Raw genomic sequence first — 57,458 nt, 5'->3', positions numbered from 1 at the left:
AGTCCACACTGGCCCGTGGCCTGGCGGACCTGCTTGCGAGCGGTCAATTCGTCACCTTGCCGTTGGGTGCGACCGAGGAGCGACTGGTCGGTACCCTGGACCTCGACGCTGCGCTGGGCGAGGGCCGCGCGCAGTTTTCCCCCGGTGTATTGGCCAAGGCCGATGGCGGCGTGTTGTATGTCGATGAAGTCAACTTGCTGGCCGACCACTTAGTGGACCTGTTGCTGGACGTGGCGGCCAGCGGCACCAATCTGATCGAGCGTGACGGCATCTCCCATCGCCATAGCGCGCGTTTTGTGCTGATCGGCACGATGAACCCGGAAGAGGGTGAGTTGCGTCCGCAGTTACTCGACCGTTTCGGTTTTAACGTGGCCTTGAGTGGGCAGACCTTGCCAGCCGAGCGTGGCCAGATCATTCGCCGTCGCCTGGATTTCGACAGCGATCCTGTCGCGTTCTGCGCCCAGTGGGCCGAGCCCCAGGCGGCCTTGCGCGAGCGTTGCACCCAGGCTCGGGCACGGCTCGACAGTATCGCGCTGGATGACCAGGCCCTGGCGCAGATTACCGAGCGTTGCTTTGCTGCGGGCGTCGACGGCTTGCGCGCGGACTTGGTCTGGCTGCGCGGCGCCAGGGCCCATGCGGCGTGGCGCGGCGCTGATGAAATTGCCGAGGAGGATATTGAAGCCGTGGCTGAGTTTGCCCTGCGCCACCGTCGCCAGGAACAGTCGCCGCCTGCCAGTCCGCCGCCTGAAGGCCAGTCGCCCAAGTCCAGCGAGGTTTCGCCGGGTCAAGGCCAATGGGGTGACATGCCCGCGCCGCCGCTGCCCACCGGCGCACGTCGCGAAGTGCCCAGCTGGCCAAAAAAGCCCTAGGCATTCGCCCCCGACCTGACGCGGGGGCGGATGCCCGGCCCAAGGCAGGGCGACTGGACAGAGGCAGGCAGGGCAAGGCGCGCAGCGCGCAACAGGGTTCGATCAACTGGCCGGGCACCTTGCTTGGCGGCCGACCGCACTCCCGTGAGGATTTGCTGTTTCACCTGCGCAGCCGTTCTGCCCAGCAATTGTGGCTGGTGATTGTCGACGCATCGGCCTCTACTCGGCGCCATCACGCGTTGACCGATGCCAAGGGCTTGCTGGCCCAGCTGTTTGATGACGCGTACCGACAACGGGCGCGCATGGCATTGCTGACCGCCAGCGGGCAGGCGCCCAAATGGCAGGTGCAGGGCTTGAAGGCGGCGAAAGGCTTGGCAGGCTGGCTGGATCAGCTCGGCGCGGGCGGTGGCACCCCATTGCTGGCCGCATTGACCGAGGCCGGGCAGTGGCTGACGGCTCGGCGCAGGCGTTATCCGGCTGAGGAGCAGCGTTTATTGGTGATCACCGATGGACGCCTCAAGGACATCGCCGCGTTGCCGTCGTTGGAGTGTTCAGGGTTGCTGGTGGATATCGAGCGCGGGCCAATCAGGCTGGGCCGGGCCGAGGCGCTGGCGGCCGGGTTGCAGTTGGATTATCGGCATATCGATAATTTGTAGTGGCGGTGTCGCCGCTATCGGGGGCAAGCCGCCTCCCACATTTGACCGAGTACACCCTTTTGGAGTGCGGTCAGTGGTGAGAGGGGGCTTGCCCCCGATGAGGCACTCACAGACACCACACACTCCATCAGCCAGCCCCTGGCACATTCGGCCAAAGATCCGCCACCAGGAACAACCGCTCGGCTTCCTCCCAATCCTCGCCGCTCTGCACCATGCGCACGAGCAACTGCGCGGGCGCCATCGGATCGAGCTCCCTCAGCCAATGCTGCATCTGTTCTTCACTCCACACTTCATCCGCCGAGTAGTGCGCCGGCGCCAGCCACGCATGCCGGGGCAATGGTTGCCAGCGACCTGGCGCGCTGGCGCTGACAAAATCCTGCCAATCACGCTGATGCAACCAGCGCCCCCGTAAATGCTGCGGATGGGCGCCGTGGGGCGCTTCGGCCAGTCCAGGCCAGGGATAGAGCAAATACCCGCCGAGCCACAAATGCGCATCGAACTGCTGGATATCCAGCGCCGCCAGTGCTTCGCGGCTTTCCGGACGCGCCGAAATAGGCAATTGATGCTGGGCAAGATGCGCCAACTTGCGGTCCAGTCGGTCATGGCAGCCCGGCCCCAGCCACTGCGCCGGGTTCTCGCCATTACCCGCCTGCGGCCCGAGATAGAGCTTGATTGCCAGTTCCAGGTGATGCACGCCATCGCGGTCGCGCAGCAACATGTCCAACTCACCCAGGGTATGCCCGGCGCGGCGGATCGGCAGGTTGGCGGCGAGCAACTCCACGCCCGGCGCATGCTGCACGGCGAATTGCCAAAGTCGCTCGTAGTACAGGCCCAGGCGGCGGGTGCGGGCCAGGCTTAACCAGTGCTGCAAGTCACGGCTGTCCTGGTCCAGTTGCCGCAGCCAGCGTTCCAGACGCTCGGGCGCCTGCACCCAGTCGCTGCCGGCCAGTGGATGGCGCTGCGGCCAAGGCGTCTGCGCGAGCATCGGCGGGGCGAGCACCACCCACGCCAGGTCGCGCACCTCAGGGTGACGCAATTGGCGGGGTAAGCTGTGCAGGTCGGGGAATACGGTCATGGTCCGAGCATAGCCTTTTAATGCGGGCGCAGGATGAGCAGAAGCCCTGAGAACCATTGTCATCAAGGCTTGGCGATGACAAAGGATTTTGTCTGAGGCGGCCTTTCGCCCATAATCGTTTCTTTTTTGCCACACCCCATATCCCGCAGGAGCCCCATGGAGCACTTTCGCAATATCGGCATTATCGGTCGCCTGGGCAGTACCCAGGTGCTGGACACCGTCCGCCGGCTGAAAAAATTCCTGCTGGATCGCCACCTGCACGTGATCCTCGAAGACACCATCGCCGAGATTCTTCCTGGCCACGGCCTGCAAACCTCGTCGCGCAAAATGCTCGGCGAAGTGTGCGACATGGTCATCGTGGTGGGCGGCGACGGTAGCCTGCTCGGTGCCGCGCGGGCGTTGGCGCGGCATAACGTGCCGGTGCTGGGGATCAACCGGGGCAGCCTGGGTTTTCTCACCGATATCCGCCCCGATGAACTGGAAGTCGAAGTGGCCAAGGTGCTCGACGGCCACTACCTGGTGGAAAACCGCTTCCTGTTGCAAGCCGAAGTGCGCCGCCACGGCGAAGCCATCGGCCAGGGCGATGCTCTCAACGATGTGGTGCTTCACCCCGGTAAATCCACGCGGATGATCGAGTTCGAGTTGTACATCGACGGCCAGTTCGTGTGCAGCCAGAAGGCTGACGGCCTGATCGTCGCCACGCCCACCGGTTCCACGGCCTACGCGCTGTCGGCCGGCGGGCCGATCATGCATCCCAAGCTGGATGCCATTGTGATCGTGCCGATGTATCCCCATATGTTGTCGAGCCGACCGATTGTGGTCGATGGCAACAGTGAGCTGAAAATCGTGGTGTCCAAAGACATGCAAATCTACCCGCAGGTTTCCTGTGACGGGCAGAACCACTTCACCTGCGCCCCCGGTGACACCATCACCGTGAGCAAAAAGGCGCAGAAGCTGCGGTTGATCCACCCGCTGGACCACAACTATTACGAAGTGTGCCGCACCAAGTTGGGCTGGGGCAGCCGCTTGGGGGGTGGAGGCGACTGATGCTCGATCCCGCGCGTAGCTACGACCTGATTGGTGACGTGCACGGTTGCGCTCATACCCTTGAGCACTTGCTCGACCAAATGGGTTACCACAAGCAGGGCGGCACCTGGCGCCATCCGTCGCGCATGGCGGTGTTCCTCGGCGATATCATCGACCGTGGCCCACGCATCCGCGAGGCGCTGCATATCGTCCACGACATGGCCGAGGCCGGCCAGGCGCTGTGCATCATGGGCAACCACGAGTTCAACGCTCTGGGCTGGACTACGCCGGCGCCACCGGGCAGTGGCAAGCAGTTCGTGCGTGAGCACAACCCACGGCATGCGCGGTTGATTCAAGAGACCCTGACCCAGTTCGAACACCACCCGGCCGACTGGCACGACTTCCTCGGCTGGTTCTACGACATGCCGCTGTTTGTCGATGCCGGGCGTTTCCGCGTGGTGCATGCGTGCTGGGACGACGGCTTTATCACGCCGCTGCGTGCGACCTTCCCGGATGGCTGCATCGACCAGCACTTCCTGCAGGCCGCTGCCGTCCCTGGCAGTTTTGCCTGCAACGCCTTTGACCGCCTGCTGCGCGGCACCGACATGCGCCTGCCCGATGGCCTGACGCTCACCGGTGGCGACGGTCTGACGCGTTCGTTCTTCCGCACCAAGTTCTGGGAAGACGACCCGAAGACTTACGGCGACATCGTGTTCCAGCCCGACGCACTGCCCGAACCGGTGGCGCGCACGCCGCTGTCCTCAAGTGAAAAAAATTCACTGCTGCGCTATGGCGTCGACGAGCCGTTGCTGTTCGTCGGCCACTACTGGCGCAGCGGCAAACCGGCGCCGATCCGCGACAACCTGGCTTGCCTGGACTACAGCGCAGTGCTGTACGGCAAGCTGGTGGCGTATCGCCTGGATCAGGAAACCCGCCTCGATCCACGTAAATTCGTATGGGTCGATGTTGAGCGGCCCGAGGTCATCACATGAGTACCGTGGCTGTACTGCGCCTGCCCCTGAGTGTCGATCTGGGCGGCTTCGTCAAACTGCTGCAACGCATGCAAGTGCCCCATCGCGTCAGCGAAGAGGCGGGCGAGCAGGTGTTGTGGGTGCCCGAGACCATCAGCGACGACGTGCGCGTGCTGTACCAGCGGTTTCCCGCCGGTGACCCCGACCAGCAACTGGATATCCCTGAACAGGCGCCGATGACGCGTCCGAGTTTTGCCCAGCAAGTGCGTCACAGCCCGGTTACGGCGTCTGTGCTGCTGGCGAGCATTATCGTCGGCGCACTGACCTTGCTGGGGGACAACCTGCAAGCCGTCGCCTGGCTGACGTTTTTGCCGTTCCGCATCCTGGGCGAGTACATCCAATTCACGCCGCTGGCCGACAGTTTGGCGTCGGGGCAGTGGTGGCGGTTGGTTACGCCGATGTTGATCCACTTCGGCATCCTGCACCTGGCCATGAACGGCATGTGGTACTGGGAACTGGGACGGCGTATCGAAGCACGCCAGGGCAGTGTCAACTTGCTCGGTTTGACCGTGCTGTTCAGCCTGGTCTCCAACTACGCTCAATACGCTTACGGTGGCCCCGGTTTGTTCGGCGGGTTGTCGGGCGTGCTGTATGGCCTGCTCGGGCATTGCTGGATCTTTCATTTACTCTCGCCGAATCCTGCTTATCGCCTGCCCCGTGGCGTGCTGGCGATGATGCTGATTTGGCTGGTGCTCTGCATGTCGGGGCTGGTCTCTATGATCGGCTTCGGCGAAATCGCCAACGCAGCCCACGTGGGCGGCCTGGTTATCGGTTGCCTCACCGGTTTGCTGGGTGGGCTGTACAGCCGCCGCAAATCGTCTATTTGATAAGGAAGAGCCTAATGTCCTCTTTTGCTGAAATGATCGAAAACATCACCCCGGACATCTACGAGAGCCTCAAGCTCGCCGTGGAAATCGGCAAGTGGTCCGATGGCCGCAAGCTCACCGCCGAACAGCGTGAACTGTCCCTGCAAGCGATGATCGCCTGGGAAATCCAGAACTTGCCGGAAGACCAGCGCACCGGCTACATGGGCCCGCAGGAATGCGCGTCCAAATCCGAGCCGGTGGCGAACATCCTGTTCAAGTCGGATGCGATCCATTGATTGAAATTGGTCGCGGTGCAGTCAGCAAAATGTCGGCGCAACTCGGTGAGCCGACCGTTCAATACGCGTTTCGCCTGGGCGAGACCGAGGTGCCGGTCAACCCATTGATCGGTACCCATATCCGCCTGGAGTACCTCGGCGCCATCCATTGCAGCCATTGCGGCCGCAAGACCAAGACCAGCTTCAGCCAGGGTTATTGCTACCCGTGCATGACCAAGCTGGCCCAGTGCGACCTGTGCATCATGAGCCCCGAGCGTTGCCATTACGACGCCGGCACTTGCCGTGATCCAGGCTGGGGCGAGAAATTTTGCATGACCGACCACGTGGTTTACCTGGCCAATTCATCGGGGATCAAGGTCGGCATCACGCGCGCCACCCAACTGCCGACGCGCTGGCTGGACCAGGGCGCGAGCCAGGCGTTGCCGATCCTGCGAGTTGCCACGCGCCAGCAGTCCGGCTTCGTCGAAGACGTGCTGCGCAGCCAGGTGGCCGACAAGACCAACTGGCGTGCATTGCTCAAGGGCGACGCACAACCCGTAGACCTCAAGCAGGTGCGTGACGAACTGTTCGCCTCCTGCGCCGAAGGCTTGGAAAACCTGCAGGAACGCTTTGGCCTGCAAGCCATCCAACCGGTGACCGACATCGAGCCGATTGAGATTCGCTACCCGGTGGAGCAGTATCCGGCCAAGATCGTCAGCTTCAACCTGGACAAGAATCCGATTGCCGAAGGCACGCTGCTGGGGATCAAGGGCCAATACCTGATCTTCGACACCGGCGTTATCAATATTCGTAAGTACACGGCCTACCAACTCGCCGTGCACCAGTAGAAGGATGCCACCCATGCGCACCGAACAACCGAAGATGATTTACCTGAAGGATTATCAGGCGCCGGACTACCTGATCGATGAGACGCACCTGACCTTCGAGTTGTTCGAGGACCACAGCCTGGTCCACGCGCAGCTGGTGATGCGCCGTAACCCCGAGCGTGGCGCGGGCCTGCCGCCGTTGGTGCTCGATGGCCAGCAGTTGGAGCTGGTGAGCGTGAACCTGGCCGACCAGGAACTGACGGACGCTGACTACCAACTGACTGATAGCCACCTGACCGTGCACCCGACGGCGGCGACCTTTACCCTCGATACCACGGTCAAGATCCACCCGGAAACCAATACCGCTCTGGAAGGCTTGTACAAATCCGGCAGCATGTTTTGCACCCAATGCGAGGCCGAGGGCTTCCGCAAAATCACCTATTACCTCGACCGCCCGGATGTGATGAGCACCTTCACCACCACGGTGATCGCCGAGCAGCACAGCTACCCGGTGCTGCTGTCCAACGGCAACCCGATTGCCAGCGGCCCCGGTGAAGACGGCCGCCACTGGGCGACGTGGGAAGACCCGTTCAAGAAACCCGCTTATCTGTTTGCCCTGGTGGCCGGAGATTTGTGGTGCGTCGAAGACAGCTTCACCACCATGACCCAGCGCGAAGTGGCGTTGCGCATCTACGTCGAGCCAGAAAACATCGACAAGTGCCAGCACGCCATGACCAGCCTGAAGAAATCCATGCGCTGGGACGAAGAAACCTACGGCCGTGAGTACGACCTCGACATCTTTATGATCGTCGCGGTGAACGACTTCAACATGGGCGCCATGGAGAACAAGGGTCTCAATATCTTCAACTCCAGCGCCGTGCTGGCCCGCGCCGAAACCGCCACCGATGCCGCGCACCAGCGCGTCGAGGCCATCGTCGCCCACGAATACTTCCACAACTGGTCGGGCAACCGCGTGACCTGCCGCGACTGGTTCCAGCTGTCGCTCAAGGAAGGCTTCACCGTGTTCCGCGACTCCGGCTTCTCGGCTGACATGAACTCGGCCACGGTCAAGCGTATCCAGGACGTGGCGTACCTGCGGACTCACCAGTTCGCCGAAGACGCCGGCCCGATGGCCCATGCGGTGCGCCCGGACAGTTTTATCGAGATCTCCAACTTCTACACCCTGACTGTTTACGAAAAGGGTTCGGAAGTGGTCGGCATGATCCACACCTTGCTGGGCGCCGAAGGCTTCCGTAAAGGCAGCGACCTGTACTTCGAGCGCCACGACGGCCAGGCCGTGACCTGCGACGATTTCATCAAGGCCATGGAAGACGCCAACGGCGCCGACCTGAGCCAGTTCAAGCGCTGGTACAGCCAGGCCGGTACACCGCGTCTGGCGGTGAGCGAGTCGTACGATGCCGCGGCGAAGACCTACAGCCTGACCTTCCGCCAGAGCTGCCCGGCAACCCCGGACAAGGTCGAGAAACTGCCGTTCGTGATTCCAGTTGAGCTGGGCTTGCTGGACGGGAAGGGCGCCGGTATCGCCTTGCGCCTGGCCGGTGAAGCAGCGGCGGGCGGTACGTCCCGCGTGATTTCGGTGACTGAGGCCGAGCAGACGTTCACGTTTGTCGACATCGCTGAACAGCCGTTGCCGTCGCTGCTGCGCGGCTTCTCGGCGCCGGTGAAACTGAGCTTCCCGTACAGCCGCGATCAGTTGATGTTCCTGATGCAACACGACAGCGACGGCTTCAACCGCTGGGATGCCGGCCAGCAACTGTCGGTGCAGGTGTTGCAGGAACTGATTGGCCAGCATCAGGCGGGCCAGGCGCTGAAAATGGATCAACGCCTGATCGACGCGCTGCGTACGGTACTGAGCGACGAAAGTCTGGATCAGGCGATGGTCGCGGAAATGCTCTCGTTGCCTGGCGAAGCCTACCTGACAGAAATCAGCGAAGTGGCGGATGTGGATGCGATCCACGCCGCACGCGAATTTGCACGCAAGCAACTGGCCGACAACCTGTTCGAAGGGCTGTGGCTGCGTTATCAGGCCAATCGCGACCTGTCCAAGCAAACCCCATATGTGGCAGCGGCCGAGCACTTTGCCCGTCGCGCCTTGCAGAACATCGCCCTGTCGTACCTGATGCTCAGCGGCAAGCCTGAGGTGTTGGCGGCCACCCTGGAGCAGTTCGACACCAGTGACAACATGACCGAGCGCCTGACCGCGCTGGCGGTGCTGGTGAACTCACCGTTCGATGCGGAAAAAGCCCAGGCGTTGGCGGTGTTTGCCGAGAACTTCAAGGACAACCCGTTGGTGATGGACCAGTGGTTCAGTGTGCAGGCCGGCAGCACTTTGCCGGGCGGGCTGGCGCGGGTCCAGGCGTTGATGGAGCACCCGGCGTTCACGCTCAAAAACCCGAACAAAGTGCGTGCACTGATCGGCGCCTTTGCCGGGCAGAACCTGATCAACTTCCATGCGGCGGATGGCTCCGGCTACCGCTTCCTGGCGGATCTGGTGATTCAGTTGAATGGCTTCAACCCGCAGATTGCGTCGCGCCAGTTGGCGCCGTTGACCCGCTGGCGTAAATACGACAGCGCGCGACAGGCGCTGATGAAGGCCGAGCTGGAGCGCATTCGTGGTTCGGGCGAGCTGTCGAGCGATGTGTTCGAGGTGGTCAGTAAGAGCCTTGCGTAAGTTCGAAGGTTAAGAAAACGGCCTGTCAGGAGTGCGTGCATGACTTTCGACTCGCCTCTCGCTGCCTATCAACACGCCATCGCCCAACAGGGCTTCGTCTCTGACGATGCCCAGCGGCGGGCGGTGGATGCCCTTCAAGCCTGCCATGAGGCTCTACACCAAGGGCGTGCACCGGTCACCGGTGTCTACCTGTGGGGGCCGGTGGGTCGGGGCAAAACCTGGTTGATGGACCAGTTCTACCAGAGCCTGCGAGTGCCGGCGCGGCGTCAGCACTTTCATCACTTCATGGGGTGGGTGCATCAGCGTTCATTCGAGCTTACTGGCACCGCCGACCCGTTGCAGGCCCTAGCGCGAGAGCTGAGCAGGGCGGTGCGCGTACTCTGCTTTGACGAGTTGTTCGTCAATGACATCGGGGACGCGATTATCCTGGGTCGGTTGTTCCAGGTGATGTTCGAGGAAGGTGTGGTGATGGTCTGCACCTCCAACCAGCCTCCCGACCAACTGTATGCCGATGGCTTCAACCGCGAACGGTTTTTTCCGGGTATCGCAGCGATCAAGCAGCATATGCGGGTGGTGGCGGTGGACGGCGGTGAAGACCATCGTTTGCATCCAGGTGTCGGCATGCAGCGTTATTGGGTGAATCAGCCCGAGGCGCTTGCGACTGTCTTCACGCAATTGGCAGAAGGGCAGGTGGTGAGCCACGAGCCGGTCGTTGTCGGTCACCGTAGCATCGTGACGGTGCGGTCCAGTGACAGCGTGCTTTGGTGTCGTTATGCCGACCTGTGCGAACAACCCTTGGCCGCTATGGACTTCATGCTGCTGTGTGATCGCTTCAAGGCGATTTTACTTGGCGAGGTGCCTGACCTGAGTGCGCAGCAGCGCCCGGGCCGGATTGCCCGAGGCACCGAAGACGGCGCCCAGCGGGTGGTGGCGGGTGATCGCGAATTGCCGCAGTTGTCGGTGCACGACGACAGCGTGCGTCGGTTCATCGCCCTGGTGGATGAGTGCTACGACCGCAAGGTGCCCCTGTTCATCGAGGCCCGAGTGCCGCTGGAGCGCCTCTATACCCAGGGCTACCTGGAGTTTCCCTTCCGCCGCACCCTGAGCCGGCTGCAGGAGATGCAATTGCAGCGTTTCGGCTAAGGCGTGCAGGGCAACCTCCTAAATCTGCCGCCAGCGCTTTTTCGTCGGCATGAACCTCGCGCTTTCTGGCAGATATTTGTAGTTTTTCTCCTTCATCTACCGCCGACTCCACGCTTACAATCGAGCCCCTCAAAGGGAGCCGATTCCCTTGTTGTCGTGATCGAGGAAGGCAATGGAAACCCCAGATATCCTGGTGCTGCAAGCCAGCTACACCAACCCCGTGCACGCTGAAGCCATAGGCCGCGTGCTCAACCACTACGCACAAGACCCCATGGGCGGAAGCCATAGCCTGCCCGCTGACCTTCTAGAGCAACTGCCGGCCGAATTGGCCAAGCGCCCCCATGCCTTCAGTGTGCTGGCGTTCGTAGGTGGCGTGCCGGCGGGGCTGGTGAATTGTTTTGAAGGGTTCTCCACCTTTGCCTGCCGTCCACTGGTCAACATTCATGACGTGGTGGTGATGAATGAGTTCCGCGGCCTGGGCCTGAGTCAGAAAATGCTGCAAAAGGTCGAGGAAGTTGCCCGCCAGCGCGGTTGCTGCAAGATCACCCTGGAGGTGCTTGAGGGTAATGCTATCGCTCAGTCGGCGTATCGAAAGTTTGGCTTTGATGATTCAAAGTTTGATCCGGCTCATGGCCGCATGCTGTTCTGGAACAAGCCGCTTTAATAAATAACAGGCAAAAAAAGGGCGCCATTAAATGGCGCCCAATAAACCTTTGCCAACGGAGCGGAATGGCCCAGGGTGTTGCGGATTAACTAAACATTAATTAACTCTTCGGTTGTTCCTGATTGGTGGTGCTGGTCTTGGAAGACGTGTCGTCGGCGGATGCTGTTTGCTCGTTAGTGCCGTGAACCTTCTGCTGCATGAAAGTGAAGTTGTTGTAGTACTCCTTCGCACGCTCCGAGCCATCTTCTGCAAAAGCGGCGGCGGAGGTTAGGGTCATCAGGCTGGCAAGCATCAAAGTAGAGAGTTTCATCGGGGTATTCTCATTAAGTGTGATCGGTTATCCGTTCTGTCCTTGAGCAGATTCATGGGGCGATTTTGCAGCGATCTTATTAAGTGGGAATTAACTCGAGAAACGTCCGAAGTTAACAATTTCGTTAACTTCGGGTTGTGCGCTTTAAAGTCTCCAGTCCAAGGCCAACGTAATGGCGCGCGGGTCACCCCAGTACACGCCGTTATAGAAGCCGACACGCTCGTAATATTTTTTATCAAACAGGTTGTTGACGTTAAGCGACGCTGAAACATGGTCGTCGAATTGATAGCGGGACATGAGGTTAACCACGGTGTAGGCCTGCTGCGTGATTTTTGCCCGGGTGGTGATCGGGTCGCCATCGGTATCGCGCGCACCGGTCGGTCGATTGCTGAAATCATAGAAATCGCTTTGCCAGTTCACGGCGCCGCCGACGGTGAGGTTGCGCCATGTACCCGGCAGGCGGTAAGCGCTGGATACTTTCAGCAGGTTCAGCGGCTGACCCGTGTTATTGCGGTTGCCCGAACCGTTGACCGAATGGGTGTAGGTGTAGCCTGCCGTGAGGTTCCAGTCGGGCATCACTTCCCCGGACGCTTCCAGTTCGAAGCCGTTCACTTTGTTGCCTTTGCCGCCTGACTTGTAATATTCCTCGCCGGTCCTTGGGTTGCGTGGCACCGAGTAATCGCGCTCGGCAACGTTGTCCTGGGTACTCCAGAAATACGCCGCCGCCAGGTTCAGGCGCTCTTGCAGCACGCTCCCCTTGATGCCCACTTCGTAGTTGCTGCCCACCACCGGCTCAAGGAATTTCTTGTTGGCATCCTTGAGGCTTTGGGGTTTGAAAATATCGGTGTAGCTGGCGTAGACGGTGTACTCCGGTGTTATGTCGTAAAGCAGCCCGGCATAGGGCGTCCACATGTCGTTGTGGGTCTGGCTGGTTTTGCCAGCGGCGGTCAGTTGGTCGTTGTCGTCGTATCGGGGGGCCGCGCTTTTCAGTTCCCAACTGCCATAGCGGCTGCCCAGTACCGCATGCAGGCGGTCGGTGAGACTCAGTCGCGTGGCCAGGTAGCCGGCCTTCTGTTCCTTGCTGCTGTGTTCGCCTTTGAGGCCGGTGACGGTGTCGCCGAACTTAGCGATCCCGCCCATGTATTTCCAGTCTTCAATGCTGTAGTAGCCGGCTGGGATGTTCTCGCGCATAAACGGCGAATTGTCCCGTTGCGCGGCCTCGCCGTAGCCCATCATCAAGGCGTGTTCGCGGCCCAGCAACTGATAGCTGCCGGCCAGGTTGAGGTCGATGGCTTCCATCCGCGAGGTGCCGCGCATGTGGCTCGCCCAGGCGGTCATGCCGCTGCGGTCGTCGTTGGGGAAACCCGAGCCGCCGTAGTAGACCTTGCCATCTGTGTCGCTCTGGCGATGGGTGTAGGCGGCTTTGATATGCCAATCGCCACCCAGTCGATGTTCGAGGGTCGCGAAAGTGGTCTTGTCCGTCAGCGGCCAGGAACTCCAGTGCGCGGCCATGTTGGTGGAGCGCGACAGCCCGGCCTTGCCGCCCTGGCTGTTCCAGTACGGCACGGTGCCCCAGGACGTGCCCTGGACTTGTTTGTTCTGGTAATCAAAACCTACGGCCAGCACGGTGTCGTCTGACAGATCGCCTTCGAGAATGCCGTAGCCGACCTCCCGCTGTAGCTCATAGTTGTCACGGAAGGATTGGCTGTCGCGATAGGCCAGCACGGTACGCCCGCGCAACTTGCCGTCGAACGCCAGCGGGCCGCCCACGTCCACGTAGCTGTAATAGTTGTCATGGCTGCCCGCGCTTACGCCGGTTTTCGCCTGCCACTGGGCGGTGGGGCGCTTGCGCACCATGTTGATAGTGGCTGAAGGGTCGCCCGCTCCGGTGGTCAGGCCCGTGGCGCCGCGCACCACTTCGATGTGGTCGTAGATGATGGTGTCAGCGTCGGACTTCATGTAGCCGAAGGTGTTGAGCATCCCATCAATCTGGAAATTGGTGATGCCATAGCCGCGAGAGGAGTAGGACACGCGGTCTGAGTCGTTGTGCTGCACGTTGATACCGGTGGTCTGGCGCAGCACGTCGGTCAAGGTATTGAGATTGAAATCGTCCATCTGCTGGCGCGTGATCACCGAAATCGACTGCGGGGTTTCTTTCACGGATAGGTTGAGGCGGGTGGCGGTGCTCATCGAACCGGTGGTGTAGGCACCGGTGTGCTCAGTGGTCGCGCCCAGGCCTTCGGCGGTGATGCGGGTGGCGCCGAGTTCGAGTTGGGTCTGTTCGGGGTCGGTTTCAGCCAGCAGGTCCGGGCTCAGCGCTGCGCTGCACAGGCCGAGCGTGAGGGTCATGGAACGGGTAATTGGCGCGAACATCGCGTGAGACTCCTTGTCGTCTTTGCGGCCACCCCGGAAAGGGAAGGCCTTGGCTCAAAGACGAAAGGAGGAGCGGAACTTTAGGGTTAAACGAGAATGATTGTTATCTTTCTGTTACGAACCCGGCGCTTCCTGGAGCACCACATCGGTCGGGCCAACCTTCTTCGGCTTGATCAGGCTGAAGTCGATCAGGGCCTTCTGCTGGCGCAAGTACGGGTTGCCGATCAGTTGCGGACGTGCTTTGAAACTGTCGCTCACCAGGCTTTTGCTGCGGTCGATTTCATCGGAGCTCAACCCGGCCAGGTCGGCCCAGGTGTGGATCAACTGCGAGCTGGTGTAAGGGCGTTGCAGATCGCCGGCGAAACTCCAGTCATGGCTCTCACGCCATTTCGGCGAGGCATAGGCCATGAAGGGAATGGTGTACATCGGCGCAGTCGGTTTGCCTTCGTTACGCCCCAGTGTGGCGTGGCCGGCGGAGTCGAATACGTCTTCACCGTGGTCGGACAGGTATAGCAGGAAGCCGTTTGGATCGGTCTTGGCGTAATCCTTGATCAGGCTCGACACTACGAAGTCGTTATACAGCACGGCATTGTCGTAGCTGTTGTAGGTGGGCAATTGATCATCGCTGATGCCTGCCGGTACGCCTTGGCGATCGGTGAATTTGTCGAACGTCGGCGGGTAACGGTACTGGTAGCTCATGTGAGTGCCGAGCAGGTGCACCACAATGAACTTGCGCTCCGCTGGATCGGCCAGGGCCTTGGAGAATGGCGCGAGGACGTCACCGTCGTATTGGCGTGCGTTCTGGTTGCGGTTGTTGTTCAGGTACACCTGTTCGTCGGCCTGTTCGGAAAAGGTCGTGAGCATGGTGTTGCGCTTGGTCATGGTCTGCTGGTTGGTGATCCAGTAAGTCTTGTAGCCGGCCTGTTTCATCACGCTGACAATCGACGGGGTTTTCAGGTACAGGTCCGGGTTCTCTTCATCGGCGAACGTCAGCACCTGTTGCAGCGCTTCGATGGTGTAGGGGCGCGGGGTGATGACGTTGTCGAACACCGCCAGTTGGTCGCGCAGTTTGTCCAGTTCCGGCGTGGTGTTGCGCGGGTAACCGTAGAGGCTCATGCGCTGGCGGTTGGTGGATTCGCCGATGACCAACACCAGGGTCGAGGGCTGGCCGGCCATGGTGTCCTTGAGATTGGTCAAGGGCGCAATCTGGCTGGCGCTGTCGAGCATGCCTTGCATGTTGTCGAGTTGTTCGGTGTAGCGGCGATAGGCGACGATCATCTGCCAAGGCACGGCAGGCTCGATGCGCGATTCAAAGCGGTCGATGGCGTCGTCCAGGGTGTCGCTGCGGGCAATTTGCTTGACCAGCGGGTATCCGACAATGGCCACCAGGATCGCCGTTGCCGCCACCAGGGCTTGGCCGCGCGGCAGGTACACCGGTCGCACACGGGTCCACAGGAAAACTGCGACGGCGGTGTGGGCAATAAAGGCCAGCACGATCCACCAAGCGAAGTATTGGGTGGCGTATTCACCGGCTTCAGAGATGTTCGACTCGAACATGATGAAGATGACGCTTTGGGAAAACTCCTGCTGGTAGATGAAGAAGTAACCCAGGCTTGCCATGGAGCAGGCCCACAGCACCACGCCAATCAGGGCGGCGAGCAAGCGCGTACGGCGTGGGAAAACGAGCAGGGGGGCGAGCCACAGTGCGCTCATGAAGAACGCTTGGCGAAAACCACTGAAGCCGGACGTGCCGCTGAGCTGGATCAGCAGTTGTGTGATGCCGGAGAAGTACCAGAAAAACAGGAATAGCCAGCCAAGACCGGCCCAATCAAAGCCTTTCGCAGACTTAGTGCTGCGTTCGAACATCGCCATCCAGCGCTCCAACCCGGTAGTTTTTCAATCACGCGCAGGGCTGCGCGCAATAGAGGCCACCCTTGCATTGGGGTGGCCCTTGTGGGCGGGAGTATCGGGAAGTGCGTGTGAAAACTTTGTGAGATTTGTGTAGCCGTTATCTTACAAAGTCATGACAGGGCTCAGCAGAGCGCAGGTTGCGCGCCGTAAGGCTGATCCAGCTGGGCTTGAATGATATGAGCACGCAAGCGCATGACCTCCTGCTGCAACTGCTCGCGTTCGTCTTTCAACTGGCGCAGTTCATCGCGACGGAGCGTGACGTAGAGGGTCTGGGGAGGACGGGTCATCTGTGCAGTGCTCATTGCTTACCTCGCAAATAGCCGGTGTGTCGCGGTGTGCCAGAACGCTTGAGTCGAGGTTCTCGGCAACAGTCGGAAGCAATTCTGAATTCTTTTTCAGCGCAATGGAACTTTTTTATTTTTGGTGGTCCTGTGACTTTTGCTGCTGTGATGTTGAAACGATGGCAACTTTTTTGTCATGAAACTACATGGATCTGCCCCTGACTAACCCTCATTAGCCTCATTGCGCTATAAACTATGTCACACATTTATTTAGTAGTTAGGAGCATCAGCACATGCAACTGGGGATTATCGGACTAGGCCGCATGGGCGGGAATATTGCACGGCGCCTGATGCTCAATGGGCATACCACCGTTGTTTTCGACCGTAACGAAGCATTTGTCAAAGGCTTGAGCGAGGAGGGCGCCACTGGCGTTGCCGACTTGAAAGCCCTGGTTGCCGGGCTGCAAAAGCCTCGCGCCGTGTGGGTGATGTTGCCAGCAGGCGACCCCACTGAAAACACCATCAATGAACTCAGTGAGCTGCTTGAAGACGGTGACGTGATCATCGACGGCGGCAACACCAACTATAAGGATGACGTTCGTCGCGGCAAGGCGTTGGCGCAAAAGGGCCTGCACTACGTTGATGTCGGCACCTCTGGCGGCGTCTGGGGCCTGGAACGCGGCTATTGCATGATGATCGGTGGCGATACCGAGACCGTGCAACGCCTTGACCCTATCTTCGCCGCGCTGGCACCGGGCCTGGGCAATATCCCGCGCACCAAGGACCGTTCCGCCTCCGCAGATCCGCGCGCCGAGCAGGGTTATATCCACGCCGGTCCTGCCGGTTCCGGGCATTTCGTCAAGATGATCCACAACGGCATCGAGTACGGAATGATGCAGGCCTTCGCCGAAGGTTTTGACATCCTCAAGACCAAGAACTCGGACAACCTGCCGGAAGACCAGCGTTTCGACCTCAACGTTGCCGATATCGCCGAAGTCTGGCGCCGTGGCAGTGTGGTTTCGTCCTGGTTGCTGGACCTGACCGCCGACGCCCTGGCCACCGACCCGAAACTTGAAGGCTACTCGGGTTCCGTCGCCGACAGCGGCGAAGGCCGCTGGACCATCGAAGCCGCCATGGAACAAGCCGTGCCGGTACCGGTGCTGTCCACCTCGTTGTTCGCGCGGTTCCGCTCGCGCCAGCAGAGCACCTACGGTGACAAGATGCTGTCTGCCATGCGCTTCGGCTTTGGTGGTCATGTGGAGACTTCCAAAAAATGACCGCTAACGGCAAGAAACCCAAGGCCGAACCCGCACCCCCAACAACGCTGTTTCTGTTTGGCGCCCATGGCGATCTGGTCAAGCGCCTGCTCATGCCGGCGCTGTACAACCTCAGTCGTGATGGCCTGTTGGGCGATGGGCTGCGCATTGTAGGCGTTGATCACAACGCCATCAGCGATGCCGACTTCGCCAAGAAACTCGAGGATTTCATTCGCACCGAGGCTGCGAGCAAGGTCAAGGGTAATGGCGAGAACGCTTTGGACCCGGACTTGTGGGCGCAGTTGGCCAAAGGCATCAGCTACGTCGAGGGTGATTTCCTCGACGACAGCACCTACGCCGACATCGGCAAGAAAATCGCCGACAGCGGCACCGGCAACGCTGTGTTCTACCTGGCCACTGCGCCCCGCTTCTTCAGTGAAGTGGTGCAGCGCCTGGGCAGTGCCGGATTGTTGACGGAGACTGATGACAGCTTCCGGCGTGTGGTGATCGAAAAGCCGTTCGGCTCCGACCTCGCCACCGCCGAAGCGCTGAACGCCAGCTTGCTCAAGGTGATGAGCGAGAAGCAGATCTACCGCATTGACCATTATCTGGGTAAGGAAACCGTACAGAACATCCTGATCAGCCGTTTCTCCAACGTGCTGTTCGAGGCGTTCTGGAACAACCATTACATTGATCATGTGCAAATCACCGCCGCCGAAACCGTTGGTGTGGAAACCCGGGGTAATTTCTTCGAAAAAACCGGCACCCTGCGGGACATGGTGCCGAACCACCTGTTCCAGTTGTTGGCGATGGTGGCCATGGAGCCGCCCGCCGCATTTGGTGCCGACGCTGTGCGCGGTGAAAAGGCCAAGGTAATTGGCGCGGTACGGCCGTGGTCCCTGGAAGATGCGCGGGCCAACTCGGTGCGTGGGCAGTACACCGCTGGCGAAATCGGCGGCAAGTCGTTGCCGGGCTACCGGGAAGAAGCCAACGTCGCGCCCGACAGCAGCACCGAGACCTTCGTTGCCCTCAAGGTGATGATCGACAACTGGCGCTGGGTCGGTGTGCCGTTCTACCTGCGTACCGGTAAGCGCATGAGCGTGCGCGACACCGAAATCGTGATCTGCTTTAAACCGGCGCCTTATGCGCAGTTCCGCGATACCGAGGTTGATGAGCTCAAGCCCACCTACCTGAAAATCCAGATCCAGCCCAACGAAGGCATGTGGTTTGACCTGCTGGCTAAAAAGCCAGGGCCGACCCTCGATATGGCCAACATTCAGTTGGGCTTTGCCTACAAGGACTTCTTCGAGATGCAGCCGTCGACCGGGTACGAAACCCTGATCTACGACTGCATGACCGGCGATCAGACCTTGTTCCAGCGGGCCGACAATATCGAGAACGGCTGGCGTGCTGTGCAGCCATTTCTCGATGCGTGGAAGGAAGACGATGGAATCCAGGCTTACAAGGCCGGTGAAGACGGTCCTGCTGCTGCAGATGCGTTGCTTGCCCGCGATGGTCGCACTTGGCACACCCTGGGATGAGTGATGCCGCGATTCATCCCATCCGTTTCATCCTCAGCGACGTGGACGGCACGTTGCTGCACCCAGATCACCGTCTGAGCCAGCGTACGGTCGATGCGGTCAGTGCGTTGCGCGAGGCGGGGGTGTTTTTCAGCCTCGCCAGCGGGCGACCGCCCAAAGCCATGCTGCACCTGATCGAGACGTTCGGGATCGATGTGCCGGTAGCCGGTTTTAACGGCGGCACCTTGATCAACCCGGATGGCAGCATCCTGGTTGCCCACCATCTGCCGGCGGAGGCGGCGCTGGTCGCACTGGCGATGTTCTCGGCCGAGCCGGACGTGGAACCATGGGTATTTGCCGACGGTGATTGGCTGCGCCGTGGCCCGCCAGGCCCGATGGAACCGCGCGAAGCCCATGGCCTGGGGTATGGGCCAGTGGTGGTGGAGAGTTTCGAGCCGTACCTGGATCGGATCGACAAGATCGTCGCCGCCAGCAACAACGCGCAGTTGTTGGTGGAACTGGAGACGCGTTTACAGCCCAAGGTGCAAGGCCTGGCGCAGGTATCGCGTTCGCAACCGATTTATCTGGATGTGACGGCCATGCTGGCCAATAAAGGCGAGGCCTTGAAGACCCTGGCGGCGCACCTTGGGGTCCCGCTGGAGCAGACGGCGGCCATCGGCGATGGGGGAAATGACCCGGCGATGTTTCAGGTAGCCGGATTATCGATTGCCATGGGGCAGGCGGAAGAAACCGTCAAGCGCCAGGCCAATGTGGTCACCGGTAGTAATAGTGATGACGGTGCTGCAGAGGCAATCGAGCGGTTTATTCTCGCCGCGCAATAAACGTCTTAAGTTCAGTTGCCCAACTTCCGATCAGTGTCTTGCAGTGATCGGAAGTTGGTGCAGCAACTTACTTAGGCATGGCCCAGGACTGCAACTGGTAGCCATCTTTGTCGAGTTCGGCACGGGCCTGCAACAGCAGGTCTTCCAATTGCGCCGGGTCGCTGTAGGTGTTCGATGACAGTTGTTTGCTGCCAATACGGGTATTGGTGCGGTCGATGACGCTCAGGCTCAAGGCGCCGTTGCCATCGTGCCAGGCCACGCACTGAAAGGGCTGAAAAGCACGGTCTGCGATCAAAAGAGCTTCGTTGATGCGGAGCGGGGCGTTCATGTGGGTCTCTCTCTAAATGCCCATTCAAGTGAGTACCGGCGGTTGGGCTGACCGTGCGGCGGGTTACTTGTACTGATGCACGATGACGGGGTACGGGTCACATGTTAGAGCAACAAATTTTAACTTTTCCTGATGACTGTCATGTAAGCGGCTGTTTTGAAAGCTGAATGAAAGTTTTAGCCGTGCCCAACTTTTTTTGATGGGCGCGACAGTGGGTGGCTTTTTGCCCGCACTTATAGCGAAACGGTACAAGGCCCGCGTCAAGATTTTGCTAGTGTTAGCGCTGAGCGCCACAAACCGTTGTTTCTAAATAACTTTACCTCCAGCAATCAACAATTTTGGCGCCAAGGAATAGTCATGGTTGTTACACCTGCGCAACGCCGCTTGCTCGTGGTCGATCCCTGTGATGACTGCCATGGGCTATTGCCCGGTTTGCGCACGGCAGGTTGGGAGGTGGACAGCTGTGCTTTGGAGGCGGTGGGCGACCGGTCGTGTGACTTGGGTTTGCTGCGGTTGCAGCCCTATCACCTGGAGCGCCCCGAAGCGGTCAAGGAATTGATCGGCCGCAGCGGCACCGAGTGGATCGCTGTGCTCAGCCAGGATGTGCTGCGTTTGCAGAATGTCGGTGATTTTGTCTGCGAGTGGTTCTTCGACTTCCATACCCTGCCGTTTGACGTCGCGCGCGTGCAGGTCACCCTCGGCCGGGCCTTTGGCATGGCGCGCTTGCGCGGCAAGGGCAATACACCTGTAAATGAGCCGGAGCACGAACTGCTCGGCGACAGTCGGCCGATTCGCGAACTTCGCAAGCTATTGGCCAAGCTCGCACCCACCGAGTCCCCGGTTTTGATCCGTGGTGACAGTGGCACCGGTAAAGAACTGGTGGCCAAGACCTTGCATCGCCAATCCCAACGCCACGCCAAGCCCTTTGTCGCGATCAACTGCGGTGCGATTCCTGAACACCTCATCCAATCCGAACTGTTCGGCCATGAGAAGGGCGCCTTCACCGGCGCCCATCAGCGCAAGGTCGGGCGCATCGAAGCGGCCCATGGCGGCACGCTGTTCCTTGATGAAATCGGCGATTTACCCATGGAACTGCAAGCCAATCTGCTGCGGTTTCTCCAGGAGAAACAGGTTGAGCGCGTCGGCGGTAGCCAGCCTATCCCCGTGGATGTGCGGGTACTGGCGGCAACTCACGTCGACCTCGAAGCCGCTGTGGCCAAGGGGGCTTTTCGTGAGGACTTGTACTACCGACTCAATGTGCTGCAAGTGGTCACTGCGCCGCTGCGCGAGCGCCACGGCGACGTAGCGATGCTGGCCAACCACTTCTCACGTTTCTACAGCCAGGAAACTGGCCGCCGTCCGCGCAGTTTCAGCGAAGACGCGCTGGTGGCGATGGGGCAACACCCGTGGCCGGGCAATGTGCGCGAGTTGGCCAACCGCGTGCGTCGTGGCCTGGTACTCGCCGAAGGGCGGCAGATCGAGGCTATTGATCTGGGATTGATCAGCGAACAGGCAATTTCGCCACCCCTGTCTACACTGGAAGACTACAAACACCGCGCCGAACGCCAGGCGCTGTGCGATGTGCTCAACCGGCACAGCGATAACTTGAGTGTCGCTGCCCGCGTCCTGGGAATTTCCCGGCCAACGTTCTATCGGTTGCTGCACAAACACCAGATCCGCTAGGGCGGGTAAACCGAAAAGCCCCGCAACGACCCTTATCGTTGCGGGGCTTTTCCTTTTATTACGTTATCGGGAGCAAGCTCCTTTGCCTCAGGAATACACCGTCGGATCAGTTAAAAGTAATACGGAAACTTCAGGCTAAACGTAAAGTCCGGCGCATCATCCGTCATCCCAATCGCCAGGTTCGGCACGATCGTCAAATTATCCGATGCCGCGATCGTCATCCCCACGTTGAAGTACCCGGCGTTCGCATCACTGGACACCACCGACTGCCAGTCGCCGCCATTAGGCTTGAGCCGACTCTTGCGCTGCACCAGGTCCGACACCGAGAACGACATACTCATCTTCTCGTTGAGGGCAAAGGCCACACCAACGCCAAACTGGAAGCTGTCACCCAGGCTGACCTTGCCGCCGACCTTCTGGTTGACGTCACTGCTGATGTCGTCGAACGAACCCTCGAAGTTGTGGGTGTACGACAGCGAACCAAACAACACCGCCGGGTCGAAGGTCTTGACCAGGGAAATCCCCGGCGTGACCGACCAGACCCCGTTACCCGTAGGCAGGCTTTCCGGCACGAACAGGTTGTCGTTGCCGGGTGTGTTGACCAGCTTGATACCAAACGGTTCTTTACCCGTAGGCGCCTTGACCCGCACCGACACCACGGCGTCCGGCAGATTGGGAGTTTCGTCGAGGAATTTGTACGCCACACCAAAGTTGACGTCGCCGATGGTCGGGTCGCGCGTGACCGAGGCTTCCGACGTCGCCGTGCCGTTGTTGCCGGCGCCGGCGGACTGGTAGGTGGAGTCGCGGTACACCACGGGCACGTTCACGTCGAACTGCCAGCGATTATCGAAGTTATAGCGCCCGGTCAGGTCCAGGGTCCAGTTATCGGACTTGATCCGGTCCAGGTTGATATTGCCGAGGAAAATCGAGTCCAGCGCCAGGAAGCCGTTGAGGGTCAACTGGCGAGCATCGTAACGGGCATAGGTAATACCGGTTTCAAAGCTGAACTTGCCATTCCCGAAAAAGCCGCTGGCTTCGTTATAGAGGTTACTCACACTTTGCGCAGGGGCCGAGTCGTCCTTGAGGGACTGGCCGTAGGAACTGCCGCCACCACCACCGGCGCCGCCGGATGCTGCTGCGGCGCCCGTGCCTGCGACCGTCGCACCACTGGCTTTCTGAAAGTCTGCCGGCGATTTGGCCAGGCGCTTGGGCGCCGGTGCCGACGGTTGATCTTCGACCTGTCGTACCCGTTGTTCCAGTACCGCCAAAGCTTTTTGCTGAACGTCATACCGCTGCTTGAGTTCTAGAAGTTCCTGTTTGAGCGTTTCTATATCGGCGTCTGGCGCGGCATACAGAACGGATGCAGGCAAGAGCGTACTTAAACAGACCACCGCATGAAGCGATAACGATCGATGCATGAAATAAGCCGTCCTTTTCTAATGCGTAAGTGTCGAGGGTCAGCGTAGTTCAATAACCGAGGGTGCGTAGGCCTTTGAGTTGGTCCAAGTTGCAGTTCAGCGCACCGTTGTTCAAACCGTTGTTATTCATCACGACGTTGAGCTGGGTCATGTTGTTGACGAAGTTGGTGTTGCCGGTCAAAACCGTACCTTGCAGCACAGTACCGCCGCCGATCTGCTGCAAACTGTTGCCCTGGTTATGGTTGGCCTGGATCGCCATCTGCAAGCCCCCATTGTTGGCCGACACACTCACCCGGCCTGCTGCGCTGTCCCCGGTAACGGTACCGCCGGCGACCAGTACTTGCCCCGATTGCACCGCGTTGGAAGGCGCGAAGCCATTCTCGACGGTAATGCCTACGTTGTTATAGGCGGTGTTGCCATCGCCAGCGGTTCGCACGCTCTGGGTCACGCCTTGGCCACTGCCCAGCCCGGCGCCGCCTGTGACTGTGCCGGTGCCGGTGCCGGTGTTCGGGTTGGTCCCGTTGCCGGTCGAGCCGGTGGTCTGTACGTAGAATTGTGGGGTGATGGTCGACGAGTCGACCTGCATGCTGGCCTTGCCGGTGATGGTGTCACCCACGGCGTTGGTCCACGTGCTGCTCATGACAATGCCGAAGCTAATGATGCGCCCCGGCATGACGTAGCGGCCGCGCAGGTCGGCCATTTCCGAATCCTTGAGTTCGATCGGTTTGAACCCCGATGAAGCATAAGCGGGCATTGAGGCTGCCAGACACATGACCGTCAGCCAACGGGAAGTGTTCATCTTCTGCTCCTGGAGCGTCCTGCCCCTTATTGCGCTTCTTAGAAGAAGTCGCTCTGGATAAAACCGAAGTCCATCAGCTCGGCATCGCCTACGGGCCTGAACTCATTCAACTGGTTCTTGGCGGTCAGCGGAGTAGGCGGGTCGAGCAAGGCATTGGCCTTGTCGTAACCTTCACCCAGCACAGCGAAGACGATGCCATTCCAGCCCTTGAGGAAGTCGTCACGTGAATAGCGCTTGTGGCCCAATACCGGGTCGCCGATATAGACCCAGTCCTTGTCCGCGCGCTGCATCACCACGAAGTGCTTGTAGCCACGAATTTCCAGCAGCACCACCACAGGGATCTTCACGGTGACCAGGGTCTCTGGTCCGATCTTGTAGCCCCGGGCACGCATGCCGATGCTTTCGAGGTAGCGCTTCATGTCCAGCATGGAAAAGCCCTGGGTACGTACCAGGTCCTGGTCTGCATTGACCAACATGCCTTTGATGACGTGATCTTCGTCCACGTCCAGCCAGTAACCCTGGCGCAGAATGGTGGCGAGTGCCGCAGCACCGCAGCTGAAATCGGTTTTCTGTTCCACCAGGTTGGCGAACCGGCGCTCACGAATACTCTCGACCTTCTTGTAGATCACTGCACCGCCAGGCAGGGCGGAGATCGCCATGTTGCCTGCCCACGTTGGGCCGGTGAGTAACATCAGGAGGGTGAGGGTCGCGAGGCGCATGATCGTGTGACCTGCTGGACACTGGAATAAAAAAGGGCCTTGTTGCCAAGGCCCCGTTGGATCAGAAGCGCACGCCGCTGGAGCAGACGGTGCAACCTTGACCGATCGACAGGCTGTTGCTGCCTTGGTTGCCGCCACCGGATTGCAGGTTCACACCCACGTTGCCAGAGTTGCGGTTAACCGAGTTGTCGAGGCTGGAGTTGTTGGACACGTATTGAGCCTTGCCATGGCCATACCCGTAGCTGGTAGCGGCAGTGTTCAGGTAGCTGTTGGCGAGGGAGTTTTGCTCGGTGTTGGCGGCCGCTGCGATGTTTTTGCCATCAGCAGTGGTGATTGCCAGGTTGTTTTTACCCTGGTTGCCTTGACCGGCCTGGCCGTTGTAACCCAGGTTGCCGGAGTTACCGTTAAGGGAATTATCCGCAGAGGCGTTGTTCTGGGTGCCTTTGTTGACGAAGTTGTTCAGCGCGCTGTTTTGATTCACATCGACGACAGCGAATACTGTTGCGAAGTCACCCTTGGCGCTGGAGATGGCGCCGGAGTTGTCCCCCTGGTTACCGCTGCCCGACTGAACGTTAACACCGGTGTTGCCGCTGTTGCCGTTTACCGAGTTGTCGGCAGAGGCATTGTTTTCGGTTTTGGTGTCGTCAAACTTGTTGCCGCCGCTGTTTTGTACGTCTGTAACGACAGAGGCAACAACGCCGGTTGGTTGAGGCGCAGGGTGCCAACCACCACCTGCCTGAGCAGCAGCAGCCATGAGTGCGGCGAGAGCGAAAACCATTGGTTTCAGAGCCATTTGAGGTTTCATGGTGTTTCTCCTTGCTTCTAATTAGTTGGTTAAGTGTTGGTACGGTCTAACGAGTACTACCAAGCGTTTACTTGATAGTGATGCCTAGGGTGTTAGCCACTCGGTTCCCCACCCCGGCACTCTGGTTCACCTGAATCACTCCTCGGCTGCCTGTGAAGGCCTGGTCGCTGGTAGCGACCTGGCGGCTGCCAGTGGTGGGGGTGAGCCCTGAGTCGGTCAACTGCGTCGAGTTCTGTTGCAACAGGACGCTGTCATCAATGCTTTGCGGGCCAGGGTTGATGCTGATCCGCACGGCATTGACTGATTGGTTATTGGCCCCGGCCGACTGGTTGATACCCAGCACACCGTTGCCGTTGGTAAAAGAGGTGCCATGAATCGCCGCTTTGGCGTTCAGGGACGGGTCGACGCTGCCGTTCTGGCGCTGGATGTTGACGTTGGTGGCCTGGCCACCGAGCGCAATGGCACGGCTGTTGGACATTTGTTGCTGGTTGCCGGCCGCCTGGTTGATCGACACGACACCTTCGTATTGTTGGCCGCTGTTGTTGATCACCGCGGTGTTGTCGGCGAAGACAGGAGCGGCGGCCAGCAGGGCGAGAACGAGCAGGGAGCGGTTCATTACTTGCCCCCCATCATGCTGCCGATGTTGTTCAGCGGCGCCATGCCGCGCTGGATCGAGTCGCTGATCTGTCCACCCATGCTGCTGCCCGCACCGTGGCCGGCGGCAGAGCCGGCCCCCAGGGTGGACATGCTGTTTTGCGTGGCATGCAGGCCGGTCAAGGTGTTGTTCGTCGGAATCGCGCCGACGATGCTGGAGCCGCTGCTGATGCCGCCGATATCCATATCACTGAGCTCGCCGGTTGCACCGATGATGTCGCGGCTGGGATTGGCGTTGGCGGTGGTGGGGTAGGGGTCTTTACCGAAGGCGGCGCGACCGTACATGTGAGCCTGTACGTTGCGCCCTGTCACGATCACGCCATCGCCTGCAAAGCTTGGAACACTGATGCCGACGCTGAGTACACAGCTGATCAGCAGTACGTTCATCGGACCTTGAGTGAGTGTGATCACGGCGGCATTCCCTATTCTTCGCGCTGACCCTAAACAGCGCTGTAAGGGATAGAGCAGAAGCCGTGCCGATTTTTATTTAGTGTTTTTTTTCAATAGGTTGGAGTAAATCGAGGGCAAAGTGATGTCAGTGCTGTTTCATGGCTGATACACCTGCGGTCACGGCACGCGCACGCGGCCGTACCACAAACGATTCACCCTGTTGTATCACCGCTGTAACACCGCCCATGACAAATCGATGAATCCGCACAGCACGGGCGCTTCAGAGGCGCCGTGTGTTTCAAAAATGGACACTGCGGGCGCAAAGAGGCCCGGGGATGTGGATCAGGCTCAGCCTTTGGGGGATTGACGCGGAATGGAGTTGAGCACGGGGTTGCCATCCTGGTTCTGGGTCAGGTAGACCGGCAGCACCTTGGGCAGGGAGGGGATGAGGTTGTTGACTTCATTGATGTTGTAGATCCCGCCAATGCGAATCGCCCCGGTGCTGGCATCTGCGAGCATCACCGGTTTGTTCAGGTAGCGGTTGATCAGCGGCAACGCGTCGACCAGGGCCAGGTTGTCGAGGATCAGCTTGCCCTGGCGCCAGGCCAGCGCGCTGTCGTTGGGGCTGATCGTGGCGACACGCGGTGTGGCGTCGCCCAGTTGATAGCTGGCCTGCATCCCGGGGGTAAGCGGCACGCTGCCGTGGATCCGGTCGCTGGAAATCTGGACTGTGCCTTCAAGCAGCATGACCCGCACCTGATCGCCATATTTCCACACATTGAATTGCGTGCCCGTCACCTGCACCTGGCCTTCGCCGGCACGCACGACGAACGGATGCTCACGGTCGTGGCTGACTTTGAAAAACGCTTCGCCCTTTTTCAGCGTGACCCGACGTTGGTCCTTGTAGTTGCTGTAGACCAGTTCAGTGCCGAGGTTCAGCTCCACTTGAGTGCCATCCCCCAACGTCACCTGGCGCAAACCATCGGCGGCTTCAAAGCGCTCGTAGGCATTGGGCAGCCAGCCCGCTTCCCAACCGGTAAAGGCCGCCACCGGTAAGGCTGCCAGGCATATGGCTGCCGCGGCGGCGTAGGTACGTAGCCGACTGCGCGGTTTGAACGGCACCACCAAGGCGGTGGGTTCGTGGCGGGGCAGATGGTCGGCAACGTCCCAGATTTCCAGCATCGCGGCGTATTCGAAGGCGTGCAGCGGGTCGCAATCGTGCCATTGGGCAAAAGCCTGACGTTCACCGGGGGTGCAATCACTTGCATGCATACGCATGCACCAATGCGCAGCGGCGTCGGTGATGGCGTCATATTCGGCTTCTGAAAGGGACTTTTCGCTCATTAACTCATCCTGATTTCCCACATTCTAACCCCCAGGGTGCATCGCGAGAACATCCATCATGGCGATTGCACATCAATTGGAACTTATTCTCGTTTGGAGGCGCCTAAAAAATTCAGGACATTCCTACAATGGAGAACGAAAATGCTGAAGAAAACCTTAGTCGCCCTGTGTGCAACCACTGCGCTGCTCAGCGCCGGCGCCGCGCTGGCCGATAAACCGGGTGCGGGCTGGATCACCATCGAGAAGGCCATTGAAGTGGCCAAGACCAAGGCAGGCTATGTCGAGGTCTACGCCGCTGAAGCCGACGACAACGGTTATTGGGAAGTCAAAGGGCGCAAGTCCGACGGCACCGTTTATGAAGCACGTATCGACGGCGCTTCGGGCAATATCCTGCGCGACCAGAAAGACTGATCTACCCCGCCGGGAGCCTCCTCAGGCTCCCGCATCCAGACTGCGCCCCAGCTCGCTGATCATGCAGGTCACCGAGTCGGCGTTGGCCAGAACCGTGTCGATACGCTTGTCGCTGTTGCTCATGAACACCGATCGCGCCTCCTCCAGTGTGCGGGCGCCGGTGGTGCTCAGGACTTTATCGCGCAACGGCGCGGTCAAGCGGCGGCTGCCGAAATCCTCCCATTGCTGGGAAAACGCATCCCAGGTTCTGAACAGCATGCTGGCAGGTGTGGAGATCGACAGTGCGTTATCCCGCAGGTTATCCAGGTCGGTTTTCATCAGCGTGGCGCCGTTGATGGCAACGTTGATGAGGTCCGGGAAGGGCCGCATGCTGTCCAAGTAAGCCAGGTCTTCGGTCAGGGATTTGATGTGGGTGATCTCGTGTATCAGCACCGTGGCGCGCGCATGGGCGCAGATGTTGAACGGCGTGGTCAGACGGTTCTGATAGATGTCCATGGGCGGGTCGAAGAAGCGGTCCAGCAGGTAGATCTTGTGGTCGGCATCGTCGGGCACGACGAAGGCAAAGGAATCGTGGGGGCTGTACCGATGGGTGCCGCTGACAAACCGCATCGAGTCGGGCCCGATCAGGGTGTGATTGATCAGCTCATCAAGCACCTCGTCAATGCGCCGCTCGACCCTTCGCACTTGTTCGGGCGCCAGCGAGACAACGCCGAAAAATTCACTGAAAAAACGCCCCAGGCGGCTGCTCGGTTCACGAAGCGTGGCGAAGTGCAGCAAGTTGCGCTTGCAGGTCACCGCATAGTAAGTCGCCACATTCAGCGCTTCATCAATGCACTGGGCCTTCCAACTGGATAGCGCGGCGATCTCGCGCATGCCCACGGCTTCAATGTTGATGGCGTTCCGTTCGGCCACGCGTGTGCTCATTTTGCCGGCGTAGCGGCTCAAGGTTTTGCCGTAGCGTGGGTGATGGCGGTCGAGGTCCAGCGTCCAATGGCCGTGGGCGTTGCGCTGTACATAGGGGCCCAGCCGATCGCCCTTGCTCAGGCGCCAGCGTTCGCCGGCGCGTTTTACCGGATAGACTTTTCCCGCCAGCGGCAGGAAATTGCGCGAGGTGGTGTCATCCCGATACACCTGGTTGGCTGAGCTGAATGACAAGTCGCCGAGGGCGTCATCGTGGTGTTCAAAACCGCGCAACTGTGTGCGTTCGGGCGCGGTTATTGCCAACTCGTCCAGGTTGGCGGCTGCGGGGGCAGGCGCTTGCAGCCACCGCTCCACTGAGGGCTGCTCTGCAGGTGGCGGCGTCTGCTGCCGGGGCCTGTCCAGCGCTTTGCGCAACGAGGCCAATTCAGCCACGCCGAGGGCGAAGGTTTTCAGTGCGTGCCTCCAGCGGTGCGCCTGCAGGTTTTCGGCGGAGTCTTTGAACAGTTGATAGCTGCGCCACACCACCAGCGGATAGGCCAGTTTGCCGGCCAGGAACTGGAGGCCGTTGGGGATTTCCTGAGTGAGCAGGCAAGTGATCGCATCCCAATGGGTCTTGCCCGACGGGGCAAACTGCGCGCCTAGCATCTGCAGCAGCATCTGCACGTTGTCCTCAAACAGTTGCTTGAGCAGGTTGCCGCCCATGGGCGTTGCGCCGAGGGTGATTTCTGCCAGTCCGACGTGCCAGCCCTTGTCCAGCAGGTTGCGATAGGTGGCGCGCTGCGCCCCCTCCAGTTGCCCCACGATCCAGTCCTGCAGTGCGCCGGGGTTGGTGAACTCACTGAGCAGCGCCGCTTCGCTGGCGAATTCCTTCAGCAAATGCTGGGGGCTGAAGGGCGCGTACAGCACCAGCGGCCCGGACGCGCCGGCCTGCGGACCTATCAGGTAGCAACCCAGCGCCCTGGCGCTTGCTGCGCCTTCGGTGGCGATCAACTCCAAGTGGCGGACGGTGGCCGAGCTGCCACTCACGCTGGCACGCGCCACTGCATCGGGCATGTCAAACACTTGCTGGATGAGGCTCCAGGCGTTGGCAGACAGTCGCTCATTGAGCATCTGCTCATGGGCGTATTGCAGGAGTTGCCAGGGTAACTGCCGGCAAAACAGGGTTCGCCGCGCGCGCGCGTCTTCGCTTGGTTGCTTGAGGTGGGTGATAAGCCGTTGCTGGTAGATGCCTTTCAAGTCCAGTTGGCGCACCAGTTGCACGACGGCATCGCCGTCCAGCGCCGCCGGTAACGGCGTGGCGGTGCGCGAGCTTGGCCGGATGCGCTCGGCATGCAGGTCCGGCAAGTGCCGCAGGGCGAAATCGGTGAGGGTCTGCGTGTGGCCGTCCAGGTCAATACGGCAGGGAATCAGGATGTTATCGGGGTTGAGCGCTTGTTTGGCAAAGCGAGCATCGAGCAGGCTCGTCAACGTGTTAACGACCTGCTCGCGCAGGGGCGTAATGCTGTGCAGATAGTCACGCTCCTGCGGCGCGCTGAGGCGGTACTGCTCAAGCAGTTCGGCGTGCAGTATCTGTTCATCCGGCGACGCCATGCCCAGCCAGACCGGCAGTGACTGCTGGTGGATCATCGCGTGCGCCATGGCAATCGCCCTGGGCAGGTTGGACGGTGGCGCGCGGCGGATCAATGCGTCCATGCAGTCCTGGAAGCGCTGCACGCCGGGTTTCATTGCCAGTAGATGGTCAATCTCGTCGCGCAGCCAGGCGCTGTAGGAGCGTTGGCGGTTATCCAGCAGATGATCGTCAATGCGTTGCAGCGGGCCCAAGCGGTAGGTCTGGTGGGGCATGCGCCTGGATACCGGCAGGTTTTCGAGCAAGGGCCAGCAGACCAGCGGATCTTGCAAGCGTTGCCCCAGCACCTCACCCAGCGCCTGGATGGATGCAAACGCCTCAAACCCAGAGCGCGGGGTCCACAGCAGGGCCGCGCCGGAGTGATCGGGGTCCAGGCCTCCGCGTTCGGTCAGTACAAAACAGTTGGCCAGGGGCTGGGGCAGGGCGGCTGCGTCACCGCAAAGACTCAGGGCGTATGCGTCCGGCAGGAAGCCGTTGAGCCCGTGACGGCTGGCGCGGCTGCGCAGGCTGTCGGCGTTGAGCACGCAGTCGAGCAGCGCCAGTTGCTGCGGCGACAAACTTTTGTATAACCGGCTCATCTCGGCCTCGCCGCTCAACCCCTGCAACAGGCCGTGGCTTAGATGGGCCTGGTTGTTGTCCAGCAGCAGGTGCGGCAGTTCGCGCAGCTCGTGCTGGGCGAAGGTGCTCATCACCTGCTCGATGATGGCATTGAAGCTATCGACGCTCAGGTTGTGCAGTTGCCGGGCGACGCCTTCACTGCGAAGGCCGTAGAACCAGGTCAGGGCCGAGGGCGTAAGTACTTCGGCCTGACCGGTCACCCGCGCGATAAAGTGCGCGACCATGCTCGAAGACGCCACGGGCAAGCGCTCCTCACGTTCCTGGGCCGGGGTGGCATAGGTATTGATGTAGACATCGTCGGCGTCGAGCGCCAGCTGTCTTTTCGCCAGCTCCAGGTCCAACGCATGGGCCGCCAGCACGCCCAAGGTCGGATGTTTGCTGCGCCCCATAGCCATGGCGGTCTCAACGGCTTGCAGGCGCTGCAGATGACGTTTGGCGGTTTCCGCCAGCACGGTGCTGGGGTGCCCATTGCCGCTGGACACGGGGTGAACCGACCAGCGCCCGCCGGCGTCCTGCACCAGCAGACGGCTATCGAGCAGGGTGCGCACGTCCAGCGCATGGTCGAGCAGCGCGGCGAGGTCGATGTCGCTGGCGCTGCGGCGGTACACGCCGAGGGCATGCTCAAGGTTGTCGAACTGCTTGGCGACGATGTCTTCGAGCATGTCCTGGAAGACATCGCCCTGCATCGGTTGCCCGCTGACTTGAACGTGATCCATGCCGATATACACGCTGTGTTCATCCAGCGAGAGAAAGTTGAGCAGCTCATCCTGATGGCCGGCGGCCTTGAGCATCGCCAGCAGCGTGTCGTTGAGGTCGTTCAGATCCTTGAGCACTTGCAGACCGCGGGACTGGGTGTAGAGGTAGGTGTGTGCCTTGCTGATCATCAACGTGCTGGCGAGGTCGACGTAATGTTGATAGGGCGCGTGAATACGCACCTTTTCTATGCGCAAATCATCCGCGGGCGCTGTGCTCGCGGCCGAGTCCAGCAGGAACGCGGCGCGCAGTTGCTGGCTCTCTGGGGTGGAGACAATCGCGTTTTGGCGTTTGAGCAACAGATCGGCGCGAAATTTTTCGCGCATCACCCGCGCACAAAACGTCAGGCGCGACTGGCCCGCGCTGACGTCTTCGTTCCAGTAGGTCTGTAGCAGGCTTTTCAGTAACGAGGAAAGAATGCCGCTGGTTTGTTCGATCACACTGTCCCAGCGCTGCTGGTCGAGGGCGCGTTGGTCCGCGGTCAAGGCGCTGCTGTCGTAGCCGATATTGACGAACGAATGAGTTTGATCCTGGGGCCAGGCTTGTTTGGCATAAAACTGCAGCAGTGCATCGCGCAACGGTAGTGAAGCCAGCCAACGACGGTCTTTTTGCTGCGAGGCGCGGCTGAAAAAATCCACCCGCGTGTCGGCCTGTTTCAACTTTGGAAAGAAGGAACGGGCCATGATGCCGAGCAGGCTATCAAGCATCCCGTGCAGGCTCGGCAGCTTGCGCAGCTCATTGAGGAGGACAGCTACGTTCTGCTGCTGGCTGGCCAGAATGGCGTCCTCCTGATCCTGCATCACCGCGCCCTGGATGATGGCGGTGGTGATTGTTACCGGCGCGTCTACCGGCAGCGCGTCACGTTCAGCGATTGATATAAAGCACAGCAGGTCGTCTCGCTGCGTTGGTGACTGCATGCGCTCGTGCACCGCAGCAAGCAGCACGGCGCGGCTGTCGAACAGCTCCAGCCCGCCGTAGGGGGTATAGAGCACGGCTTTATTGTCGTCCGGTGTCGGACTCATCAGGAACGCGCCAGTCAGGGTCAGCGCGGGTTTGCCAGGACGGTTGATCAGCAGTCGCTCCACCTGCATGGGGTGCGTGTGCAGGGCCGCATCCTGGCGGGCTGCATCCGTGGCGTAGTAAAGCGTATGCAACCACTCCAGATCCTTGACGGTAAATCCCAACGCCCGCTCCCGTGGCGTTGGCTGTTTACGCCCGGCAGGCAGCAGGAATTCGTCGAAAAAGTACGGCGGGGAAAGCGTCGCCATGGTGCTCGCTCCATCAAACTGGCAGTTACGAGGCTCCACGGTAGGCGCTTGCGCCAGGGGCGGGGCGGTAGATAACTGCTTCGGCGGCAAGCGGACGTTGACAGCAAGCACAGGAGGCGTTGTTTAATCGACGGGTCTGGATTGTTGTTGTCTCTTCCAATTATAAAATCGGAGCTACAGATGTCTGCCCAGTCCCCGATCATCGACAGTGCTACAGCATTCATGGGTTTCAACGAGCTGAAGGCGTTGCTGCAGGCGATCTTCGTCAAGCACGGCACCTCGCCCGACGTCGCGGCGATCCTTGCGCACAACTGCGCCAGCGCCGAGCGCGATGGCGCTCACAGCCACGGCATCTTCCGCATCCCTGGTTACCTCAGCACCCTGGCCAGCGGCTGGGTCAATGGCCAGGCGGTGCCGGTGGTCACCGACGTGGCGTCCGGCTTCGTGCGGGTCGACGCCGGCAACGGGTTCGCTCAGCCGGCCCTGGCGGCAGCGCGTGGCTTGCTGGTGGACAAGGCCCGCAGCGCCGGTATTGCGTTGCTGGCGATTCACAACTCCCATCACTTTGCGGCGCTGTGGCCCGACGTCGAACCCTTCGCCGAAGAAGGCCTGGTGGCGCTGAGCGTAGTCAACAGCATGACCTGCGTGGTGCCCCATGGCGCCGACCGCCCGTTGTTCGGCACCAACCCCATCGCCTTCGCCGCACCGCGTGCCGATGGCGCGCCCATTGTCTTCGACCTGGCCACCAGCGCCATTGCCCATGGCGACGTGCAAATAGCCGCGCGCAAGGGCGAGCGATTGCCGCCGGGCATGGGCGTCGACAGCCTAGGCCAACCCACCACTGACCCTAAAGCCGTGCTCGAAGGCGGCGCGTTGCTGCCGTTTGGCGGGCACAAGGGGTCGGCGTTGTCGATGATGGTCGAGCTGTTGGCGGCGGCGTTGACCGGAGGCAACTTCTCCTTTGAGTTTGATTGGGCAGATCACCCAGGCGCCCGCACGCCGTGGACTGGGCAGTTGCTGATCGTGATCGACCCAAGCAAAACCGCTGGGCAAAGCTTTGCCGAGCGCAGCCAGGAACTGGTGCGGCAGATGCATGCGGCAGGGTTGCGCAGGTTGCCGGGGGATCGACGTCATCGCACGCGGGCGAAGTCGTTGGAGCTGGGGATTGAGCTGGAGGCTGAGGATCTGGCGCGATTACAGGCGCTGGTGACTGACTGAGAAGGGTTTGGCGCAGCTTGCATGTAGGCGCTGGCTTGCCAGCGATAACTGTTTGTCGGGTGCTTAAGATCAAGATCACAAGCAGATCAAGAGCCAGAGCAACGGCGCAATAGCATCAGCGGTGTGGTTGCTATTGCGCCGCTTGCTTGATCAGTTACGACGACCCAGCAACAAACCCACTACCAGGCCAAAACCTGCGGAAATGGCCACGGTTTGCCACGGGTGGCCACCGATGTAGGTTTCGGTGGCATCCACCACCGGCTTGCTACGCTCGCGCACGTTGGACACTGAGTCCAGGGCTTGCTTGAGTTTGATCGCGACCTGCTCGCGCAGGGTTTCGCCTTCTTCGCCCACCAGGGCGGCGCTGCTTTTGAGCAGTTTGTCCGATTCTTCGATCAGCGCGGTGAGTTCGCTGAAGGCTTGATCCTTGATCTGGTCTTCGACAGCTTGGGCAGCAGTTTTGCGGGCCATTGTGTGACTCCTTGCGAGTGAATGTGACAGTGAACAATGGAGTATCACGCGATGGCAAAAGTTGCAGTTTTTTTGCTTGAGCGCAGTTCCAGCCAAAATCCGAATCAGGAAATTTCGACCTACAGTGTAAGATGTCGCCTATTTGTGCAGCAGGTAATTCAACATGAGCTTCAATCTCGCCAACAAGACCCTCGCCGAACGTGCCGAGCTGGAAGATGAAAAGTCCCGCCTCTATGACCTGTGGCAAACCAATCTGGGCAAGGCCAAGGGCGAAGCGGCGCGGTTGTTCGGTGAGCGTGCCAAGCGCAAGGGCAAGTGGGCCGAGTGGGTCCGCGCAGAGCTTGATGGCATGTCACCGCCAGAGTTTTCCAATATGGTGCGCAGCGAAGTCAACAAGCTGATGGCAGCGGCGAAGTAAAGCTGGCGGCAATCGCCTCACGTACTTTGAGCAACATAGGGTCCAACTGGGCCTGTGTCCGCCAGCCGAGTTCCACGGGGTAGCGCGGCAGCGCCAGCGGGCAGGGCAGTACGCGCAGGCCTGTCATCTCGGCGATCGCCTGTGCCGCATGCCCCGGAATGGTCGCAACCGCGTGGCTGCCCTTGAGCAAAAACGGCAGCGCGGCAAAGTGGCTGGTCGACGCACACACCTGCCGGCTCAACCCCAGCGCTGCGAGCCCCTCATCGGTAATTCCGATAAAACCGCCTGACGACACCAGCACATGCTCTCGGCTGACGAACTCTTCCAGGCCGATGCTGTTCTGGTCCGGCGCAAGACTGCCGGGGTCCACCAGGCAAAGGTAGTCTCCTTCCGCTAATACCTGTCGACTCAAACGGTTCTGCGCAAACCCGCCGGCGGTAATTGCCAGATCGAGCGTGCGGTCGAGCAGGGCGCCTGCCACGATCTGGCTGTGGGTCTGGCGAAAGATCACGCGCAGTTTCGGCAAACGTTGAGCGATCTCCTGCATTAAGCGGCGACCGTAGGCGATCTCGAAATCATCGGACAACCCCACTACCACGGAACGCCCTTGGTAATGCGGGTTATCCGGGTTGACCATCGCCAGGCTCTGCCGGCAACGGTCCAGCGCCTCGCTGATCACCGGCTTTAACTGATTGGCCCGCAACGTCGGCGCCAAGCCTCGGCCGGTGCGCACGAACAGCGGGTCGCCGTACACCTCGCGCAAGCGTCGCAAGCCCGCACTGATGGCCGATTGCGTGACGCCCAGGCGCAATGCCGCGCGGCTGGCGCTGGATTCGTCGTGCAGCGCTTCGAAGGTCTTCAGCAGGTTCAGATCGACCTGGGCGATATTCATTTGGCTCATATCATTCAGTGCTGAGGTGGGCTTTATTCATGATCACGGCTGGCCGGAGAATGGGCAACCCCCCTAATTCGGAGTGATCGTAATGCCTGTTTCTACTGTGGCAGCTTTGCAACTCGGTTCGTTGCCGGACGGCAAGGCGGCAACCCTTGAACAAATCCTGGGCTACGAGGACGAGATCAAACGCAGCGGCGCGCAATTGGTGGTCATGCCCGAGGCGCTGCTGGGCGGCTATCCCAAAGGCGAAGGCTTCGGCACACAACTGGGCTACCGCCTGCCCGAGGGGCGCGAGGCGTTTGCCCGTTACTTTGCCAACGCTATTGATGTGCCAGGCGCTGAAACCGAGGCGCTGGCCGGCTTGTCGGCGCGCACCGGCGCCAGCTTGGTTCTGGGTGTGATCGAGCGCAGTGGCAGCACGCTGTATTGCACCGTGCTGTATTTCGAACCCTCGGGTGGTCTGGTGGCCAAGCATCGCAAGCTGATGCCCACCGGCACCGAACGGCTGATCTGGGGCAAGGGCGATGGCTCCACCTTGCCAGTGATCGACTCCGCAGTAGGGCGTCTCGGTGGCGCGGTGTGCTGGGAAAACATGATGCCGCTGCTACGCACGGCGATGTACGCCAAGGGCGTCGAGGTCTGGTGCGCGCCAACAGTGGATGAGCGCGAAATGTGGCAGGTGAGCATGCGTCATGTGGCCCATGAAGGGCGCTGTTTTGTGGTGAGCGCGTGCCAGGTGCAAGCTTCGCCCGAGGCATTGGGGCTGGAGATTGCCAACTGGCCAGCAGGCCGTCCGTTGATTGCTGGCGGCAGTGTGATTGTCGGCCCCATGGGCGACATCCTCGCGGGGCCGTTGCTGGGTGGGGCTGGGCTGTTGACGGCGCAGATCAACACCGATGACCTGGTGAAGGCGCGGTACGACTATGACGTGGTGGGGCACTACGCTCGCCCGGATGTGTTTGAGCTGACGGTGGATGAGCGGGCCAAGCCGGGCGTGCGCTTTGTTACAGACTGAACCGGGTCTAAATGTGGGAACGGGCGTGCTCGTGAAGACGCTGTGTCAATGGGTGCAGGTGTGACTGACCCACTGACATCGGGGGCAGCTCCCTCCCACAGTTGATTTTCAGCGTTTGGGTCATTGGGATTCCAACCACTCCTCGCGGGTCATCTCCCAGATATCCCGTGGGAAGGTGCCTTCGACAAACTGCCCCTCATCGGTCCTGATCAAGCGCATCCCCGTACGCTCGGAAATTCGCCGCGACCCCAGGTTGGGCGCGGCCTTGGGGACACGCATCACGGGGCGTTGCAGCACGCCGAACCAATAGTCGGTCACCGCCGCGCTGGCTTCGGTCATCAATCCCTGGCCTTGCCATGCGGGCGCCAGCCAGAAGCCACGGTTGTTATCCACTTCATCCATCAGGCTGACGTTGCCGATCAGTTGTTCAGGCGCGGTTTTGAGGCGGATTGACCAATGCCATTCCTCGCCCCGTGCCATGGCCGGCAAGGCCACGTTTTGCAGATAGGCGAGGGCGCCGTCAGCCGGGTAGGGCCAGGGCACGAGGGCGTTGAGGTAACGCACCACGTCCCAGTGGGGAAAGTGCTGTTGGACGGCATCCGCATCGTCCAGCGTCAGCGGGCGCAGAATCAGGCGTTCGGTGTAAAGGGTAGGCAACGCATCCATGTTGCAGAAACTCCAGGTTTACCAAGTGGCAGTATTGGGTAGGTCCAGGGTGCCGCGATCCACAAACCGCATCGTGCCAAACAGCCCACCCGCGAGTTTGCCGCGCAGCACATACGGCAGATTGTTCAAGCTTTGGGTCTGGCTCAGGCCCAGGGTCTGGCGCAACACCGAGAACGCAGAAACGCTGACGGGGACCCTCAGAACGGCCTCGGAAAAGCGTGGGATGCTTCCGGCCTGATCACTGACACCCGACGCCAACGGCCGGCCATTGACCTCCAGGTCCAGGGCCACGCCGTTGTAGTCGATCGCCGTTTCATTGGGGTTTTGCACCCGCAGTTTCACGACGAAGCGCACTTCCAGTTCCTGGCTTTGCAGTGGCTCGATGCCCACCACATTGATGTTGACCGGGTCGCGGTTGGGGAACAGCGCGCAGGCGCTCAAGGTCAGCAGCAACAGTGATAGAACCATGAGCTTGCGCATACAAAGGTGCTCCTATTTCGTGACGTCCGGGTCCTGCATCACTTTGAGGGTGGAGGACTCCGGATCAAATTCATCTTCTTGCAGTTCTATGAACTCTTCCGGCAGGAAAATGTTCAGCAGGATCGCACAGAACGCGCCCACGGTAATCGGCGACTCGAAGATGTTGTGCAGGGCTTTGGGCAGGTCACGCAGTACTTCCGGCACGGCGGCGACGCCCAGGCCCATGCCCAGGGAGATCGCCACGATCAGCACATTGCGCCGGTGCAGCCCGGCTTCGGCGAGGATCTTGATGCCAGCTACGGCCACCGTGCCGAACATGATCAGGGTTGCGCCGCCCAGCACCGGCTTGGGCATCAGTTGCAGCACCGCGCCGATCATCGGGAACAGCCCCAGCAGTACCAGTAAACCCGCGATGAAGTACGCCACGTAGCGACTGGCCACGCCGGTCAGCTGGATCACGCCGTTGTTCTGCGCGAAGGTCACCATCGGCAGGCTGTTGAACGTGGCCGCCATCGCCGAGTTGAGGCCGTCGGCCAGCAAGCCGGACTTGATGCGCTTGATATACAGCGGACCCTTGACCGGCTGCTGGGAAATCATTGAGTTGGCTGTCAGATCACCCGCCGCTTCCAGCGGCGAAATCAGGAAGATCACTGCCACTGGGATAAACGCCACCCAGTCGAACGAGAAGCCGTACTTGAACGGCACCGGCACGCTGATCAGGGGCACGTGGGGCAAGGCGGCCAGGTCGACGCGGCCCAGCCACCAGGCGACCACAAAGCCCAATGTCAGGCCGATTACGATCGAGCCCAGGCGCAGGAACGGGTTGTTGAAGCGGTTGAGCACCACGATGGTCACGAGCACCAGCGCCGCCAGGCCCATATTGCTCGCGGCACCCAGGTCACTGGCGCCGAAGCCGCCGGCCATGTCGGTGACCGCCACCTTGATCAGCGATAAGCCCATTAAGGTAATGATGGTGCCGGTGACCACCGGGGTGATCAGCTTGCGCAGTTTGCCGATGAATTGGCTCAGGACCACTTCGATAAACGCCGCGAAAAAGCAGATGCCAAAGATGGTCGAAAGGATTTCATCGGTGCCGCCGCCCCGGGCCTTGACCATGAAACCCGCGCTGAGGATCACGCTGATAAACGAAAAACTGGTGCCTTGCAGGCACAGCAGCCCCGAACCGATCGGGCCGAACTTGCGTGCCTGCACAAAAGTGCCGAGCCCCGACACAAACAGCGCCATGCTTACCAGGTACGGCACTTCGCTTTCCAGGCCGAGCACACCGCCGACGATCAGGGTTGGGGTGATGATGCCGACGAAACTCGCCAGCACATGCTGCAACGCGGCAAAGATCGCTGCGGTGAAGTGTGGGCGGTCTTCCAGGCCGTAGATCAGGTCGGATTTATAGCGCGGGCGGGGGGCTTGAGCGTCAGACAAGTTGAGGGCTCGGGTCAGAAAATGGAGGCGCAGGATGCCAGAAACCGCTAGTCGTCAGAAGTGTAAAAAAATATTTATGAACCCCCTGCATAAAATGCTGCAGCCGGCCGATACCGTTTATAGGCCCACCCCTCAATAACAACAGTGGGCCAAGGTCTGAGCGGTGCGTTGACACCGGCGGATCGTTTCGCGGCAGGGACGCGCGCAAACACTACTCCTGAGAGTCTCGCCTATGTCCCTCCGTCACCTGAATATTGCCCCTCGTGCTTCTCTGGGTTTCGCGTTCATCGCGCTGTTAGTGGTTGTCCTTGGAGTGTTTGCGGTCAACCGCATGACCCTGATTCGCGAGGCGTCAGTGGCTATGAGTGCCAACCTGCTGCCCAGCGTGACGTACCTGGGCACGATCACGGAAAACGTGCTGCGCCTGCGCATCCTGTCATTTCGCGTGCTGGTCAACCGTGAACCGGCCGCTTTGCAGGAAGCAGAAACCCGCATCGGTGTGTTGGCCGACAAGGTCAAGACCGCCCAGGCCGGTTACGCCACGCTGCCCGCCGGGCCGGAAGAGGCGGCTTTGTACAAGACATTTGGTACGACCCTGGACAACTACCTCAAGGCCCAGGCCGACATGCTGACCCTGTCCAGGCAAGGCAAGGTCGATGAAATGCGTGCGCTGATCAACACCCGTATCAAGGACGGCACCGATCAGATGGGCGAACAGCTGAACAAGTTGATTGCCATCAATGCCGCTGACGCCAAGACCGCCGACGCTGAAGCTGGGCGAGGGTACGACAGTGCCATCACCGGCGTGATTATGGTCTCGGTCGCCGCCGCGTTGCTCACCGTATTACTGGCCTGGTTGCTGACCCGCAGCATCGTCACGCCGTTGCGCAAAGCCGTGACCGTGGCCGAAACCATCGCCGCCGGCAACCTCAGCAGCACCATCGCAGACGACGGCAACGACGAACCGGCTCGCTTGATCGGCGCCCTGGCCGCGATGCAAGCGAACCTGCGCCAGACCATCCAGCACATCGCCGGTTCGGCCACCCAACTGGCGTCTGCCGCCGAGGAGCTCAGCGCGGTCACCGAAGAAGCCTCCAAAGGCTTGCAGCAACAGAACAATGAAATCGATCAGGCGGCCACCGCGGTTAACGAGATGACCGCCGCAGTCGAAGAGGTGGCGCGCAATGCGGTGTCCACCTCTGAGGCGTCCAGCCAGTCGAACCAGGCTGCACGGGAAGGGCGCGACCGGGTGGTGGAAACCGTCGGCGCGATCCAGACCATGACCCAGGATGTGCAGAACACCGCCGCGATGATCGAAGGCCTGGCCACTCAGGGCCGCGATATCGGCAAGGTGCTTGATGTGATCCGCGCGATCGCTGAGCAGACCAACCTGCTGGCGCTCAACGCTGCCATTGAAGCGGCCCGCGCCGGTGAAGCCGGGCGTGGCTTTGCGGTGGTGGCGGACGAAGTGCGGGCCCTGGCTCACCGCACCGCGCAGTCGACACAGGAAATCGAAAAAATGGTCGCCGGCATCCAGAACGGCACCGGTGAAGCGGTGCAATCGATGCAGCAGAGCAATCAACGTACCCAGAGCACCCTGGAAATGGCCCGCGCTGCCGGGGTGGCGCTGGAGCAGATTACCCAGTCGATCAGCCTGATCAACGAGCGCAACCTGGTGATCGCCAGCGCCTCGGAGGAACAGGCTCAGGTGTCCCGCGAGGTGGACCGCAACCTGGTGAATATCCGCGACCTGGCCACCCAGTCGGCGGCGGGGGCCAACCAGACCAGCGCTGCCAGCCATGAATTGTCACGCCTGGCGGTGGATTTGAACGGGATGGTGGCCAAGTTCGTGATCTGACCCACTGTGCAAAGCAATCAAATGTGGAAGGGGGCTTGCCCCCGATGGCGGTGTGTCAGTCAAGATATCTATAACTGATCCATCGCTATCGGGGGCAAGCCCCCTCCCACATGTGTTCTCTGCAGTGTTAGAAACTAGTGTTTCCAGGCATCTGGGTTCACCAGGTTTTTTGGCCGTTCGCCCGCCAATGCCGCCAGCAGATTATCCACCGCACAGGTGGCCATCGCCTCCCGCGTCTCATGGGTCGCCGAGCCGATATGCGGGGTTGCCACCACGTTGTTCAAACGCAGCAACGGCGAGCCGTGATCCAGCGGTTCCTTTTCGAACACATCCAGCCCCGCTGCCCGAATTGTGCGCTGCTGCAACGCCTCGACCAGCGCCGCTTCGTCGACCACCTTGCCCCGCGAGATATTGATGAAGATCGTCTCGGGGCCCATCCGCGCAAACTCTTGCGCGCCGATCAGTTTTTCGGTTTCAGCTGTAAGCGGCAACGTCAGGCAGACAAAATCGGCTTGCTCCAGCAAGTCGTTCAAGCTGCGGTATTGCGCGCCAAAGCGTTGTTCCACCGCCGGCTTGGGCGAATGGCTGTGGTAGATCACCGGCATGCCAAAGCCAAAATGCCCGCGCTGGGCCAGGGCTTCGCCGATGCGGCCCATGCCGATGATGCCCAGGGTCTTGCCGTGCACATCGCTGCCAAAGTGCGAAGGGCCGATGTTTTTGTTCCATTGGCCGGCGCGCACCATATCAGCCAGTTCCACCACGCGCCGGGCGGTGGCGAGGATCAGCGCGAAGCCGGTGTCGGCGGTGGTTTCGGTCAGCACGTCCGGCGTGTTGCTGAGCAGGATGCCGCGTTGGGTCAGGTAGTCGATGTCGTAGTTGTCGACCCCGACCGACACGCTGGCTACCGCCTCCAGGTGAGGCGCCAGATCCAGCAATTTGGCATCCAGGCGCAGGCTCGCGCCCAGCAGGCCATGGGCGGTCGGCAGGGCGTCGCGCAGCTTGGCCAGGCCGGTGTCGTCCAGGGCTTCGATCAGCGTGACCTCGGCCTGTTCATGCAGGCGGGCCATCAGCGGCGCGGAGAGTTTCTTGTACAACACCACAGACTTTTTCATTGGGCTTTTACCTTCAATTCGAGGGTTTGCAGGGGCACGCGCTCACGGTCGCTGGCGCCTGGCTTGAGGAAAATCGTCAGCACCACCGCCAGCATCAACGCACCGCTCATCAGCAGGTACGAAGCGCCGGGTGAACCCGTGCTGCTATTGAGGTAGCCCACCAAGTACGAACCGCCGAACGAGCCGAGCGCGCCCATGCTGTTGATCAGCGCCATGGCGCCGCCGGCGACGTTGGCGGGCAGGATTTCCGGGACGATCGCGAAAAACGGTCCATAAGGCGCATACATGCAGGCCCCGGCAATCACCAGCAGGGTGTAGGACCACCAGAAGTGTTCGGCGCCGAGTACGTAGGAGGCATAGAACGCGATGGAGGCAATCAATAGCGGCGGCCATACAAAGCGTTTACGTTTTTGCAGTTTGTCCGACCCCCAGCTCACCACCAGCATGCCGATCACTGCCGCCAGGTACGGCAGTGCCGACAGCCAGCCTGCTTCGACCATGTCCATCTGCAAACCGGCCTTGAGGATCGACGGCAGCCACAGCACAAAGCCGTACACGCCGATGCTCCAGCAGAAAAACTGCAGCGCCAGGATGATCACCTTGGGCGAGCGGAACGCTTCGGCGTAATTTTTAACCGCCTTAATGCCCACCTGTTCGGCGGCGAGGGCGGTTTCCAGGCTGTGCTTTTCGCTGTCGCTCAGCCACTTGGCATCCTTGGGACGCTCATCGGCCAGCTTCCACCAGATAAACGCCCACAGCACCGCGGGCAGGCCTTCGATGATAAACATCCAACGCCAGCTGAAATGCTGCACCAGGTAACCCGACACCACCGACATCCACAGCATGGTCACCGGGTTGCCGAGGATCAGGAAGGTGTTGGCCCGCGATCGTTCGGCGCGGGTGAACCAGTGGCACAGGTACACCAGCATCGCCGGCATCACTGCGGCTTCGACCACGCCGAGCATGAAACGAATAACGATCAGCATGTAGGCGTTGGACACCACGCCGGTCAGGGTGGCCAGGCCGCCCCAGAGGATCAGGCTGACGAAAATCAGTTTTTTAACACTGCGCTTCTGCGCGTAGATCGCACCCGGCACCTGGAAGAAAAAGTAGCCGAGGAAAAACAGTGCGCCCAGCAACGACGACATGCCGGGAGTGATCATCAAGTCTTCGGCCATCCCGGAGGCGGCGGCGAAGCCGTAATTGGCACGGTCCAGATAGGCCAGGCTGTAGGTGATAAAAACGATGGGCATGATGTACCACCAACGACGGGTGGCGAATTTCACGGTTTCCATAAGGTTGCTCCTGAGCTTGTTGTAGTTGTGGCAACAGGGTGTGGGTCACGCAACGGATCGGGTGGGTAATTCAGCGCGGGTGGGCAGGCCTTCCATATCGCCACGGCTTTGCACGGCGCGGCTGCCGATCCAGTTACCGCGCTGTACTGCCTCGGGGAAACTCAGGTTTTCCAGCAGGGCACTGATCATGCCCACGGCAAACCCATCGCCGGCGCCGACGGTGTCCACGACCTTGTCCACCTGTACGGCGGCGACGAAGCCTTGGTCCAGGTGGGTGCGGTAGTAGGCGCCGTCCGGGCCGAGCTTGATGGCCACGGCTTCGGCGCCCTGGTCCAGGTAGAACGCGGCGATGTCGGCCGGGTCGTCGAAACCGGTAAGCAGGCGGCCTTCGCTCAAGCCCGGCAACACCCAATCGGCCAGGCCGGCGAGGGCGTTGATCTGGCGGATCATCTGGGCTTGGCTGGCCCACAGCGACGGCCGCAGATTCGGGTCGAATGACACGCTGCGCCCGGCCTTGCGCATCTGGGTCATCAACTCGACGGACAGTTCACCGGTGGCCTCGGACAACGCCGGCGGAATCCCGGTGGCGTGCAAATGACGGGCTTGCAGCAGCGCAGGGCTGATGGCGGCGATGGACAAATGGCTGGCAGCCGAGCCTTTGCGGAAATACTCCACCTGGGGATCGGCGCCGGCTTCTTCGCGGGACTTGAACTGAAAGCCGGTGGGGTGCAGCGGGTCGACGGCCACATTCCGGCAATCCAGGCCTTCCTTTTGCAGGGTGTCGACCACGTAGCGGCCGAGTGAGTCGTTGCCTACCCGGCTCAGCCAGGACACGTTGAAGCCCAGGCGAGACAGGCCAATGGCGACATTGCTGTCGGCTCCCGCGATGCGTTTGTGAAACTGGCTGACCTGCGCCAAATCACCGGTCTGCTCGGCGACGAACATCGCCATGGTTTCACCGAACGACAGGATATCGATCTCAGACATGGGCATTCTCCTGGCGGGGTTGGCCGAGCAGGGCAAGGGTGGCGACCTGTTGGGCGGTGACATCAATCAGGTCATCGCCTTGCAGCGGAAATTCCACCGCCCGCGTAATGCCTTGAGTCATGTGCTTGAGCAGTTGTTCCCACAGGTGCAGGTCGGTGGCGCCAGGCGGCAGCGCTACCAACTTGCCGTCCGGGCGGCGGGCCACGGCCTTGCAGTGCAGGTAGTCCACATGCCGGCCCAACAGGCGGGCAGCGGTGAGGGCGGATTGGTCCTGCCATTGCCAGTTGCCGATGTCGAAGGTCATTTTCACCGGCAGGCCCAGGCGCTCGACCTCGGTGAAGAACCGCTGCATGGGCTCGATGCGCCCGCCGTGCAGGCTCTGGTCGTTTTCCACCAACAGATGGACCGGGTGGCGGTTGAGCAGGGCGTGCAGGCTTTCCAGATCGTTAGTGTCGGTGAAGTAACCGAGTGAGACTTTCAACCAGCGCGCGCCAAAAGCCTGGGCGCGGTCCAGGGTCGCGTTCAGTTCGGCGTTGGGTTGGGCGCGACCGGCGACCCACAGTTCCAGGGGCGATGAGAACACGGCTTCCAGCCCTTTTTCGGCAGCGGCCTGGGCGAGTTCGGCGGCGTTTTCGCCGGTCAGCAACTCTTCTCGCCACTCGATGCGTTGGGCACCGGCAGCGGCCAATAGCTGGACAAAACTCAACTGGCCTTGCTGGCGGACCAGGTCCGCGCCGTAGCTGGAAAGGCTGATGGAGACGGGGTATTTATGCATTGTTGTTTACCTCTGAAACCGGTTTCATTTTTGTGCAAAAAAATTATCGACGGTGGGTAGAACCGCGAACGATCAGTTGTGGCAGGAAGTCCAGGGTGCGCGTGGGTGCATCGTCACCGCGCAAGCGCTTGAGCAGGCAGTCGAACGCGCTGGCGCCAATTGCCTCGGTCGGCTGGGCGAGGGCGGTGATGCCGTTGCCCACCAACGGATACCAATCCAGGTCATCCAGGGCGATCAGGCCCACGTCTTCAAACAAGTTGCAGCCCAGCGTTTTGAGCGCATGAGTACAGGCCAGCGCGGCGACGCCGTTGGCACAAAACACCGCCTTGGGGCCGGGCTTGGCGAGAAAATTCTTTAGGCCGGTTTCGAGGTTGCCATCCAACTCCAGCACCGCGCCGGTCAGCGCCGGGCGCCGGGCAATTTCGGCCTTGAAACTGTCCAAGCGTTCTACCCGTGAACTGGTGCCATCGGCGGCTTCGCTCACCAGCAACACCTCGCGATAACCCTGTTGTTCCAGATGCTCCACTGCCATGCGCACTGCTGCCGGGTTATTCAGACCCACCAGGTCGCTGTGCAGCGGCTCGACCTTGCGGTCCACCAGCACCAGAGGCATTTCCCGTTGCAGTTCCAGCAGTTGGTCGAGGTGATGGCCGAGGGTATTCACGATCAGCCCTTCGATGTTGTACGAGCGCAGTGCAGCCAGGTGTTGGCGTTCCTGCTCGTCGTCGCGGTCGGTGTTGCACACCACCAGGCTGTAGCCGTGCTGGCGGCAGGCGGTTTCGACGCCGTGCATCACGGCAATGGAATAGGGGTTGCGGATATCGGCTACCAGCATGCCGATAAGGCGGGTGCGGCCACGTTTCAGGCCACGGGCCATCTGGTTGGGGCGGTAGCCTAGCTGTTCGATGGCTTGCTCGATGCGCAAGGCAATGGCATCGGAGAGCAGGGCACGGTCGTCGCCGATAAAGCGCGACACGCTGGCCTTGGATACACCGGCGTGTTGGGCGACGTCGAGCATGGTGACGCGAGAGCGCTGGGCATCGGAAAAGGAAGTCACGGTAGAGCCTTTTTTATTAGTTTGGAGGTTGCCTTGAAACCGGTTTCAGGAAACACCAACACAACCCTTGCGTCAAGGGGGCGCTCGTCGGGAGGCTCCTGTGGAATCCGACGAAAGGGGTCGCCTACCTGTTACTTATGACAGTATCCAGAGGTTCGAAATGGGCGCTTAATTTGATCCAGCCATGGTTTTCTACCTGTCTGTCTGAGCATCAAGGAGCGCACGATGACGCTTTCGAAGACCACCCAAAAATCCTTCTGCGGCCGTTCAGAAGGGCAGGTATCGTCACTTGAGGCCGCTGTAGTAGTGGATGCCATTGAGGGTGATCCAGTCGGATTGATTCCCACTGAGTTTTTGTACCACCCGATAAAAATTCAGTTGAAGAACATCTGGAGGTTCCCTGCCCAAGAGGGTGAGACGGACTATGTCCACTTCTTCATCAAACCTCATACGCCTGAGCCAGCCTATCCGCTGACACCGATTCCATTAGAAGGGCCACTGAGCCAGGAAGACGATTTCCCTGTGGAGCTGACCATAGGCGGAAATTGGCTGAAGATCAGCGGCTCCTATGACCTTACCTATTATGTTGACGGACCCGGCGGCATAGAACACTGCCCATATACCACGACCTTCACACTGGACTGGATACCGCCCGGTGGGACGGGGCCTTTGCAGCCTGCGACCTTCATAAACAACGAGATCATCGAGCACGGCGTCACTGAAGAGTATTTGAGCAAGTATGAGAATACGGGTCTGCGTATTCCTAGGTATATAGATGCCCAACTCCGTGACGATATATTGATTTTTTTATTATTGAGCGAAGAGTCGAACCCTTTCGAGGCCAACTATACGTACACGCTCACGACTGTTCAGGATACGTTGCTAGTCACTATGCCTTCTATTTTGTTTCGACAATTACCGAATGGCCCGCGGTTTATTCGTTATGGCCTGCGTGACCGGGCAGGTAACCAGCAAACCAATTATTCGGGGCCTACGCCCGTCTACATCAATTTGAAACCGTCTCCAAGTGGGCTTAAACCACCCCAGGTCCTTGCCTACGAATTCGACGGTCTGATTGATCGCGCGGATGCACGTGCGGGCGTCAATGTGAGGTTTGAAGCCTATTCCGGTTGGGATCCGGCAGACGAGGTAGTGGTCAGCTGGGACGGTATTGTTCTGGCAAGAGAGGGGGTCGAGGGTTTCCCGAAAGTGGTGCCGGTGCCCTGGTCTACGTTGATCCAGAAGGGTTACCTGCAGACCCATCTACCGGTCCAATACTTCATTTATCGTGCAGGCGTTCCGACGGCCATTCCATCGCCCGTGCGGCATGTCGATGCCGACTTCCGGGTCTTTGGCGTGGATCATGATCAGGCACCTGATGAGTTGAATCGACACTTGGAGCGGGTCGAGATTCGCGGTGCGGTTTCCGATACGGCCAACCACTTGGATTTCAGTGATTCGGATCAACCTGTCACGGCGACCGTCGCGCTGCCCGACGGTCCGAGTGTCGGTAAGTGGTTGGACTTGTATTGGGGAGATAAAGAAGAGCCAGTGGCCTCCTATCATGTACAGCCCGGGGACGTAGCAGGGGCCTTGGTGACATTTACCCCTATTGCCTGGTCGGTGGTTGCTGAAACACCCAATAACCCGGCGTTCCCAGTGAGTTATCGAACCCGTAATGGTGTGAATGACCAACTGGCGCCCAGTCAACTGGTGAATATAAATATAGCCCCGCCGGTTAGATTTCCTCGGCCCGAATTTCCACATGCAAACAGTAACGCCTGGTTGAACTGTGACACCAAGCCACCCATCTGGGACGGGGTTCGTGTTCACGTGCTCAAACATGCTGATATCAAGATAGGGGACGAAGTGCGGCTGAAATGGCAGGGTACGCTTGGCTTCGGCGGCGACCAGCCTATCCCGGAAACCACTGAGGTGTTTGTGGATTATTGGTCGGCCGCCCATGAGGCTCAGGGTTATTACGAATGTGTCGTGCCTTATGTTCCTTATGTAAAACCCATGAAAGACGATGCAGGCGCTTATGCTGAGTTCACGGTATGGCGTAATAAAAATCGCATAGGCAGCTCATTGATTCGTTATATAAAAATTGATCGGCGTAGATCACATGATTTGCCACTGTTTTGTGGGCCTGGTGGTGATGGTCCGGACTAAAAAGCGAAGTTTCCATTCGTGGCTGTGAAGGGTAATTAAAGATTAATTGATCGTTCTTCATCGTGCTTGATTTGAACTTGGTTATGTACGGGCTGGCGGCTGTTTCGGTTGCTGAGCGGCCGACAACATACCCGGGTCATTCTTGAGCGCCTTACTACTGGCAAGGAGAAACTGAGATGGCAATTAACCGTTCAAAAAAAGCAAGTGTGGCGGGCTGGGAAGACCCCAACCTGGCTGCGCCGATTTTTCCTCAGGCCCTCGATGGTATAAGCGGTTTGATCTGGCGGCCGCATTTGGAGAGCGATGGCGGTTTGAGGGTTGACTGCCCCATCTGGAGTTTCCCGGATGACGGGGATGAGCTGCAGATGTATTACAGCAAGGTTGGGGAAGCCCTCTGGATACCGCTGGATCTTATTCACTTTGATGTTCAACCGACGGGACCTTTCGTTCAAATTACCGTCAGTACCTTATCCCTCGGCCATGGTGAGTTTGATCTCAGGTTTAAAGTAAGGCCCGGTTCGGGCAGTGATTATTTAGACTTCTCTGCCCAACAACGGGTCAAGATTGATCTGTACGGTCCTTACAAAGCGCCCGGTAAGAGTGAAGCACCTGCAAGAGTTGTTTGGCCGGCTTCATTGCCTCTCGGTGTTGATATTACGCAAGAGACCTTGGACCTGAACCCCGGAGGGATTGAGCTCGGTATTCCGGGCTACGGGGATTATGAGGCGGGGGACACCGTGGCCCGGGTCTGGGTTACCGCCACCCAGCCGCCTGACGACGCGCCCTCTTTGGGCAGTAAACCCATGGAGGCTGGTGGAACAGTGTTCAACGTACCTATTTCAGCCATTGCTGCTATGGCTGATGGCATTTTATTTGCCTACTGCCAATTCGTAGACGCTGCCGGCAATTACAGCGAGATTTCCAGAATCCCCACCGGGCGCAGGCTTAAGCGCAGTGCAAACCTGAACCTGGATCCTCTTGTAATCGTTGCACCACCCTCTGGTGGGATGGTGGATATCGAAGCATGGCAGGCCGGCGTGAAGGGGGCCATTCCACAATATGCATGGGAGCCGAGCGATCAATACAGGTTGCATTGGGGCGACCAGACCACCGCTCTGGCGCCTCTAAGCGGGGTTTTTCCGTTCGAATTTACGGTCCCTGGCCAACTGATTGTGGACGAGTACGCCGATCAGGAAGGCCCGGTTTCGGTGACGGCCAGTTATGACATCATCAGGACCGGCTCTACCAATTCTCCGACCGATGACACTCTGGTGAGTGTTGATTTAAGCGTTGTTGGGCCTCCGGGTCCGGTTCCGGGCGAGCCTAGCCCAGACCTGGACATCGTCACCATCACCGGCCCCGCGTCGGCCCCAACGACGAACTATCTGAACTCCGCCGACATCGATCACGTTGGCCCCATCCTGGCCACCTGCGATTTGTGGTCTGTCGACCCTGAGCCGGAAGTAGACGACGTCCTTACGCTGTATTGGGGGAGCAAGTTGAACCCGGCAGGCTCATACACCGTTGGGCCTGGCGATGGGCCTGGCACTGAGGTTGAAATCGAGGTAGATAAAACTGCGATTGCTGCGGGAGGCAATGGCGACGATATTCCGGTGTTCTATGGTGTGAGCCGCTCCGGGGCAAGCAATAGCAACTACTCGGATAGCACGTCCGTGAGAGTGGACGATGCCATTACTCATCAACTCGACCCGGCGGAGTTTCTCCATTTGGGACCCTGGAGCCAGGATTCTAGAGGCAGGCTTCGCTGTGAGTCCTTGCGGCCGACAGATGCCGGCACGCCGTGGAGTGATAGACACGTTGAGGTGAGGATTCCCCCCAGTCCTGAGTTCTTTGCGGATGGAAAACAAGTCACCGTTGAGTTTGTTGCTTCCACGGGACTTCTAGGCGATATCCCTATCGAGGCTACACGCGGTACAGCTTCAGTTACGCTGGACGCGGAGATGGCGGCGAAAGGGTTTATCTTCGAACTCAAACCGTTCGATCCGCATCTCAAAGTGGTCGGTGCCGCCGCGCCGTGGAATACGCTCTGGTTCCAATACTCTCTGGACATCGCCGGAACACCGGCACGATCGATACCTGCGGTTGTTCCGATTCGCATGGTGACGTCCAATAACTATTGCGATGGAACGCCCGTGTAACCCAAGGCGTGCGACAAGCACCGAGACATGATGTGTCTCGGTGCTTTTTACTACGGTTGCACCACTCAGTTCTTCTGCGCTCTTCAGATTTATCCTACTTACGCCTACCTCCCCCAACTATAACCTCGCGGCCTCTACAGGTCTGGCTCCACTCCTTCGGAACGAGTCATGCCACTGATTCATGGCATTTAGTTAGAGCGAGTGTTACAGCATGTCCATCAAGTATTTTTTTAAACTTTCCCCCATAAGTGCGGCTGTCAAGGTGTCTTCACTGGGCCTGTTGCTGGGCGTATCGGTACAAAGCCAGGCAAGTCAGGAAGTCGTCGCCCCAGGTGAATCCAAAGTTATTGAGTCTGGAGAGGCAGTAAAAAACTGGGCGCTGCAGGCCGGCTCCAGCCTGACCGTCAACGGAGCAACTACCGGTGCCATCCTTAGCCTGGGTGCGCAATTGACCGTGAATAGTGGCAGCGCCATTGAACGTATTGTTGCCCAGGAAGGTTCCACTGTGAGCCTGGACGCCGCGACTGTTAAAGCCAATGCTGCGGGCGCGTCAGCGATGGAGCTGACCAACGGCAGCGCGACCATTTCCGGCAGCCACCTGGAAAGTGCCCAATCTATCGGCCTGGTACTCAATCGTTATAGCTCGACGCCGGATGGTTCTCGTGCAGACGTCAGTCACAGCACGATAAAGGGCGCACAAGCGGGTGCATCGGCGACTCAATTCAGTGAACTGTATTTGCAGGATTCCCTGGTACAAGGGACTGCCGTCGGCAGCACCGGCGTGTTGTTAATCGGCGGCTCTGCGTTTGCCCAGAATAGTGTGCTGTTGGGTGAGCAAAATGGTGTTCGTTTTACCCGTGTGGCCGGAACCACTCAAGATGGCTCACTGGTCCTGGATCAGACGACAGTCGAAGGTCAAACCGGCGCGGCAATTCTGGTCGCCGGCTTGCCGGGTCGGGTGCCGACGGCAACCATCGAGGTGAACAACGGCTCTCAATTGATCGGCGGCAACGGCAACCTGCTGGAAGTGACCGGTGGTGCGACGGCCAATATGAACGTCAATAACAGCCACTTGAATGGCAATGTCATCGTTGAAGCTGGCAGCAATGCCAACTTGAATTTGCACAACAACGCATCGTTGACGGGCGCTTTGTTGAACGTCAGCACGTTGAGCATTGCTGATGGGTCGTTCTGGAACCTGACCGGTGACAGCTTGGTGGGGGACCTGGATCTCGCTGGCGGTACGGTGAAATTCGGTGAGACCGATGCGTTTTACCAGTTGAACCTGGACACCCTCAGTGGTAACGGCACGTTCGTGATGGGCGCCGACTTTGCGGTCGGCTCGAACGATTTCCTGAATATCACCGGGGAAGCTACCGGCCAACACAGTTTGTTAGTGGCCAGCAGTGGTTTGGAACCTGTTTCCCCCGGTGACGTGCACATCGTGCATACCGGTGGCGGCGACGCGGAGTTCTCTCTGGCGGGGGGCGCCGTGGATATCGGTGCCTGGTCTTATGGCCTTAAGCAGGATGGCAACGACTGGTTTCTCGACCCCAGCGCACGCACTATCAGCCCGGGCACGCGTTCGGTACTGGCGCTGCTCAATACCGCGCCTACCGTGTGGTACGGCGAGATGACCTCGTTGCGCAGTCGCATGGGCGAATTGCGGCACAATGATGCCCAGGCCGGCGGTTGGATTCGTAGTTATGGCAATAAATACACAGTCTCTGATGCCAACGGTACGGGTTTCAAACAGACTCAGCGCGGGTTCTCCATCGGTGCAGATACACCGCTGAGCGAAGACAGCAATTGGCTGGTCGGTGTCATGGCGGGGCACAGCACCTCGGACCTGGACTTGAGCCGTGGCACCTCCGGAACAGTGAAAAGCTACTACGCCGGTCTCTATGCGACGTGGATGGATGCGGACAGCGGTTACTACTTCGACGGTGTGGTCAAAGCCAACCGCTTCGAGAACGAATCCAAGGTCGGCATGAGCGATGGTGCCCAGGCTAAAGGCAAGTACGGAACCAACGGTATTGGTGCGTCGGCGGAAGTGGGGCGCCACATCAAACTGGATGACGCGTTCTTCATTGAGCCCTTTGCTCAGGCCTCTACGGTGGTGGTCAAGGGCAAGAAGTATGATCTGGACAACGGCCTCCAGGCAAAAGGTGAAAATACTCAGTCTGTGCTGGGTAAATTGGGTGTCACGGTAGGCCGCGATTTCATCATGAATGACGGCAGTGTGGTTCAGCCATATCTTCGCGCTGCAGTGGCCCACGAGTTTGCCAGCGATAACAAAGCGCGGGTGAACGGCCAAGTCTTCAAGAATGATCTGTCGGGCTCGCGTGCCGAGTTTGGCGCGGGTGTGGCGGTGTCGCTCTCGCAGAACCTGCAGTTGCATGGCGACTTTGAACACAGCCAAGGCAAGCATGTAGATCAACCGTGGGGCGTTAACGTGGGGTTGCGCTATAGCTGGTAAAAGCCTGTGCGGTAATCCAAAAAGGAAGCTTCGGCTTCCTTTTTGGGTGTCTGGGCGATGGCTTTAGGTTATCGCTCAGGGCTCAACGCACCCTGAACAACGCAGTGATGGTAGAGACAGGATTTCCATCATCGTGTGTGAGGATGTTTAGCAATCCGCCTTCAACGTGATCATTGGCTGGGTCTATGGTGGTCAAGTCAATGAGGCCTGTATCACCGCGTATAAAGATGGGATCCAACAAGTCATCTGTTGTATAGGTCAGCCTAATCTGATGACGTTCGTCTTCCAGTTTGTAAACGCCTTCCGTTAAAGCCGTCGGAAACGAAAGCTGGATTTTATGACGGACACCCGGAACGACGACTTGAGTGCCGGAAACAGTCCATCGGTCCGCCGTCTTGGAGATGGAAAACACAGTGGCAGTAAAGTCCTTCCCGTCGATTGTTCCTTTGAAATGATTAAGCTCTTGGGATGATTTTGGGGTGAGTATTTCTTGAACGGCTGTCATGGCGACATCTCCTCTACATAGTGATCGCGACTCCGGTTCACGTCCTGGATGGAGGCGCAGTGGTTGCGGATAGGCTCAAGCTTTGCGTCTCAACGAGACATCATCGAAAAATTCTGCGCCATCAATGCCAATAAGAATGATGGTTAGCGCGGTAGCGCTGGCGGGCATCGCCAGTTCCTCTGGATAGGTGGTCCAGCTCGACGCATCTACGCGAATTTCCGCAAACGTGCCGGATGGCTCAACTTCGAATCGGCAGAACCCATGCCCGCCAAAATCACTGCGCGAGCGAAAGGAAAATTCGTAGGTGTTTCCTCCGGTGACAGGGACGGTTTGCCGGGCGCGGCCGCCCAGGGTGCACTGAAAGGTACTACCGTCAAAATGAGTGCCGGAGCCGATCGGGGAGCCTTCGGTACTCCAGTGATCCATGTTGTTGGAGAAATCCCCGTTAAGCACCAACTCAGGTCGGGGCGGGATGCCCGTATCCAGGGTCAGTTGCATCTCGTCGACGCACACTTCTCCGCTGGTGCCGGTGATAGCCACGGTGAGGAGGGTTGTCGCCGGTGGCGTGGTGAAGCTGATTTGCTGCCATCTCCAAACATGGAAGTCGTTGAGCTCAACTTCCAAGTCGGCACCGGGCACGTTGGAACGGATAGAAAGCGTGCCGTTACCTTTAAACAGGACCTGGCTCCAGAACTCGAGCAGATAGGTTGTTTCGGCACTGGCGTCAATGACTTGGGAAGCCTGGCCGGTGAGTACGCGGCAATACTGGCGTGAGTAGTCCACGCTGTCTTGCGTGGTCCAGTCGGCGCCAAATTTGCTGAAGTTGCCGTTGCGCAGCAAATTGTTGATCAACGTACTCTGTCCAGGCATCTCGCCAGCTCCGATGAATCCCTGTGGGTGAAGCTATTGCGCGCTATAAGAGCAGGGTTGGCAACTGTCAGAACTAACAGGTTCGCTCTGCCATTCGTCGGTTCTAGCCCTGTGTCCACACACTCATCCAGGCCGACACCAGCAATAAGATCGCCATCAACCGATTGAACCGTTGCATGGCCCTGGCCGAGCCCAGCAGCCGGGTCGATCCGGCTCCCAGCAACGCCCACACCCCAAGACACGGCAGGGACACCACAAAAAACATCAGGGACAGGGTCAGCACATGCGCCTGACGCCCGTCTCCCTGCCCGGCAAACACACTGACCACCGCCAACGCCATCATCCAGGTCTTGGGGTTGACCAGTTGCAAGCTGGCGGCGCCGAGCAGGCCCAGGCGCTTGTGGGATGCATCGCGCTCAACGGCCTGGGCGGGCGCACTGAAAATCTGCCAGGCGAGGTAGCTAAGCCATGCGACGCCGACCCACTGCAGGGTGGCTTGTACCTTGGGCAGATGAATCAGCGACTCACCGAACCCCGAACCCACTATCAGCACAATGCCCGCTGCACCGGCACAAGCCCCGAGGATGATCGGCAGTGCCGCCCGCAGGCCATAGCGGGCACTGTTGCTCAGCACCAGGATGTTGGTGGGGCCGGGCGTAATGGAGGCGACGAAGGCAAATAACGCGAAGGGCAGTAAGGTAGACAGCATGGGACGGGACTCCAGTGAACAGATCAGTGGTGTCCATCCTTGCAAGCCCGTGACTTAGCTGTCTGGAACGTTTGAGCAGCGCTTGCGGTACGCCGCCGGTGTCAGGCCATAGGCGCGCACGAACCAGCGGCCCAAGTGACTTTGATCGGCGAAGCCCAAGGCAATCGCCACATCGGCCGGTTGCGCGCCCTTGCCCAGCAAGTGGCGCGCGCGGGCCAGGCGCAGTTGCACCAGGTAGGCGTGGGGCGGCAGGCCGAAAGCGCTTTTGAAGGCGCGACTCAGACGAAAGCGGTCGACGCCGCAGGCCAGGGCCAGTTCGTCCATGCCCACGTCCTGATGCAGGTGGTCATGCAGGTATTCCCGCGCCTTGTGGGCCACCCGCGGCAGGCGCGGATCTTCGCGGTAGCGGGTGCGCCAGTAGAGTTGGTCGGTGAGGCATTCCAGCAAGTGGTCCATTGCCCGTTGCCGCACGATGCGCAGTTCACCGCTGTGCAGTGTCTGGAAGGCTTGGCTGGTGGACAGCGCCAGGCGTGGATCGTTGGCCAGGGTGCTGGCGAAGCCCAATTGACTGTTGACCGGCGCTTCTTCAAATACCGCACTCACTTCCCGCGCCAGCCACTGTGGGTCGAGGTACAGCATGTGGTAGGTGAAGCCGTCCGCCGTGGGCGCGTCGCCGTCATGCACTTCGCCAGGCTCCACCAAAAAAACCTGGCCGGGCACGCTGTTGTGGCGGGCACGGCGGCAGTTGAATTGCTGCACGCCTTGTTCGGTGACGCCGATCAGGTAGCTGTCATGCCAATGGGGGTCATAGGCATGGCCTTCAAAATGCGCGCGCAGGGTCTCGATGCCAGTGTCGGCGTCCTGAGACAGGTCGATCCAATTGTGCGCGGCCATACATCACCGTTGAGGAATAAGTGAGGCTATTGGCGCCCATCCGCTAATGAGCGTCTAGAAGGTTTGTGCAAGGCTAGCCGAACAGGCCGGCGGCGATATTGATCGAGAACCCCAGTATCGCGGTGTTGAACAGAAAGCCGATCAACGACTGCGCCAGTACAACCTTGCGCAGGCCACGGGTGGCGACGCCCACATCCGAGGTCTGCACGGCCACGCCGATGGTGAAGGAGAAGTACAGGAAGTCCCAGTAGTTGGGCGTGAGCAACCCTTCGGCGAAACGCAGCGCCGGCTCCTTGCCTGCCCAGGTGTAATAGAGCCGGGCGTAATGCACGCTGAAAATCACCCCGATCAGCAGCCATGAGCCGATGACCGTCAGCCCGGTGAAACCGTAGTGCAACAGGCGTTGCCCGGTGGCCAACTCCTTGCTGCCCACCAATTCGAAAGTAATGGTCGCCAGGCTCGCGATGGCGGCGATGCACACCATGAACAGCACCAGCCCGGCGTTTTCGTCCTCGACTTCGGCGATGCGTTTGACGTCTTCGGCCTTGGCGCGGCTGGTCAGCCACAGCATCAGCACCAGGTAGGTCCAGACCCCAGCGTTCCAGCCGATCAGGATTTTGCTGATGAGTGTTTCGGCGGGCATCAGGATGCCTGCGGCAAGACCCAGTACGGCGGCGGCGGAGAGGCG

51 protein-coding genes (1 of these 51 running past the window's edge) are annotated in these 57,458 nt (G+C 59.9%); 22 read left to right on the top strand and 29 right to left on the bottom strand.

All coding sequences use genetic code 11. From position 1 onward, the window contains the following. Both BW43_RS13715 and BW43_RS13720 read left to right on the top strand, forming a co-directional pair. Positions 1-869, top strand: partial view of an ATP-binding protein gene (locus BW43_RS13715; RefSeq protein ID WP_032887081.1) — the 3' portion only. The gene continues 130 nt to the left of window position 1, outside the view; 869 of the gene's 999 nt are visible here — the last part of the coding sequence; its start codon lies off the left edge, out of view; the stop codon is at positions 867-869. A gap of 53 nt (positions 870-922) precedes the next feature. Next, a complete protein-coding gene (locus tag BW43_RS13720) occupies positions 923-1,525 on the top strand; it encodes a VWA domain-containing protein (RefSeq protein WP_032887080.1) in 603 nt (200 codons plus the stop codon). Between the two features lie 127 nt (positions 1,526-1,652). On the opposite strand, the gene BW43_RS13725 is transcribed toward BW43_RS13720, so the two are convergent. Then, on the bottom strand, positions 1,653-2,600 hold the full coding sequence (locus tag BW43_RS13725) for a DUF1853 family protein (protein WP_032887077.1): 948 nt from the start codon (positions 2,598-2,600) through the stop codon (positions 1,653-1,655). A gap of 156 nt (positions 2,601-2,756) precedes the next feature. Between BW43_RS13725 and BW43_RS13730 the strand changes: the two genes are divergently transcribed. From BW43_RS13730 to BW43_RS13765, 8 genes are all read left to right on the top strand, one after another. After that, complete coding sequence (locus BW43_RS13730; protein WP_032887076.1) at positions 2,757-3,647, top strand: NAD(+) kinase; 891 nt, start codon at positions 2,757-2,759, stop codon at positions 3,645-3,647. Beyond that, positions 3,644-4,618 carry a metallophosphoesterase gene (locus tag BW43_RS13735; protein WP_371260727.1) on the top strand — a complete coding sequence of 325 codons (975 nt, stop codon included), beginning with the start codon at positions 3,644-3,646 and terminating at the stop codon, positions 4,616-4,618. The genes BW43_RS13730 and BW43_RS13735 overlap by 4 nt, the downstream gene beginning before the upstream one ends. Beyond that, positions 4,615-5,484 carry a rhomboid family intramembrane serine protease gene (locus BW43_RS13740; RefSeq protein ID WP_032887072.1) on the top strand — a complete coding sequence of 290 codons (870 nt, stop codon included), beginning with the start codon at positions 4,615-4,617 and terminating at the stop codon, positions 5,482-5,484. The genes BW43_RS13735 and BW43_RS13740 overlap by 4 nt, the downstream gene beginning before the upstream one ends. Positions 5,485-5,498: 14 nt before the next feature. Continuing rightward, complete coding sequence (locus tag BW43_RS13745; RefSeq protein ID WP_032887070.1) at positions 5,499-5,759, top strand: YeaC family protein; 261 nt, start codon at positions 5,499-5,501, stop codon at positions 5,757-5,759. Further along, a complete protein-coding gene (locus BW43_RS13750; RefSeq protein ID WP_032887068.1) occupies positions 5,756-6,586 on the top strand; it encodes a DUF2797 domain-containing protein in 831 nt (276 codons plus the stop codon). The genes BW43_RS13745 and BW43_RS13750 overlap by 4 nt, the downstream gene beginning before the upstream one ends. A 13-nt stretch (positions 6,587-6,599) precedes the next feature. Next, a complete protein-coding gene (pepN, locus tag BW43_RS13755) occupies positions 6,600-9,257 on the top strand; it encodes an aminopeptidase N (protein WP_032887067.1) in 2,658 nt (885 codons plus the stop codon). 39 nt (positions 9,258-9,296) lie between these two features. Then, positions 9,297-10,400, top strand: a complete 1,104-nt coding sequence (gene zapE / locus BW43_RS13760) for a cell division protein ZapE (RefSeq protein WP_032887064.1) — start codon at positions 9,297-9,299, stop codon at positions 10,398-10,400. Between the two features lie 172 nt (positions 10,401-10,572). After that, a complete protein-coding gene (locus tag BW43_RS13765) occupies positions 10,573-11,064 on the top strand; it encodes a GNAT family N-acetyltransferase (RefSeq protein WP_032887063.1) in 492 nt (163 codons plus the stop codon). A 100-nt stretch (positions 11,065-11,164) separates the two neighbouring features. Here BW43_RS13765 and BW43_RS13770 read toward each other — a convergent pair whose 3' ends face one another. The 4 genes from BW43_RS13770 to BW43_RS28955 form a co-directional block, all read right to left on the bottom strand. Beyond that, a complete protein-coding gene (locus BW43_RS13770; RefSeq protein ID WP_032887062.1) occupies positions 11,165-11,374 on the bottom strand; it encodes a hypothetical protein in 210 nt (69 codons plus the stop codon). 144 nt (positions 11,375-11,518) lie between these two features. Then, positions 11,519-13,747 carry a TonB-dependent siderophore receptor gene (locus BW43_RS13775; RefSeq protein ID WP_032887061.1) on the bottom strand — a complete coding sequence of 743 codons (2,229 nt, stop codon included), beginning with the start codon at positions 13,745-13,747 and terminating at the stop codon, positions 11,519-11,521. A gap of 114 nt (positions 13,748-13,861) precedes the next feature. Beyond that, the gene (locus BW43_RS13780) at positions 13,862-15,619 is read right to left on the bottom strand and encodes a phosphoethanolamine transferase CptA (protein WP_032887059.1); all 1,758 of its coding nucleotides are present in this window, start codon (positions 15,617-15,619) and stop codon (positions 13,862-13,864) included. A gap of 161 nt (positions 15,620-15,780) precedes the next feature. Further along, complete coding sequence (locus BW43_RS28955) at positions 15,781-15,960, bottom strand: DUF6026 family protein (protein WP_256226376.1); 180 nt, start codon at positions 15,958-15,960, stop codon at positions 15,781-15,783. A 272-nt stretch (positions 15,961-16,232) separates the two neighbouring features. Between BW43_RS28955 and gnd the strand changes: the two genes are divergently transcribed. From gnd to BW43_RS13795, 3 genes are read left to right on the top strand one after another with little or no spacing between them, the layout of a single operon-like run. Continuing rightward, positions 16,233-17,216, top strand: coding sequence for a phosphogluconate dehydrogenase (NAD(+)-dependent, decarboxylating) (gene gnd, locus BW43_RS13785; protein ID WP_032887058.1), 984 nt, complete (start codon positions 16,233-16,235; stop codon positions 17,214-17,216). Next, complete coding sequence (zwf, locus tag BW43_RS13790; RefSeq protein WP_032887056.1) at positions 17,213-18,736, top strand: glucose-6-phosphate dehydrogenase; 1,524 nt, start codon at positions 17,213-17,215, stop codon at positions 18,734-18,736. The genes gnd and zwf overlap by 4 nt, the downstream gene beginning before the upstream one ends. Then, entirely contained in the window at positions 18,733-19,557 is an 825-nt protein-coding gene (locus BW43_RS13795; protein ID WP_032887055.1) for a Cof-type HAD-IIB family hydrolase, read from the top strand. Before zwf ends, BW43_RS13795 begins: the two co-directional genes overlap by 4 nt. A 67-nt stretch (positions 19,558-19,624) precedes the next feature. Here the strand turns inward: BW43_RS13795 and BW43_RS13800 are convergent, their stop codons facing one another. Further along, complete coding sequence (locus tag BW43_RS13800) at positions 19,625-19,885, bottom strand: hypothetical protein (RefSeq protein WP_032887053.1); 261 nt, start codon at positions 19,883-19,885, stop codon at positions 19,625-19,627. Positions 19,886-20,242: 357 nt separating this feature from the next. Between BW43_RS13800 and BW43_RS13805 the strand changes: the two genes are divergently transcribed. Further along, positions 20,243-21,568 carry a sigma-54 dependent transcriptional regulator gene (locus BW43_RS13805; RefSeq protein ID WP_032887052.1) on the top strand — a complete coding sequence of 442 codons (1,326 nt, stop codon included), beginning with the start codon at positions 20,243-20,245 and terminating at the stop codon, positions 21,566-21,568. Positions 21,569-21,678: 110 nt separating this feature from the next. Here the strand turns inward: BW43_RS13805 and BW43_RS13810 are convergent, their stop codons facing one another. The 7 genes from BW43_RS13810 to BW43_RS13840 all read right to left on the bottom strand — a co-directional run bounded on the left by BW43_RS13810 (position 21,679) and on the right by BW43_RS13840 (position 27,697). After that, the gene (locus BW43_RS13810; protein ID WP_032887051.1) at positions 21,679-22,986 is read right to left on the bottom strand and encodes an autotransporter outer membrane beta-barrel domain-containing protein; all 1,308 of its coding nucleotides are present in this window, start codon (positions 22,984-22,986) and stop codon (positions 21,679-21,681) included. Positions 22,987-23,035: 49 nt separating this feature from the next. After that, on the bottom strand, positions 23,036-23,785 hold the full coding sequence (locus tag BW43_RS13815; protein WP_032887050.1) for a hypothetical protein: 750 nt from the start codon (positions 23,783-23,785) through the stop codon (positions 23,036-23,038). Between the two features lie 38 nt (positions 23,786-23,823). Continuing rightward, entirely contained in the window at positions 23,824-24,504 is a 681-nt protein-coding gene (locus BW43_RS13820) for a C39 family peptidase (protein WP_032887048.1), read from the bottom strand. Between the two features lie 61 nt (positions 24,505-24,565). Then, positions 24,566-25,309, bottom strand: a complete 744-nt coding sequence (locus BW43_RS13825) for a hypothetical protein (protein WP_032887047.1) — start codon at positions 25,307-25,309, stop codon at positions 24,566-24,568. Positions 25,310-25,376: 67 nt separating this feature from the next. Then, positions 25,377-25,925: a hypothetical protein gene (locus BW43_RS13830; protein WP_032887046.1), complete on the bottom strand. Its 549-nt coding sequence runs from the start codon at positions 25,923-25,925 to the stop codon at positions 25,377-25,379. Continuing rightward, complete coding sequence (locus BW43_RS13835; protein WP_032887045.1) at positions 25,925-26,374, bottom strand: hypothetical protein; 450 nt, start codon at positions 26,372-26,374, stop codon at positions 25,925-25,927. Before BW43_RS13835 ends, BW43_RS13830 begins: the two co-directional genes overlap by 1 nt. Before the next feature lie 327 nt (positions 26,375-26,701). Further along, positions 26,702-27,697, bottom strand: coding sequence for a FecR family protein (locus BW43_RS13840; RefSeq protein WP_032887043.1), 996 nt, complete (start codon positions 27,695-27,697; stop codon positions 26,702-26,704). A gap of 141 nt (positions 27,698-27,838) precedes the next feature. On the opposite strand from BW43_RS13840, the gene BW43_RS13845 reads away from it, so the two are divergent. Then, a complete protein-coding gene (locus tag BW43_RS13845; protein WP_016979404.1) occupies positions 27,839-28,108 on the top strand; it encodes a PepSY domain-containing protein in 270 nt (89 codons plus the stop codon). 21 nt (positions 28,109-28,129) lie between these two features. Here BW43_RS13845 and BW43_RS13850 read toward each other — a convergent pair whose 3' ends face one another. After that, a complete protein-coding gene (locus BW43_RS13850; protein WP_032887041.1) occupies positions 28,130-33,295 on the bottom strand; it encodes a dermonecrotic toxin domain-containing protein in 5,166 nt (1,721 codons plus the stop codon). A gap of 180 nt (positions 33,296-33,475) precedes the next feature. On the opposite strand from BW43_RS13850, the gene BW43_RS13855 reads away from it, so the two are divergent. Beyond that, positions 33,476-34,513 (top strand): Ldh family oxidoreductase, encoded by a 1,038-nt coding sequence (locus BW43_RS13855; RefSeq protein ID WP_032887040.1) that lies wholly within the window; start codon positions 33,476-33,478, stop codon positions 34,511-34,513. A 150-nt stretch (positions 34,514-34,663) separates the two neighbouring features. On the opposite strand, the gene BW43_RS13860 is transcribed toward BW43_RS13855, so the two are convergent. After that, positions 34,664-34,984 carry a YqjD family protein gene (locus BW43_RS13860; protein WP_032887039.1) on the bottom strand — a complete coding sequence of 107 codons (321 nt, stop codon included), beginning with the start codon at positions 34,982-34,984 and terminating at the stop codon, positions 34,664-34,666. 163 nt (positions 34,985-35,147) lie between these two features. Here BW43_RS13860 and BW43_RS13865 point away from each other — a divergent pair, with 163 nt between their 5' ends. Continuing rightward, positions 35,148-35,402: a hypothetical protein gene (locus tag BW43_RS13865; RefSeq protein WP_003190904.1), complete on the top strand. Its 255-nt coding sequence runs from the start codon at positions 35,148-35,150 to the stop codon at positions 35,400-35,402. Here BW43_RS13865 and BW43_RS13870 read toward each other — a convergent pair. Then, entirely contained in the window at positions 35,374-36,294 is a 921-nt protein-coding gene (locus BW43_RS13870) for a LysR family transcriptional regulator (protein ID WP_032887038.1), read from the bottom strand. The genes BW43_RS13865 and BW43_RS13870 overlap by 29 nt on opposite strands. Positions 36,295-36,385: 91 nt before the next feature. On the opposite strand from BW43_RS13870, the gene BW43_RS13875 reads away from it, so the two are divergent. Continuing rightward, positions 36,386-37,312 (top strand): carbon-nitrogen hydrolase family protein, encoded by a 927-nt coding sequence (locus tag BW43_RS13875; protein ID WP_032887037.1) that lies wholly within the window; start codon positions 36,386-36,388, stop codon positions 37,310-37,312. A 120-nt stretch (positions 37,313-37,432) separates the two neighbouring features. On the opposite strand, the gene BW43_RS13880 is transcribed toward BW43_RS13875, so the two are convergent. Genes BW43_RS13880 through BW43_RS13890 form a run of 3 tightly spaced genes read right to left on the bottom strand, consistent with a single transcriptional unit; the run spans position 37,433 to position 39,898 of the window. Beyond that, positions 37,433-37,978 (bottom strand): GNAT family N-acetyltransferase, encoded by a 546-nt coding sequence (locus BW43_RS13880; RefSeq protein ID WP_032887035.1) that lies wholly within the window; start codon positions 37,976-37,978, stop codon positions 37,433-37,435. A gap of 18 nt (positions 37,979-37,996) precedes the next feature. Further along, a complete protein-coding gene (locus BW43_RS13885; RefSeq protein WP_032887033.1) occupies positions 37,997-38,458 on the bottom strand; it encodes an LEA type 2 family protein in 462 nt (153 codons plus the stop codon). Between the two features lie 12 nt (positions 38,459-38,470). Beyond that, on the bottom strand, positions 38,471-39,898 hold the full coding sequence (locus BW43_RS13890; RefSeq protein ID WP_032887032.1) for a nucleobase:cation symporter-2 family protein: 1,428 nt from the start codon (positions 39,896-39,898) through the stop codon (positions 38,471-38,473). A 232-nt stretch (positions 39,899-40,130) separates the two neighbouring features. On the opposite strand from BW43_RS13890, the gene BW43_RS13895 reads away from it, so the two are divergent. Continuing rightward, positions 40,131-41,756, top strand: a complete 1,626-nt coding sequence (locus BW43_RS13895) for a methyl-accepting chemotaxis protein (RefSeq protein ID WP_032887031.1) — start codon at positions 40,131-40,133, stop codon at positions 41,754-41,756. Between the two features lie 134 nt (positions 41,757-41,890). Here BW43_RS13895 and BW43_RS13900 read toward each other — a convergent pair whose 3' ends face one another. The 5 genes from BW43_RS13900 to BW43_RS13920 are packed head-to-tail and all read right to left on the bottom strand — an operon-like array spanning position 41,891 to position 46,982. Then, positions 41,891-42,868, bottom strand: a complete 978-nt coding sequence (locus tag BW43_RS13900) for a D-glycerate dehydrogenase (RefSeq protein ID WP_032887030.1) — start codon at positions 42,866-42,868, stop codon at positions 41,891-41,893. Continuing rightward, complete coding sequence (locus BW43_RS13905; RefSeq protein ID WP_032887028.1) at positions 42,865-44,163, bottom strand: MFS transporter; 1,299 nt, start codon at positions 44,161-44,163, stop codon at positions 42,865-42,867. Before BW43_RS13905 ends, BW43_RS13900 begins: the two co-directional genes overlap by 4 nt. Positions 44,164-44,208: 45 nt before the next feature. Then, entirely contained in the window at positions 44,209-45,150 is a 942-nt protein-coding gene (locus BW43_RS13910; RefSeq protein ID WP_032887026.1) for a sugar kinase, read from the bottom strand. Continuing rightward, entirely contained in the window at positions 45,143-45,925 is a 783-nt protein-coding gene (locus BW43_RS13915) for a sugar phosphate isomerase/epimerase (RefSeq protein WP_032887025.1), read from the bottom strand. Before BW43_RS13915 ends, BW43_RS13910 begins: the two co-directional genes overlap by 8 nt. Positions 45,926-45,968: 43 nt before the next feature. Beyond that, positions 45,969-46,982 carry a LacI family DNA-binding transcriptional regulator gene (locus BW43_RS13920; protein WP_032887024.1) on the bottom strand — a complete coding sequence of 338 codons (1,014 nt, stop codon included), beginning with the start codon at positions 46,980-46,982 and terminating at the stop codon, positions 45,969-45,971. Between the two features lie 225 nt (positions 46,983-47,207). Here BW43_RS13920 and BW43_RS13925 point away from each other — a divergent pair, with 225 nt between their 5' ends. From BW43_RS13925 to BW43_RS13935, 3 genes are all read left to right on the top strand, one after another. Further along, positions 47,208-49,154, top strand: coding sequence for a hypothetical protein (locus tag BW43_RS13925; RefSeq protein ID WP_032887023.1), 1,947 nt, complete (start codon positions 47,208-47,210; stop codon positions 49,152-49,154). 176 nt (positions 49,155-49,330) lie between these two features. Then, positions 49,331-51,313 carry a hypothetical protein gene (locus tag BW43_RS13930; protein WP_032887022.1) on the top strand — a complete coding sequence of 661 codons (1,983 nt, stop codon included), beginning with the start codon at positions 49,331-49,333 and terminating at the stop codon, positions 51,311-51,313. Positions 51,314-51,524: 211 nt separating this feature from the next. Beyond that, positions 51,525-53,792 (top strand): autotransporter outer membrane beta-barrel domain-containing protein, encoded by a 2,268-nt coding sequence (locus BW43_RS13935; RefSeq protein ID WP_032887021.1) that lies wholly within the window; start codon positions 51,525-51,527, stop codon positions 53,790-53,792. A gap of 82 nt (positions 53,793-53,874) precedes the next feature. On the opposite strand, the gene BW43_RS13940 is transcribed toward BW43_RS13935, so the two are convergent. The 5 genes from BW43_RS13940 to BW43_RS13960 form a co-directional block, all read right to left on the bottom strand. Further along, on the bottom strand, positions 53,875-54,297 hold the full coding sequence (locus BW43_RS13940) for a hypothetical protein (protein WP_032887019.1): 423 nt from the start codon (positions 54,295-54,297) through the stop codon (positions 53,875-53,877). Positions 54,298-54,372: 75 nt separating this feature from the next. Then, on the bottom strand, positions 54,373-55,149 hold the full coding sequence (locus tag BW43_RS13945; RefSeq protein ID WP_143521245.1) for a hypothetical protein: 777 nt from the start codon (positions 55,147-55,149) through the stop codon (positions 54,373-54,375). Positions 55,150-55,270: 121 nt separating this feature from the next. Next, complete coding sequence (locus BW43_RS13950; protein ID WP_032887016.1) at positions 55,271-55,876, bottom strand: LysE family translocator; 606 nt, start codon at positions 55,874-55,876, stop codon at positions 55,271-55,273. Positions 55,877-55,930: 54 nt separating this feature from the next. Beyond that, entirely contained in the window at positions 55,931-56,770 is an 840-nt protein-coding gene (locus BW43_RS13955; protein ID WP_032887015.1) for an AraC family transcriptional regulator, read from the bottom strand. Positions 56,771-56,843: 73 nt separating this feature from the next. Beyond that, a partial coding sequence (locus tag BW43_RS13960; RefSeq protein WP_032887014.1) for a DUF1345 domain-containing protein occupies positions 56,844-57,458 on the bottom strand: 615 nt, incomplete at its 5' end.

The organism is Pseudomonas sp. RIT357 (assembly GCF_000632245.1).
Lineage (GTDB): Bacteria > Pseudomonadota > Gammaproteobacteria > Pseudomonadales > Pseudomonadaceae > Aquipseudomonas > Aquipseudomonas sivasensis.
The sequence above is the reverse complement of the archived record's forward strand: the minus strand, read 5'-3'. Positions and strand labels throughout refer to the sequence as shown.

What these genes read in the sequence shown, in the direction of transcription:
- BW43_RS13725 (WP_032887077.1), bottom strand. Translation starts at nt 2,600, where the DNA reads ATGACCGTATTCCCCGACCTGCACAGCTTACCCCGCCAATTGCGTCAC.
- BW43_RS13730 (WP_032887076.1), top strand. Translation starts at nt 2,757, where the DNA reads ATGGAGCACTTTCGCAATATCGGCATTATCGGTCGCCTGGGCAGTACC.
- BW43_RS13740 (WP_032887072.1), top strand. Translation starts at nt 4,615, where the DNA reads ATGAGTACCGTGGCTGTACTGCGCCTGCCCCTGAGTGTCGATCTGGGC.
- BW43_RS13745 (WP_032887070.1), top strand. Translation starts at nt 5,499, where the DNA reads ATGTCCTCTTTTGCTGAAATGATCGAAAACATCACCCCGGACATCTAC.
- pepN (WP_032887067.1), top strand. Translation starts at nt 6,600, where the DNA reads ATGCGCACCGAACAACCGAAGATGATTTACCTGAAGGATTATCAGGCG.
- zapE (WP_032887064.1), top strand. Translation starts at nt 9,297, where the DNA reads ATGACTTTCGACTCGCCTCTCGCTGCCTATCAACACGCCATCGCCCAA.
- BW43_RS13765 (WP_032887063.1), top strand. Translation starts at nt 10,573, where the DNA reads ATGGAAACCCCAGATATCCTGGTGCTGCAAGCCAGCTACACCAACCCC.
- BW43_RS13770 (WP_032887062.1), bottom strand. Translation starts at nt 11,374, where the DNA reads ATGAAACTCTCTACTTTGATGCTTGCCAGCCTGATGACCCTAACCTCC.
- BW43_RS13775 (WP_032887061.1), bottom strand. Translation starts at nt 13,747, where the DNA reads ATGTTCGCGCCAATTACCCGTTCCATGACCCTCACGCTCGGCCTGTGC.
- BW43_RS13780 (WP_032887059.1), bottom strand. Translation starts at nt 15,619, where the DNA reads ATGGCGATGTTCGAACGCAGCACTAAGTCTGCGAAAGGCTTTGATTGG.
- BW43_RS28955 (WP_256226376.1), bottom strand. Translation starts at nt 15,960, where the DNA reads ATGAGCACTGCACAGATGACCCGTCCTCCCCAGACCCTCTACGTCACG.
- gnd (WP_032887058.1), top strand. Translation starts at nt 16,233, where the DNA reads ATGCAACTGGGGATTATCGGACTAGGCCGCATGGGCGGGAATATTGCA.
- zwf (WP_032887056.1), top strand. Translation starts at nt 17,213, where the DNA reads ATGACCGCTAACGGCAAGAAACCCAAGGCCGAACCCGCACCCCCAACA.
- BW43_RS13795 (WP_032887055.1), top strand. Translation starts at nt 18,733, where the DNA reads ATGAGTGATGCCGCGATTCATCCCATCCGTTTCATCCTCAGCGACGTG.
- BW43_RS13800 (WP_032887053.1), bottom strand. Translation starts at nt 19,885, where the DNA reads ATGAACGCCCCGCTCCGCATCAACGAAGCTCTTTTGATCGCAGACCGT.
- BW43_RS13805 (WP_032887052.1), top strand. Translation starts at nt 20,243, where the DNA reads ATGGTTGTTACACCTGCGCAACGCCGCTTGCTCGTGGTCGATCCCTGT.
- BW43_RS13810 (WP_032887051.1), bottom strand. Translation starts at nt 22,986, where the DNA reads ATGCATCGATCGTTATCGCTTCATGCGGTGGTCTGTTTAAGTACGCTC.
- BW43_RS13815 (WP_032887050.1), bottom strand. Translation starts at nt 23,785, where the DNA reads ATGAACACTTCCCGTTGGCTGACGGTCATGTGTCTGGCAGCCTCAATG.
- BW43_RS13820 (WP_032887048.1), bottom strand. Translation starts at nt 24,504, where the DNA reads ATGCGCCTCGCGACCCTCACCCTCCTGATGTTACTCACCGGCCCAACG.
- BW43_RS13825 (WP_032887047.1), bottom strand. Translation starts at nt 25,309, where the DNA reads ATGAAACCTCAAATGGCTCTGAAACCAATGGTTTTCGCTCTCGCCGCA.
- BW43_RS13830 (WP_032887046.1), bottom strand. Translation starts at nt 25,925, where the DNA reads ATGAACCGCTCCCTGCTCGTTCTCGCCCTGCTGGCCGCCGCTCCTGTC.
- BW43_RS13840 (WP_032887043.1), bottom strand. Translation starts at nt 27,697, where the DNA reads ATGAGCGAAAAGTCCCTTTCAGAAGCCGAATATGACGCCATCACCGAC.
- BW43_RS13845 (WP_016979404.1), top strand. Translation starts at nt 27,839, where the DNA reads ATGCTGAAGAAAACCTTAGTCGCCCTGTGTGCAACCACTGCGCTGCTC.
- BW43_RS13850 (WP_032887041.1), bottom strand. Translation starts at nt 33,295, where the DNA reads ATGGCGACGCTTTCCCCGCCGTACTTTTTCGACGAATTCCTGCTGCCT.
- BW43_RS13855 (WP_032887040.1), top strand. Translation starts at nt 33,476, where the DNA reads ATGTCTGCCCAGTCCCCGATCATCGACAGTGCTACAGCATTCATGGGT.
- BW43_RS13860 (WP_032887039.1), bottom strand. Translation starts at nt 34,984, where the DNA reads ATGGCCCGCAAAACTGCTGCCCAAGCTGTCGAAGACCAGATCAAGGAT.
- BW43_RS13865 (WP_003190904.1), top strand. Translation starts at nt 35,148, where the DNA reads ATGAGCTTCAATCTCGCCAACAAGACCCTCGCCGAACGTGCCGAGCTG.
- BW43_RS13870 (WP_032887038.1), bottom strand. Translation starts at nt 36,294, where the DNA reads ATGAATATCGCCCAGGTCGATCTGAACCTGCTGAAGACCTTCGAAGCG.
- BW43_RS13875 (WP_032887037.1), top strand. Translation starts at nt 36,386, where the DNA reads ATGCCTGTTTCTACTGTGGCAGCTTTGCAACTCGGTTCGTTGCCGGAC.
- BW43_RS13880 (WP_032887035.1), bottom strand. Translation starts at nt 37,978, where the DNA reads ATGGATGCGTTGCCTACCCTTTACACCGAACGCCTGATTCTGCGCCCG.
- BW43_RS13885 (WP_032887033.1), bottom strand. Translation starts at nt 38,458, where the DNA reads ATGCGCAAGCTCATGGTTCTATCACTGTTGCTGCTGACCTTGAGCGCC.
- BW43_RS13895 (WP_032887031.1), top strand. Translation starts at nt 40,131, where the DNA reads ATGTCCCTCCGTCACCTGAATATTGCCCCTCGTGCTTCTCTGGGTTTC.
- BW43_RS13900 (WP_032887030.1), bottom strand. Translation starts at nt 42,868, where the DNA reads ATGAAAAAGTCTGTGGTGTTGTACAAGAAACTCTCCGCGCCGCTGATG.
- BW43_RS13905 (WP_032887028.1), bottom strand. Translation starts at nt 44,163, where the DNA reads ATGGAAACCGTGAAATTCGCCACCCGTCGTTGGTGGTACATCATGCCC.
- BW43_RS13910 (WP_032887026.1), bottom strand. Translation starts at nt 45,150, where the DNA reads ATGTCTGAGATCGATATCCTGTCGTTCGGTGAAACCATGGCGATGTTC.
- BW43_RS13915 (WP_032887025.1), bottom strand. Translation starts at nt 45,925, where the DNA reads ATGCATAAATACCCCGTCTCCATCAGCCTTTCCAGCTACGGCGCGGAC.
- BW43_RS13925 (WP_032887023.1), top strand. Translation starts at nt 47,208, where the DNA reads ATGACGCTTTCGAAGACCACCCAAAAATCCTTCTGCGGCCGTTCAGAA.
- BW43_RS13930 (WP_032887022.1), top strand. Translation starts at nt 49,331, where the DNA reads ATGGCAATTAACCGTTCAAAAAAAGCAAGTGTGGCGGGCTGGGAAGAC.
- BW43_RS13935 (WP_032887021.1), top strand. Translation starts at nt 51,525, where the DNA reads ATGTCCATCAAGTATTTTTTTAAACTTTCCCCCATAAGTGCGGCTGTC.
- BW43_RS13940 (WP_032887019.1), bottom strand. Translation starts at nt 54,297, where the DNA reads ATGACAGCCGTTCAAGAAATACTCACCCCAAAATCATCCCAAGAGCTT.
- BW43_RS13950 (WP_032887016.1), bottom strand. Translation starts at nt 55,876, where the DNA reads ATGCTGTCTACCTTACTGCCCTTCGCGTTATTTGCCTTCGTCGCCTCC.
- BW43_RS13955 (WP_032887015.1), bottom strand. Translation starts at nt 56,770, where the DNA reads ATGGCCGCGCACAATTGGATCGACCTGTCTCAGGACGCCGACACTGGC.